This window comes from Humibacter sp. (genome assembly GCF_035547335.1).
Classification (GTDB): domain Bacteria; phylum Actinomycetota; class Actinomycetes; order Actinomycetales; family Microbacteriaceae; genus Humibacter.
The window spans coordinates 1-57,671 of the sequence record NZ_DASZVF010000060.1; the positions used below are offsets into that span (position 1 = coordinate 1).

The 57,671-nt window shown below is 68.5% G+C and carries 45 protein-coding genes; 15 read left to right on the top strand and 30 right to left on the bottom strand.

The features are described from left to right. Positions 1 to 4 precede the first annotated feature (4 nt). Both VHB92_RS12830 and VHB92_RS12835 read right to left on the bottom strand, forming a co-directional pair. Positions 5 to 1,012 (bottom strand): sugar phosphate isomerase/epimerase family protein, encoded by a 1,008-nt coding sequence (locus VHB92_RS12830; protein WP_325454152.1) that lies wholly within the window; start codon positions 1,010 to 1,012, stop codon positions 5 to 7. Then, the gene (locus VHB92_RS12835) at positions 1,009 to 2,205 is read right to left on the bottom strand and encodes a Gfo/Idh/MocA family oxidoreductase (protein WP_325454153.1); all 1,197 of its coding nucleotides are present in this window, start codon (positions 2,203 to 2,205) and stop codon (positions 1,009 to 1,011) included. The genes VHB92_RS12830 and VHB92_RS12835 overlap by 4 nt, the downstream gene beginning before the upstream one ends. 190 nt (positions 2,206 to 2,395) lie before the next feature. Here VHB92_RS12835 and VHB92_RS12840 point away from each other — a divergent pair, with 190 nt between their 5' ends. The 6 genes from VHB92_RS12840 to VHB92_RS12865 all read left to right on the top strand — a co-directional run bounded on the left by VHB92_RS12840 (position 2,396) and on the right by VHB92_RS12865 (position 11,593). Continuing rightward, positions 2,396 to 3,454 (top strand): LacI family DNA-binding transcriptional regulator, encoded by a 1,059-nt coding sequence (locus VHB92_RS12840; RefSeq protein WP_325454154.1) that lies wholly within the window; start codon positions 2,396 to 2,398, stop codon positions 3,452 to 3,454. A 253-nt stretch (positions 3,455 to 3,707) separates the two neighbouring features. After that, a complete protein-coding gene (locus tag VHB92_RS12845) occupies positions 3,708 to 5,036 on the top strand; it encodes an ABC transporter substrate-binding protein (protein ID WP_325454155.1) in 1,329 nt (442 codons plus the stop codon). A 190-nt stretch (positions 5,037 to 5,226) separates the two neighbouring features. Then, positions 5,227 to 6,078 carry a sugar ABC transporter permease gene (locus tag VHB92_RS12850; protein WP_325454156.1) on the top strand — a complete coding sequence of 284 codons (852 nt, stop codon included), beginning with the start codon at positions 5,227 to 5,229 and terminating at the stop codon, positions 6,076 to 6,078. Continuing rightward, on the top strand, positions 6,075 to 6,962 hold the full coding sequence (locus tag VHB92_RS12855; RefSeq protein ID WP_325454157.1) for a carbohydrate ABC transporter permease: 888 nt from the start codon (positions 6,075 to 6,077) through the stop codon (positions 6,960 to 6,962). Before VHB92_RS12850 ends, VHB92_RS12855 begins: the two co-directional genes overlap by 4 nt. After that, positions 6,949 to 9,081 (top strand): GMC family oxidoreductase N-terminal domain-containing protein, encoded by a 2,133-nt coding sequence (locus VHB92_RS12860; RefSeq protein WP_325454158.1) that lies wholly within the window; start codon positions 6,949 to 6,951, stop codon positions 9,079 to 9,081. Before VHB92_RS12855 ends, VHB92_RS12860 begins: the two co-directional genes overlap by 14 nt. Positions 9,082 to 9,220: 139 nt before the next feature. Next, a complete protein-coding gene (locus VHB92_RS12865; protein ID WP_325454159.1) occupies positions 9,221 to 11,593 on the top strand; it encodes a glycoside hydrolase family 3 N-terminal domain-containing protein in 2,373 nt (790 codons plus the stop codon). Between the two features lie 77 nt (positions 11,594 to 11,670). Here the strand turns inward: VHB92_RS12865 and yicI are convergent, their stop codons facing one another. The 6 genes from yicI to VHB92_RS12895 all read right to left on the bottom strand — a co-directional run bounded on the left by yicI (position 11,671) and on the right by VHB92_RS12895 (position 19,168). Beyond that, on the bottom strand, positions 11,671 to 13,974 hold the full coding sequence (gene yicI, locus VHB92_RS12870; RefSeq protein ID WP_325454160.1) for an alpha-xylosidase: 2,304 nt from the start codon (positions 13,972 to 13,974) through the stop codon (positions 11,671 to 11,673). Positions 13,975 to 14,087: 113 nt separating this feature from the next. Beyond that, entirely contained in the window at positions 14,088 to 15,224 is a 1,137-nt protein-coding gene (locus VHB92_RS12875; RefSeq protein WP_325454161.1) for a Gfo/Idh/MocA family oxidoreductase, read from the bottom strand. Continuing rightward, positions 15,221 to 16,018: a ThuA domain-containing protein gene (locus VHB92_RS12880; protein WP_325454162.1), complete on the bottom strand. Its 798-nt coding sequence runs from the start codon at positions 16,016 to 16,018 to the stop codon at positions 15,221 to 15,223. The genes VHB92_RS12875 and VHB92_RS12880 overlap by 4 nt, the downstream gene beginning before the upstream one ends. 44 nt (positions 16,019 to 16,062) lie before the next feature. Continuing rightward, positions 16,063 to 16,923, bottom strand: coding sequence for a carbohydrate ABC transporter permease (locus VHB92_RS12885; RefSeq protein ID WP_414653111.1), 861 nt, complete (start codon positions 16,921 to 16,923; stop codon positions 16,063 to 16,065). Further along, positions 16,920 to 17,870 (bottom strand): sugar ABC transporter permease, encoded by a 951-nt coding sequence (locus tag VHB92_RS12890; RefSeq protein ID WP_325454163.1) that lies wholly within the window; start codon positions 17,868 to 17,870, stop codon positions 16,920 to 16,922. The genes VHB92_RS12885 and VHB92_RS12890 overlap by 4 nt, the downstream gene beginning before the upstream one ends. 62 nt (positions 17,871 to 17,932) lie before the next feature. Further along, entirely contained in the window at positions 17,933 to 19,168 is a 1,236-nt protein-coding gene (locus VHB92_RS12895) for a sugar ABC transporter substrate-binding protein (protein WP_325454164.1), read from the bottom strand. 224 nt (positions 19,169 to 19,392) lie between these two features. Between VHB92_RS12895 and VHB92_RS12900 the strand changes: the two genes are divergently transcribed. From VHB92_RS12900 to VHB92_RS12910, 3 genes are all read left to right on the top strand, one after another. After that, complete coding sequence (locus tag VHB92_RS12900; RefSeq protein ID WP_325454165.1) at positions 19,393 to 20,502, top strand: LacI family DNA-binding transcriptional regulator; 1,110 nt, start codon at positions 19,393 to 19,395, stop codon at positions 20,500 to 20,502. A 51-nt stretch (positions 20,503 to 20,553) separates the two neighbouring features. Beyond that, positions 20,554 to 21,744, top strand: coding sequence for a xylose isomerase (gene xylA, locus VHB92_RS12905; protein WP_325454166.1), 1,191 nt, complete (start codon positions 20,554 to 20,556; stop codon positions 21,742 to 21,744). 126 nt (positions 21,745 to 21,870) lie between these two features. After that, on the top strand, positions 21,871 to 23,364 hold the full coding sequence (locus tag VHB92_RS12910) for a xylulokinase (RefSeq protein ID WP_325454167.1): 1,494 nt from the start codon (positions 21,871 to 21,873) through the stop codon (positions 23,362 to 23,364). A gap of 60 nt (positions 23,365 to 23,424) precedes the next feature. Here the strand turns inward: VHB92_RS12910 and VHB92_RS12915 are convergent, their stop codons facing one another. The 7 genes from VHB92_RS12915 to VHB92_RS12945 all read right to left on the bottom strand — a co-directional run bounded on the left by VHB92_RS12915 (position 23,425) and on the right by VHB92_RS12945 (position 33,744). Then, entirely contained in the window at positions 23,425 to 24,555 is a 1,131-nt protein-coding gene (locus VHB92_RS12915; protein WP_325454168.1) for a glycerate kinase, read from the bottom strand. A gap of 130 nt (positions 24,556 to 24,685) precedes the next feature. Next, entirely contained in the window at positions 24,686 to 25,543 is an 858-nt protein-coding gene (locus VHB92_RS12920; RefSeq protein WP_325454169.1) for a sugar phosphate isomerase/epimerase family protein, read from the bottom strand. Continuing rightward, entirely contained in the window at positions 25,540 to 26,760 is a 1,221-nt protein-coding gene (locus VHB92_RS12925) for a dihydrodipicolinate synthase family protein (RefSeq protein ID WP_325454170.1), read from the bottom strand. The genes VHB92_RS12920 and VHB92_RS12925 overlap by 4 nt, the downstream gene beginning before the upstream one ends. Then, on the bottom strand, positions 26,757 to 27,929 hold the full coding sequence (locus tag VHB92_RS12930) for a Gfo/Idh/MocA family oxidoreductase (RefSeq protein ID WP_325454256.1): 1,173 nt from the start codon (positions 27,927 to 27,929) through the stop codon (positions 26,757 to 26,759). The genes VHB92_RS12925 and VHB92_RS12930 overlap by 4 nt, the downstream gene beginning before the upstream one ends. 546 nt (positions 27,930 to 28,475) lie before the next feature. After that, positions 28,476 to 29,459 carry a hypothetical protein gene (locus VHB92_RS12935; protein ID WP_325454171.1) on the bottom strand — a complete coding sequence of 328 codons (984 nt, stop codon included), beginning with the start codon at positions 29,457 to 29,459 and terminating at the stop codon, positions 28,476 to 28,478. Positions 29,460 to 29,901: 442 nt separating this feature from the next. Continuing rightward, entirely contained in the window at positions 29,902 to 32,346 is a 2,445-nt protein-coding gene (locus tag VHB92_RS12940) for an excinuclease ABC subunit UvrA (protein ID WP_325454172.1), read from the bottom strand. 78 nt (positions 32,347 to 32,424) lie between these two features. Then, positions 32,425 to 33,744, bottom strand: coding sequence for an MFS transporter (locus VHB92_RS12945; RefSeq protein ID WP_325454173.1), 1,320 nt, complete (start codon positions 33,742 to 33,744; stop codon positions 32,425 to 32,427). A gap of 251 nt (positions 33,745 to 33,995) precedes the next feature. Here VHB92_RS12945 and VHB92_RS12950 point away from each other — a divergent pair, with 251 nt between their 5' ends. Beyond that, positions 33,996 to 34,712, top strand: coding sequence for a ThuA domain-containing protein (locus VHB92_RS12950; protein ID WP_325454174.1), 717 nt, complete (start codon positions 33,996 to 33,998; stop codon positions 34,710 to 34,712). A 30-nt stretch (positions 34,713 to 34,742) separates the two neighbouring features. Here VHB92_RS12950 and VHB92_RS12955 read toward each other — a convergent pair whose 3' ends face one another. Next, complete coding sequence (locus VHB92_RS12955) at positions 34,743 to 35,048, bottom strand: hypothetical protein (RefSeq protein ID WP_325454175.1); 306 nt, start codon at positions 35,046 to 35,048, stop codon at positions 34,743 to 34,745. After that, positions 35,045 to 35,635: an SDR family oxidoreductase gene (locus VHB92_RS12960; RefSeq protein WP_325454176.1), complete on the bottom strand. Its 591-nt coding sequence runs from the start codon at positions 35,633 to 35,635 to the stop codon at positions 35,045 to 35,047. The genes VHB92_RS12955 and VHB92_RS12960 overlap by 4 nt, the downstream gene beginning before the upstream one ends. Positions 35,636 to 35,691: 56 nt before the next feature. On the opposite strand from VHB92_RS12960, the gene VHB92_RS12965 reads away from it, so the two are divergent. Further along, positions 35,692 to 36,300 carry a TetR/AcrR family transcriptional regulator gene (locus VHB92_RS12965; RefSeq protein WP_325454177.1) on the top strand — a complete coding sequence of 203 codons (609 nt, stop codon included), beginning with the start codon at positions 35,692 to 35,694 and terminating at the stop codon, positions 36,298 to 36,300. Positions 36,301 to 36,333: 33 nt separating this feature from the next. On the opposite strand, the gene VHB92_RS12970 is transcribed toward VHB92_RS12965, so the two are convergent. The 5 genes from VHB92_RS12970 to VHB92_RS12990 form a co-directional block, all read right to left on the bottom strand. After that, entirely contained in the window at positions 36,334 to 37,032 is a 699-nt protein-coding gene (locus VHB92_RS12970) for a hypothetical protein (protein ID WP_325454178.1), read from the bottom strand. Further along, positions 37,029 to 37,823: a carbohydrate ABC transporter permease gene (locus VHB92_RS12975; RefSeq protein ID WP_414653114.1), complete on the bottom strand. Its 795-nt coding sequence runs from the start codon at positions 37,821 to 37,823 to the stop codon at positions 37,029 to 37,031. Before VHB92_RS12975 ends, VHB92_RS12970 begins: the two co-directional genes overlap by 4 nt. Before the next feature lie 116 nt (positions 37,824 to 37,939). After that, positions 37,940 to 38,887, bottom strand: a complete 948-nt coding sequence (locus tag VHB92_RS12980) for a sugar ABC transporter permease (protein ID WP_325454180.1) — start codon at positions 38,885 to 38,887, stop codon at positions 37,940 to 37,942. A gap of 113 nt (positions 38,888 to 39,000) precedes the next feature. Beyond that, positions 39,001 to 40,284: a sugar ABC transporter substrate-binding protein gene (locus VHB92_RS12985; protein ID WP_325454181.1), complete on the bottom strand. Its 1,284-nt coding sequence runs from the start codon at positions 40,282 to 40,284 to the stop codon at positions 39,001 to 39,003. Positions 40,285 to 40,401: 117 nt separating this feature from the next. Further along, complete coding sequence (locus VHB92_RS12990) at positions 40,402 to 41,496, bottom strand: hydroxyacid dehydrogenase (protein WP_325454182.1); 1,095 nt, start codon at positions 41,494 to 41,496, stop codon at positions 40,402 to 40,404. Positions 41,497 to 41,928: 432 nt separating this feature from the next. On the opposite strand from VHB92_RS12990, the gene VHB92_RS12995 reads away from it, so the two are divergent. Genes VHB92_RS12995 through VHB92_RS13005 form a run of 3 tightly spaced genes read left to right on the top strand, consistent with a single transcriptional unit; the run spans position 41,929 to position 47,011 of the window. Beyond that, a complete protein-coding gene (locus VHB92_RS12995) occupies positions 41,929 to 43,866 on the top strand; it encodes a heparinase II/III domain-containing protein (RefSeq protein ID WP_325454183.1) in 1,938 nt (645 codons plus the stop codon). After that, positions 43,863 to 45,014 (top strand): LacI family DNA-binding transcriptional regulator, encoded by a 1,152-nt coding sequence (locus tag VHB92_RS13000; RefSeq protein WP_325454184.1) that lies wholly within the window; start codon positions 43,863 to 43,865, stop codon positions 45,012 to 45,014. Before VHB92_RS12995 ends, VHB92_RS13000 begins: the two co-directional genes overlap by 4 nt. Further along, on the top strand, positions 45,011 to 47,011 hold the full coding sequence (locus tag VHB92_RS13005; RefSeq protein WP_325454185.1) for a DUF2264 domain-containing protein: 2,001 nt from the start codon (positions 45,011 to 45,013) through the stop codon (positions 47,009 to 47,011). The genes VHB92_RS13000 and VHB92_RS13005 overlap by 4 nt, the downstream gene beginning before the upstream one ends. A 33-nt stretch (positions 47,012 to 47,044) precedes the next feature. On the opposite strand, the gene VHB92_RS13010 is transcribed toward VHB92_RS13005, so the two are convergent. The 8 genes from VHB92_RS13010 to VHB92_RS13045 form a co-directional block, all read right to left on the bottom strand. Next, the gene (locus VHB92_RS13010) at positions 47,045 to 48,103 is read right to left on the bottom strand and encodes a LacI family DNA-binding transcriptional regulator (RefSeq protein WP_325454186.1); all 1,059 of its coding nucleotides are present in this window, start codon (positions 48,101 to 48,103) and stop codon (positions 47,045 to 47,047) included. A gap of 270 nt (positions 48,104 to 48,373) precedes the next feature. Then, a complete protein-coding gene (locus tag VHB92_RS13015; protein WP_325454187.1) occupies positions 48,374 to 49,276 on the bottom strand; it encodes a carbohydrate ABC transporter permease in 903 nt (300 codons plus the stop codon). Next, complete coding sequence (locus VHB92_RS13020) at positions 49,266 to 50,189, bottom strand: sugar ABC transporter permease (protein WP_325454188.1); 924 nt, start codon at positions 50,187 to 50,189, stop codon at positions 49,266 to 49,268. The genes VHB92_RS13015 and VHB92_RS13020 overlap by 11 nt, the downstream gene beginning before the upstream one ends. 190 nt (positions 50,190 to 50,379) lie before the next feature. Continuing rightward, positions 50,380 to 51,174: a cupin domain-containing protein gene (locus VHB92_RS13025; protein ID WP_325454189.1), complete on the bottom strand. Its 795-nt coding sequence runs from the start codon at positions 51,172 to 51,174 to the stop codon at positions 50,380 to 50,382. Further along, positions 51,167 to 52,336, bottom strand: a complete 1,170-nt coding sequence (locus VHB92_RS13030; RefSeq protein ID WP_325454190.1) for a Gfo/Idh/MocA family oxidoreductase — start codon at positions 52,334 to 52,336, stop codon at positions 51,167 to 51,169. Before VHB92_RS13030 ends, VHB92_RS13025 begins: the two co-directional genes overlap by 8 nt. After that, on the bottom strand, positions 52,333 to 53,325 hold the full coding sequence (locus VHB92_RS13035) for a PmoA family protein (protein WP_325454191.1): 993 nt from the start codon (positions 53,323 to 53,325) through the stop codon (positions 52,333 to 52,335). The genes VHB92_RS13030 and VHB92_RS13035 overlap by 4 nt, the downstream gene beginning before the upstream one ends. After that, positions 53,322 to 54,671, bottom strand: a complete 1,350-nt coding sequence (locus VHB92_RS13040; protein WP_325454192.1) for a BNR-4 repeat-containing protein — start codon at positions 54,669 to 54,671, stop codon at positions 53,322 to 53,324. Before VHB92_RS13040 ends, VHB92_RS13035 begins: the two co-directional genes overlap by 4 nt. A gap of 153 nt (positions 54,672 to 54,824) precedes the next feature. Then, positions 54,825 to 56,162: an ABC transporter substrate-binding protein gene (locus tag VHB92_RS13045; protein WP_325454193.1), complete on the bottom strand. Its 1,338-nt coding sequence runs from the start codon at positions 56,160 to 56,162 to the stop codon at positions 54,825 to 54,827. A 269-nt stretch (positions 56,163 to 56,431) separates the two neighbouring features. Here VHB92_RS13045 and VHB92_RS13050 point away from each other — a divergent pair, with 269 nt between their 5' ends. Then, complete coding sequence (locus VHB92_RS13050) at positions 56,432 to 57,457, top strand: LacI family DNA-binding transcriptional regulator (protein ID WP_325454194.1); 1,026 nt, start codon at positions 56,432 to 56,434, stop codon at positions 57,455 to 57,457. Positions 57,458 to 57,671 lie beyond the last annotated feature (214 nt).

The following is a 57,671-nucleotide window of genomic DNA, read 5'->3' on the forward strand; positions in this document are numbered from 1 at the left end:
GCGGTCAGCGGCTCTGCGAGAACGCCGCGTCGAAGGCCGCGGCCGGGGGCGTGATGGTCGCGAGCTTGCGGACGAACTGCAGGGCCTCGGGTCCGCCGACGAGGCGGTCCATGCCGGCGTCCTCCCACTCGACGCTCGTCGGCCCCTCGTACCCGATCCAGTTCAGGGTGCGGAAGATCGGCTCCCACGGCACCTCGCCGTGGCCCGTGGACACGAAGTCCCAGCCGCGCCGCGGGTCGCCCCACGGCAGGTGCGATGCGAGACGGCCGTTGCGCCCGTTGAGCTGCGTCACCGACTCCTTGCAGTGCACGTGGTAGATCTTGTCCGCGAAGTCCTGGAGGAACGTCACGGGATCGATCTGCTGCCACACGAAGTGCGAAGGGTCGAAGTTGAAGCCGAACGCGTCCCGGTTGCCGATGGCCTCCAGCGTGCGCTTGCTCGACCAGTAGTCGAACGCCACCTCGCTGGGGTGCGGCTCCAGCGCGAACCGCACGCCGACCTCGTCGAACACGTCGAGAATCGGATTCCAGCGGTCCGCGAAGTCCTGGTAGCCGTCGTCGATCATCGACTCGGGCACCGGCGGGAATCCGGCGATCGTCTTCCAGATCTTCGACCCCGTGAAGCCCGTGACGGTCTTGACGCCCAGCGCCGCGGCGGCCCGCGCCGTGGTCTTCAGCTCCTCCGCCGCCCGCTGGCGCACGCCCTCCGGATCCCCGTCGCCCCACACGTGAGGCGGAACGATGTCCTTGTGGCGCTGGTCGATCGGATCGTCGCACACGGCCTGGCCCACGAGGTGGTTCGAGATGGTGAAGACCTTGAGTCCGTTCTTCTCCAGGATCTCGAGCCGGTCTGCCACATAGGCGGGGTCGCTGGCAGCGCGGCGCACGTCGAGGTGGTCGCCCCAGCTGGCGATCTCGAGGCCGTCGTAGCCCCATTCGCCGGCCAGCCTGGCCACTTCCTCGAACGGCAGGTCGGCCCACTGGCCGGTGAACAACGTGATCGGACGCGTCATCGTCCTTCCTCCTTCTCGATCGGCTGCCATGCGGAGCTCGCTTCCGCCGACTCCTCGACGGCGGCGAGCACGCGCTGCACCTGCAGCGCGTCGTCGAACGACGGGCGCGGCTGCGCGCCGGCCGCGAGGTCGCGCACGAGGTCGACCACCTGGTGCGTGAAGCCGTGCTCGTAGCCGAGGCCGTGACCGGCGGGCCACCAGTTGCCCACGTAGGGGTGCACCGGCTCGGTCACGATGATGCGACGGAAGCCCTGGGCCTCGGCGTCGTCGGTTCCGTCGAAGAACTCGAGCACGTTCATGTCCTCGAAGTCGAATGCGATCGAGCCCTTCGAACCGTTCACCTCGAGACGGATGGCGTTCTTGCGGCCGAGCGCGAAGCGCGTCGCCTCGAAGACGCCGATCGCTCCGTCGGAGAAACGGGCCGTGAACGCAGCGGCGTCGTCGACCGTGACCGGTCCCTTCTCCCCGTCGCTCGCACCCGTTCCGCCGAGCCCGACCTTGTCGCCGCCGACGGGACGCTCCGTCACGAACGTCTTCGTGATGGCGGACAGGCCGACGATGTCGGAGCCCGTCACCCACTGCGCGAGATCGATGATGTGCGCGCCGATGTCGCCGAGGGCACCGCTGCCGGCCTTCGACTTGTCCATGCGCCAGGTCAGAGGAGCGTTCTCGTCGCTGAGCCAGTCCTGCAGGTACTGGGCGCGCACGTGCCTGATCTGGCCGATCCGGCCCTCTTCGACGAACCGCTTGGCCAGTGCGATCGCCGGCACCCTGCGGTAGGTGAAGCCGCACATCGCGAACGTGCCCTGCTCGGCCGCCTCACGCGCGACCGTTGCCATCTCCTCGGCCTCGGCGACCGAGTTGGCGAGCGGCTTCTCGCACAGCACGTGCTTGCCTGCGCGCAGCGCGGCGATCGCGATCTCGCGGTGCGTGTCCCCAGGCGTGCAGATGTCGATCAGGTCGATGTCGTCGCGTTCGACCAGCCGGTGCCAGTCCGTCTCCGTGCTGTGCCATCCCATGCGGAGGGCCGCGTCAGCGACGCCCGCCGGATTGCGTCCCGCGATGGCGGTCAGCTCGGGCGTGAGGGGAAGCTCGAAGAAACGGTGAGCGGTGCGCCAGGCGTGCGAGTGCGCTGCGCCCATGAAGGCGTAGCCCACCATGCCGACGCGCAGTCGTGGCGTGCTGTCTGCCATCGCGACTCCTTCGTACAAACGGTGCTGGTGCAGACGATGCTGCCGGACAGGGCTGCCGGGCCTCCGGCTACTTGCGCAACTCGGGTGCGGACGTCGGCACGCCCGCCCCTGATCCTCGCACTCCGATGCCCGTCGAATCAAGCGCATCCGCATCTTCTGAACTTGCGCAACTTGGCTCTACGATGTGGCCATGAGCGAACCGCACGACGGCGCAGTCGGCGCCGGGGATGCGCGAGGCGGCGCCGTCACCATGGCCCAGCTGGCAAGGCTGGCCGGGACGACCGTGCCGACCGTGTCCAAGGTGCTCAACGGACGCTCCGACGTCTCGGCCGCCACGAGGGACCGCGTCATGCGGCTCGTGGACGAGACAGGCTACCGGCGCAGGCGCAGAGGCGCGGGCGGACGGCACCGGGAGACGGGAGCGCTCGTCGATCTCGTGATCAGCAAGGTGAGCGGCTCGTGGGCGAACCTCGTGCTGAGCGGTGCCGAGCGGGCCGCGGCATCCGCCGGTCTCGACATCGTCGTCACGGTGGCGCGCCCGCAGCAGGATGCCGGCGAGGACTGGGTGGCGCGGCTCCTGGCCAGGAGGTCGCGCGGTGCCACCGTCGCACTGCTCACCCCGGCACGCGCCCAGGTGCAGATGCTCTCAGCCGCCGGCATCCCGCTTGTGCTGCTCGATCCGTCGTCGGACTCCGCATCCGGCACGCCGAGCATCGGCACGACGGACTGGACGGGCGGCTACGCGGCGGCAGCTCACCTCGCTGAGCTCGGCCATCGCGATATCGCAGTCATCGCGGGCACCGGCGACTACCGGTACAGCAGGGCACGCGTCGACGGGTTCCGCGCGGGACTCGAGCAGTCGGGCATCCGGCTGAGCGACCGGCGCATCCACCTCGCCGAATGGAGCCGAGACAGCGCCGCCGACGTCGCGGCGCGGATGCTGCGCGCGGCTGACCGGCCCACCGCCTTGTTCGCCTGCTCGGACGAGATGGCGCTGGGTGCGTACCGGGCCGCGGCCGAGCTGGGTCTGCGCATCCCCGACGACCTCAGCGTCGTGGGGTTCGACGACCTGCCGGAGTCCGCGTGGGTCTCACCTGCGCTCACCACAGTGCGGCAGCCGATCGAGGACATGGCGGCCGCCGCCACGCGCATGCTGCTCAGGGTTCGCAGCGGTGCGGAGAGCGCGTCCACGAGGGAGGAGCTGGCCACGGAACTCGTCGTGCGCGGCTCCACGACAACGGCTCGGTAACGTTTTGGCCGCATGAGGATCCGTCGTATAGCGTGTGCGTGAGAGCGCTCCCACGACTTTCATCACATCTTGATTTCAGTTGATCGAGACAGTCGTGAGAAGCGATCCCGAAATGTTGACACGTCCAACAAAAGACTGAAAGATAACAGGACGGCCGTGGAAGACGTGGCCGCGACCGCCGCACCAACCTGTACATTCAACGACGAATCTCCGCATCGAGGCCCAGCAACGGTGCGGACGAAAGGATCTGATAATGGCATCGGAATCCACAGGCGCAGCCTTCACCCGACGCGGCTTTCTCGGCCTCGCGGGCGGCGTCGCCGCAACCACGCTCCTCGCGGCCTGCTCCAGCGGTGGCGGCGGAGGCAGCACAGGCGGAAGCGGCAAACCGCTGAAGTTCTGGAACATGCCCTGGGGTGGAACCGCGTTCAACCCGCTCGACAAGAAGATCACCCTGGCCTACAAGCCGAAGAGCGGTCTTCCCTCGGCCACCTACCAGGAGATCCAGTGGGCGAACTTCACGCAGACGTTCTCGTCTGCGGTGGCGTCGAACACCGGCCCCGCCGTCAGCTCCGGCGGTGGTACCCAGGCCTTCCAGTTCGCTCACCAGGGCAAGATCGCGTACGCCGATAACCTGCTCGACAGCTGGAAGAGCAACGGCCTATACGACGACTTCCTGCCCGGCCTTCTCGACACGATGAAGACCGACCAGGGCTACGCGGCCGTTCCGTACAACCTCGACGTTCGCGTGTCGTGGTACAACAAGTCGCTCATGCAGCAGGCCGGTGCCGAGAGCCCCACGACGTGGGACGAGTACAAGGACGTCTGCGCCAAGCTGAAGAAGATCGGCGTGTACGGTCTCGGAATCGGCTCCGGCGCCGGCAACTTCACCGGCAGCCACATCCTGACCGCGTTCATGATCAACAACGGCGGCGGCCTCTTCAACTCGAAGAAGGAGCCGGAGTGCGTCACCGACGCCAACGTCGAGGCCATGGAGTTCATCCTCGAGCTCGTGCAGAGCGGCTACTCCGACCCCGCGGCGGCGACCTACACGAGCGCCAACGTCCAGGCGCAGTGGAAGGCGAAGAAGTTCGGCTTCGGCTGGGACACGGCCGGACTGCCGGCCGGCGCCGTCGGCGACGTGGCCAGCGACCTGGTGGTCGGCGACCCGCTGACCAGCCCGTCGGGCAAGAAGGGTGGCCTCTACTTCCCGAACAACATCATGATGTACAAGAACACCCCCAGCCAGAAGGGCTCGGAGGCGTTCCTCACGTACTACTACAAGAACATGTCGAAGCTGTGGACGGAGAAGACCGGTATCGGCCTTCCCCCGCTGAAGTCCATCGCCGACACGTCGGTGCTCAAGGCCGACCCCGTGACGGTGAAGATCCTGAAGGACTGGAACCCGATCTTCGGCACGTGGGCTGCTCCCGGCGGAAAGGGCCTGTTCTACAACATCGCCAACACCGTCGACGGCACTCAGCCGATGAACACCTTCGCACAGTCGATCCTGGGTGGTAAGACGGATGCCAAGACGGCACTGACGACGCTGCAGAACGCCATCGAAGGTCTGATGAAGTAAGGATGGATTGCGGGTGGGCCTGCGCGTGAGCGTCGGCCCACCCGTTTTCATTGTCGTAGCTGTCTAAGGAGAGGCTGACATGTCGACCGAGTCCGTAGCCGGCGCGCTGAAGAAAGCGCGTAACGGCGTAGGTGTGGCTGGGCCGGGGCGGGCCCCGAGCAGTGGGAAACGGGGCCGTGCGATCTCGCACTTGTGGACGTTCCTGCTGTTCGCGATCCCCTCGCTGTTGTTCCTGCTGCTGTTGAACCTGTACCCGGTGATCTACGCCGGGTGGCAGTCGCTGCGCAACGGCGACCTGATCGATTCCGGCGCCTTCGTCGGGTTCACCAACTACACCGCGGTGGTGCAGCAGCCCGGGTTCTGGCATGCCGCGCTGTTCACACTGATCTTCACCGTCGTCGGCGTGTTCGGCTCGTGGGCCGCCGGGCTGGGGCTCGCGTTGCTCCTGCGCACCCGGATCCCGCTGGCCGGACTGTGGAAGGTTCTCCTGCTTCTCCCCTGGGTGGTTCCGGTTGTGGTGTCCGCCACCTCGTGGAACTGGCTGGTCGCGACCCCGCAGTCGCCGCTTCCGCTTCTGGCTCAGGCTCTCGGGTTCGGGAACGTGCTCTTCCTGGCCGACCCGCTGCTGGCCCAGATCACGGTCTGCGTGTTCAAGGTGTGGATCAGCTTCCCGTTCATGATGATGATGATGTCGTCGGCGCTCGCATCCGTCGACACCACCGTGTACGAGGCATCCAAGGTCGACGGTGCAGGCACCTGGCAGACGTTCACGCAGATCACGCTGCCGATGATCTCCCGCACCACCTACGTGTCGTGGATCCTGATGACGATCTTCTGCGTCAACGACTTCCCGACCATCTTCCTGCTCACCGGTGGCGGCCCGGTCAACGCCACCCAGTCCCTGGTCGTGCTCGCGTATCAGACCGTGTTCCAGAACTACCAGGTCGGTCCTGGTGTCGCGATCGCGTTCATCATGACCATCGTTCTCGTGATCATCTCGGTGGTGCTGTACCGCCAGATCAGAAAGGCGGCCATCGAATGAGCACCGAAACCTCCGCAGAACTCATCGGCCACCTCCAGGTCGGAGTCACCAACGGCAGACGTCGCACGCTGGGCGAGCTCGGCGAACGCGGCAAGTGGTGGCGTCTGCTGGGCATCCTCGTCATCACGGCCGTCGTGCTCGTTCCGATCGTGGCCGTCGTCATCCTCTCGCTCACGCCGTCGCTGGGATCGTCGGCGACCGGGCTCACGATCGAGAATTACGGCGACGTCTTCACCCAGACTTCGGTCGGCACCTGGCTGACCAACAGCCTCGTCGTCGCCGCCGTCACGGTGGTCGCCGCCGTCGTGATCGCGGCACCGGCCGGATACGTGCTCTCCCGCGGCCGCAACCGGCTGGTCTCCAGCTACGCCCTCATCCTGTTCATCGTGCAGTCGCTGCCGGTGGTGACGGCCGTGATCCCGCTGTTCTTCCTGTTCTCCAAGCTCGGACTGGTCGACAACCTGATCGGCGTGATGATCATCTACACCGGTTCGACGATGAGCGTCGCGTGCTGGATGATGGCGGCGTACTTCGACTCCATCCCGATCACGCTCGAAGAGGCGGCATGGATCGACGGCGCATCGGTGTTCGGATCGTTCACGCGCGTCGTGCTCCGCAACTCGCTGCCCGGCATCCTGTCCACCGCGATCTTCTCGTTCCTGCTGGCCTGGAACGACTACCTGATCGCGCTGGTCTTCCTGCGCAGCGACCAGAACTACACGCTCCCGATCGGTCTGAACACGTTCTTCCAGCAGAACCAGACCAACTGGGGACTCGTCATGGCGGTCGCGGTGATCATGATGCTGCCACCCATCATCGTGTTCGCCGTGCTCAACCGGTTCTTCTCCGTCGGCGGAATCGGAGGATCGCTTGCCGGTCGTTGAGCCTGGTGCGGAGGGCGGTCGCGCGGTCGGCGCGGCCGCCCTTTCCGCCGCCGAGGGCGGTCGCGCGGCTCGCGCGGCCGCCCTCCCCGCACTCGCGGCGGCCGTCGACCGCATCATCCCGGGGGATGCCTGGCCCGCAGGGTGGGAAGGCGGCGTCCGCGAATACCTGACCGCCGATCCGATCTCCGCCGATCGGGACCTGCTGTGGGCGTGGCCCGAGCTGATCTCGCTCGCCGCACGCCTGGACGACGAGGCGAGACGCGCCGGCGCCGCCGACTTCGCGTCGCTGGAGACGACGGCGCAGGACGGCATCCTCTCCGTGGTCGCGGCCGGATCGAGCGCCCGCAGCTTCGACGCGCTTCGCCGCGTCAGCTGGGAGGGCTACTACGCGTCGTCGGACGGGAGGCGGCAGCCGGCCGGCCTGGGCATGGTCGGATTCCGCGGCGTGCCAGAAGGCGTCTCCCCCATCGAACCGGAACCGCTGAAGACCGTCGCACCCGCCCAGGTGCATTCGCACTACGACGCCGTCATCGTCGGGTCCGGTCCTGGCGGGGGCGTCGCTGCTCAGGTGCTCACCGCAGCGGGCAAGCACGTGCTGCTCGTCGAGCGTGCACCGTACCTGCGGAACGACCAGATCAGGGGCGATCACCTGCACGGCAAGCGCAACGCCGTGTACTGGCCGACCGTGGGGCCAGGCCCCGGGCATCCTCGCATCGCCCAGCTTCCGGATGGCGACCGACTGGTCGACGGCATCGACGACCCCTCCGTGTACGGCCTGAACGCCGACACCGTGGGAGGCGGCACGCGCATCTGGCAGGGCATGGCCTGGCGGTTCATGCCGGAGGACTTCGCAATGCGCACGCTGTACGGCAATCCCGACGGCGCGAGCCTCGCGGACTGGCCCGTGTCGTACGACGAGATGGAGCCGTACTACACGAAGGCGGAATGGCAGCTCGGCGTCGCAGGTGAGGAAGGCGGTCTCACGCGTCGCACGCCGCGGTCCGCCGGCTACCCGATGCCCGCTATGGGCACGGAGCCGTCACGCGAGCTGCTCGGAGCCGCGGCGGACAGCCTCGGCTGGGGCTGGGGCCCGATCCCGCTCGCCATCAACTCCGTGCCGTGGGACGGCCGTGCCGCCTGCGTCAGGTGTGCGCAGTGCATCGGCAACACCTGCCCGGTGAACGCGAAGAACGGCTCGCAGTCCACCTTCATCCCCCGTGCCATCGCGACGGGTCTGTGCGATCTCCTGCCCGACGCCGAGGTGCTGGAGGTGCGCGACGGCGCCGGTGCTGCCGGCGTCACGATCATGGCGGATGCCTCCACCAGCACCGTCGAGCTCACCGTGAGCGCCGACGTCGTCGTCGTCTCTGCTGGAGCGGTCGAGACCGCCCGCCTTCTGCTGGCCAGCGGCATCGGCAACGACCACGTGGGCAGGTATCTTCACGATCACCGCACCGCTACCGTGCTCGGCGAGTCGGCGACGCCGGTGAAGCCGTACATCGGCCCAGGGCACTCGGTCGCGACTCTCGACCACGTGCACGGCGACACGATCCCCTGGGGCGGCGGCGTCATCGTCGACCTGATGAGCCTCCTGCCGCTCACCTCCGCCGGCCAGCCGGCACCCGGCGTTCCCGGCTGGGGAGCGGGACACAAGGAGTGGATGCGGGGCCGCCGCGCCAACCTGTTCGGCGTGTTCGCCATGGGGCAGGAGATCCCGCTCCCGACGTCCCGCGTCACGCTCGCGCCCGTGAAGGACCGCTGGGGACGGCCGGGAGCGGCGCTGCGCAAGGACGTGCACTGGACGAGTCAGCAGGTGGAGGACGGCATGGCGGTGCAGGGTGCCAGGTGGCTCCAGGCGGCCGGCGTCACCGACATCAGGCGTCAGGGCGGCCCCGCGACGGCATCCGCCGCTGGTGAGCACTCGTGCGGAACCGCGCGCATGGGCACGTCGGCCGACAACTCGGCCACCGACCCGTACGGCCGGGTGTGGGGAGCACGGCGGGTCGTCGCATGCGACTCGTCGCTGCACCCGACGAACGGTTCGGTGAACCCCACGCTCACGATCGTGGCCAACGCGTTCCGGGTGGCCGAGCATCTCGTCGCCGAGTGGCCGCGATGAGCTCGGCCGGCCCGACCTGGCCGGCCGGGTGCGACCTGGCGGCCTCGACCGCGCCGGGTTGCCGAGCCCGATCGCTCGAACGCGGCAGGTCGCGCGCCCCGCAGACCAACTAGAAGCATCCCGAACGGAAGGATCCCCGATGACCGAGACCAGTTCCCGCTGGCGGGACACGAGCCTGAGCGCCGCAGAGCGCGTCGACGCGCTCATCGGCGAGATGACGCTGCGCGAGAAAGCCGCTCAGCTGTACGGGATCTGGGTGGCATCGTCGCCGGTCGGCGACGATGTGGCGCCGTTCCAGCACGACATGAGCGAGGATGCGGTCGAGCTGGACTCCCTGCTTCCGCACGGTCTCGGCCAGCTGACCAGGTCGTTCGGGTCGGCGCCCGTCGATCCAGCGGTGGGCCTGGCATCCCTTGCGCGCAGTCAGAAGCGCATCATGGCGGCGAACCGGTTCGGCATCCCCGCAATCGCCCACGAGGAATGCCTGGCGGGGTTCACAGCATGGGGCGCGACGAACTATCCCGTTCCGCTCTCCTGGGGCGCCACCTTCGACCCCGACCTCATCGAGCGCGTCGCGAAACGGATCGGCACGGGGATGCGTGCGGTGGGAGTCCACCAGGGTCTCGCGCCCGTGCTCGACGTGACGCGCGACCCGCGGTGGGGCCGCACGGAGGAGACCATCGGCGAGGACCCGTACCTCGTCGGCACCATCGCACTCGGGTACGTCCGCGGGCTCGAGTCGACGGGGATCGTCGCGACCCTCAAGCACTTCATCGGATACTCGGCGTCGAAGGCCGGACGCAACCTCGCGCCGGTGTCGATGGGACGCCGGGAGTACAACGACGTCATGGTGCCGCCGTTCGAACTGGCGGTACGGGACGGCGGCGTGCGCAGCGTGATGCACGCCTACACCGATGTCGACGGCGTGCCGTCGGCCGGAGACGAGTCGCTGCTCACCGGCATGCTCCGCGAGACCTGGGGATTCACCGGAACCGTCGTGGCCGACTACTTCGGCATCGCGTTCCTCAAGACGCTGCACGGCGTGGCCGGCTCGTGGGAGGACGCTGCGGCATCCGCTCTCAAGGCCGGTGTCGACGTGGAGCTGCCCACCGTGAAGGTGTACGGGGATCCGCTCGTCTCCGCGGTGGAGAGCGGCCACCTCGACGAGTCGTTCGTCGATCGGGCGCTGCGCAGGGTGCTGCTGCAGAAGGCGGAGTTCGGCATGCTGGATGCCGGCTGGTCGCCGCCGCCCGAGGGCTGGACCGATGCGGACCTCGACGACATCGAGGCCGTGCGAGGACGCGTCGACCTGGACACCGCCGAAGACCGCGCCCTCGCGCGCGAGGTCGCCGAGCGTGCCGTCGTGCTCGTGCACAACGACGGCACGCTGCCGCTCTCCGCCGACATGGACCTGCGCATCGCCGTCGTCGGCCCGCTCTCCGACGACCCGTTCGCCATGCTGGGCTGCTACTCCTTCCCCAGCCACGTCGGCACGCTGCACCCCGAGGTTCCGATCGGCATCGAGCTCCCGACGGTGCTGCAGAGCCTGCGAGCGGAGTTCCCGAACGCGTCCATCACCGTCGAGCCCGGTGTGAGCGTCGACGGCAAGGGCGAGGGCACGGCGGAGTCGGATGCCGCCGGCATCGCCCGCGCCGTCGCTGCCGCTCGCGACGCCGACCTCGTCCTGGCCGTGCTCGGCGACCGCGCCGGCTTGTTCGGCCGCGGCACCTCCGGCGAGGGATGCGACGCGACCAGCATGCGACTGCCGGGCAGGCAGCAGGACCTGCTGGACGCGCTGATCGACTCGGGCACGCCCGTGGTCGCCACCCTCGTGGAGGGCAGGCCGTACGCGCTCGGCTCGGCCGCCGAGCTGGCATCCGCGATCGTCACCGCGTTCTTCCCAGGGGAAGAGGGCGGCCCGGCGATCGCCGGCGTGCTGAGCGGCAGGGTGAACCCGAGCGGACGGCTGCCCGTCAGCATCCCCGCCCACGAGGGCTCCCAGCCCACGACCTACCTGGCGCCGCCGCTCGGCGGACCCACCGGCGTGTCGAACATCGACCCGACGCCGAGGTTCCCGTTCGGGCACGGGCTCTCGTACACGAGCTTCGAGTGGAGCGACGCGGAGACCGACGCCACGGAGACGTCCACGTCGGGCACCGTCACCGTCTCGCTCACCGTGGCCAACACGGGCGATCGGGCGGGCATCGAGAACGTGCAGCTCTACCTGCACGATCCCGTGGCCTCCGTCGTGCGTCCGGTGAATCGGCTGATCGGGTACGCCTCCGTGACGCTGGAGTCCGGCGAGCGCAAGACCGTGTCGTTCGAGGTGAGCGCCGACCTGTCCGCGTTCACCGGCCGGGACTACCGGCGCATAGTGGAGCCGGGCGAGCTGGAACTGCGACTGGGCGCGTCCAGCGGCGACATCCGCTTCGCCCTGCCCGTCACGCTGACCGGCCCCGTTCGAGGCGTCGACCACACGCGCACGCTGCGCAGCCGGGTGACCGTCGGCTAGGCGGAACGACCGGTCGGGAACTCGTGGACCGGCGCCCGGTAGCGACTCCGGTCCGCGAGAAAGCCTCCGACTTCCGCTCAGTCGTTCACCGGTTCGACCAGCTCCACGGCGATCGTGCGACCTGCTGCCGTGGCGGAGAACGCGCCGTTCTCGCGCCGGAGTGACACGGGCACCCGGTCACCGGAGACCGTGACGAGCTCGAAGTCCCGCGGCTGCGCTCCTGGATACACCCGGAGCGTGAGGCCGTCCAGGTAGTCGTAGTCCGGACGGTCGGAGCGGGATCCGATGGGCAGCACAGCACCCTCGCGCACGTACAACGGCAGCGAGTTCAGCTCGTGCCTCTCGGTGCGCCAGCCGCCGCCGCGCACGCTCTGCCCCGTGAGCAGGCTCGTCCAGGTGCCCTCCGGCAGATAGAACGACACCTCGCCGGAGCGGTCGAAGACCGGAGCGACGAGGATGTCCGGACCCAGCAGGTACTGCCGGTCGAGGTAGGCGACAGCCGGGTCGTCGGGGAACTCGAGCTGCATGGGCCGAAGCAGCGGAACGCCTCGTTCGGATGCCTCGGCGCCAGCCAGGAACAGGTACGGCATGAGCGTGTTCTTCAGGCGGGCGAACCTCCTGGTCACCGCGACGGCGCTCGTCTCGCTCTCGTCAACCTCGCCGGTGACCGGGTCCTCGTCGAACGTCCACGGCACCCGGTACGACTCGCTGCCGTGCAGACGCGAGTGGCTGGACAGCAGACCGAACGCGACCCAGCGCTTGAAGACGTCGGGATCCGGCGTTCCCTCGAATCCGCCGATGTCATGGCTCCAGAAGCCGAAACCGCTCAGCGCGAGCGAGAGCCCGCCGCGCAGCGTCTCGGCCATCGACGGGAACGTCGACGTGCTGTCGCCGCCCCAGTGCACGGGAAGGCTCTGCCCGCCCGCCGTTGCGGCGCGCGCGAACAGCACGGCCTCGCCGCTGCCGCGCTCCTCGACGAGCACCTCGTGCACTGCCTTGTTGTAGAGCTGGGCGAAGAGGTTGTGCATGCGCTCCGGCGACGACCCGTCGAAGTACTGCACGTCGAGCGGGATCCGCTCGCCGAAATCCGTCTTGAACGCGTCGACGCCGCCCGCGATGAGGCCGCGCAGCTTGTCCTGGAACCAGGCCGTCGCATCCGGGTTCGTGAAGTCGACGATGCCCATGCCCGCCTGCCACAGATCCCACTGCCACACGCTGCCGTCCGGACGCTTGAGCAGGTAGCCTCGTTCGGCGCCCTCGGCGAATAACGGAGAACGCTGCGCGATGTACGGGTTGATCCACACGCACACCCGCACGCCCTTGTCGTGCAGCCGCGACAGCATCGCCTCCGGTTCGGGGAAGACGCGCGGATCCCACTCGAAGTCGCACCACTGGAACTCGCGCATCCAGAAGCAGTCGAAGTGGAAGACCGAGAGCGGCAGGTCTCGTTCCGCCATGGCGTCGATGAACGAGCTGACCGTGCTTTCGTCGTACGAGGTGGTGAAGCTCGTGGAGAGCCACAGCCCGTACGACCAGGCGGGAACGGCAGCGGGACGCCCCGTCAGCGCGGTGTACCGCTCCAGCACATCCTTCGGGGTGGGGCCGTCGATCACATAGAAGCTCAGCCGCTCCCCCGGCACCGAGAACTGCACCCGCTCGACCGACTCCGACGCCACCTCGAACGAGACGAGCCCCGGGTGGTCGACGAACACCCCGTATCCCCGGTTGGTCAGGTAGAACGGGATGTTCTTGTACGCCTGCTCGCTCGAGGTTCCGCCGTCGGCGTTCCAGACGTCGACCGTCTGCCCGTTCTTCACCAGGGGCCCGAACCGCTCGCCCAGTCCGTAGACCAGCTCGCCGACGGTGAGTTCCAGCTGGGCGTGCACATACGACGACGAGCTGACGCGGATGCCCTCGTCTGCCACCCACGCATCGCTGGCGGTCAGCGCATCCTCGTCCAGCGCCATCCGGGCCAGCGACTTGTGGCCGCTGGAGGTCAGCACGCGACCGCGAGCGGAGAACTCCAGGCTCCACGGCGCGCCCTTCCGCACCGTCGCCGCGAGCTCGCCGCTGACCAGGCTGGCGTCCTCCCCCTCCGCCTCGATGCGAACCTCGGGCTCGCCGCTGCCCACGAGGTCGAAGCCGTCCTCGCGGCGTGCCCCGGCGAAGTGCTCGACGTGAACGCCGATGACGCCTTCCAGCGGCGAGTCGAGCGTGACCGTGAGCGCGCCGTGATTCAGCACATCCCCTCGCCTGGCGACGACCTTGCTCGGTGCGGTGACTACGAGCGTGCTGCCGTCAGGGCGGATGTCGTACGCCTCCTGCGCGTAGAGCGCGTGCACCCCAGGGCGGAGCTGCCAGAAGCCGTCGGTGAATTTCATGGATCCCCTCGAGGTTGCGTCTGCGTCCGGCGACGAGCGCTTCGGTGCAGGCGAGATGGGCCGCCGGTCGAACGGCTCAGCGTCCGACCGGCGGAAGCGGGCCGAGCGTCAGGTCAGGCCGCGGACTCGGACGAGACGGACGCCAGGCCGTCGGCGGCGGAACCCCAGGATCGCAGAGCGGCCCGCACGTCGTCGCGCTTCTCGTTCGCCAGGGCGACGCTGTAGGCGTCTTCGAGCACGGCATCCAGCTGAACGGTGCGCTCGTTCTCGGCGGACAGCACTGCGGCCTCCACCATGGCCAGGCTGTACACGTTGGAGTGCACGTCACCCGACGGCACGACGCCGGTGCGCAGTGCGCCGACGAACTCGTCGAGGGCGCCGGCGATCTCCGACCTTCCCTCCGGCGTGCGGCCCTGCTGACCGGCAGAGCCGTCGACGAGCTCTACGCGGGGCCGGCCCTCGCCGTCCCACGATGCGCTGCCGAGCGCGCCGCTGATGCGCCAGTTGCCGTTCCACGACGTCTCGAGCCCGGGGCTGCACCAGCTGCCGGTGTACCCGAAACGCGTTCCGTCGTCGAAGACGAACGTGGCCGTCGCCGCGGCATCCCCGCGGTACCAGCTCCACCCGGGATTGAACGTGCGGCAGTCGACCGACACCGGATCGGCGTCGAGCAGGTAGCGCGCCACGTCGAACGAGTGGATGGCCATGTCGACCAGCAGGGGATGCGCCATCTCGTCCCGGAAGCCGCCGAAGTGCGGCGCCTTGAAGAACTCGGTGCTGACGATCCCGACCTGACCGAGGGCGGGGAGTGCGAGCTTCAGTTCCGCGAGCGCCGGGTAATACCTTCGCGACTGGCTCGTCATCAGGAGCTGTCCCGTCACATCCTCTGCCGCAGCGAGCGACAGCGTCTCAGCCACGGTCGGGGCGATCGGCTTCTCGCACAGCACGGGGAGGCCAGCGAACAGCGCCTCGGTGTTGACGGCGTGGTGGGCGGGCGGCACGGTCACATCGATGACTGCCTGTGCGCCGCTCTCGGACGCCACGGCGGCCAGCGAATCGCCGACGACGATATCGAGACCACGCTGCTCGGCCGCCCCTCTGGCGAGATCGACGGCGAGGTCGACGAGGCCGACGAGTCGCACCTCGGGCGTCTCGGCGATCACGTCGAGCCAGTGCCTGCCCATGTTGCCTGCACCGACGAGGACGACCCTGAGCGGCTCGTCCCCCTCGATGGTCGCGAACCGGGTCATTCTGCCGAGTCCTTGTTGTGCATGGCCCCCTGGTATCCGCGGCCGTTGAAGAAGTCGCCCGTCTCGTAGCGCAGCAGCTCCGGAACCTTCCGCTCAGGACGATCGGACGCCACCCACGCGACGCCGTTCGCGATCACGCGCCGCACATCCTTGTGGTGGTACACCGGGAAGTCCTGGTCTCCCGGGCTGAAGTAGAAGATCTTGCCGTTGCCGCGACGGTAGGTGATGCCGCTGCGGAAGACCTCTCCGCCCGAGAACGAGCTGATGAAGATGATCTCGTCGGGCTTCGGCACGTCGAACTGCTCGCCGTACATCTCCTGCTGCGGGATCTCGATGGGGTGCGGAACGCCCTGCGCGATCGGATGCGTCGCATCCACCGTCCAGACCAGCTCGCGGTCGTTCTCGCTGCGCCACCGCAGCGTGCACGTCGTGCCCATCAGCTTCTGGAAGATCTTCGACCAGTGGCCGGAGTGCAGCACGACGAGTCCCATGCCGGACAGCACGTGGCGGTGCACACGTTCCACCACCTCGTCGGACACCTCGGCGTGGGCAGCGTGGCCCCACCAGGTGAGCACATCCGCCTCGGCCAGCCGCTCCTCGGTGAGGCCGTGCTCGGGATCGTCGAGAAGCGCCGTCGAGACCGACACCTTGTCGCCCAAGTTCTCTTCGATGCCGGCCTTGATGGCGTTGTGCATGCCGTCCGGGTAGATCTCGGCGACGTGGGGTTCGACCTGCTCGTGCCGGTTCTCTCCCCAGACGACGACGCGCAATGGACGGTCTGCAGTGGCGTTCACGGGTTCTCCTTCGTGGTTCTTCGTGGCGTCGCGGTACGCGCGCGTCACTTGATCGCGCCGCCGAGAGCCCCGGCGGCGATGTACTTCTGGGCGAGGATGAGCAGCACGCCCGCCGGGATGGACGCGATGACGGCTGTCGCCATCACCGGACCCCACTGCGAGACGTTCGCCCCGATGTAGTTGTAGATGCCGAGCGTGATCGGCCGCACGGCGGGTGTGCTCGTCAGCGTCAGGGCGAACAGGAAGTCGCCCCATGCACCGAGGAACGTGAACAGCGCAGCCGTGATGATCGCGTTCTTGCTGATCGGCACGACGATAGAGAGGAACGCCCTGAAGTTGTTCGCGCCGTCCACGAGCGCCGCCTCCACGAGGCTCTGCGGTATGGACGCCATGAACGCTCTCATCAGGATGATCGCGAACGGTATCTGAGCAGCGCTGTCGGCCAGGATGAGTCCCAGGTAGGAGTTCAGCAGGCCCCAGTCGTTGAACAGCGCGTAGAGCGCGTTCGCGATGACGATGGTCGGGATCATCTGCGTGATGAGCAGCACGAAGACGAACGCCGTCATGCCCTTCATCTTGAAACGCGCAAGCCCGTACGCGGCGGGCGTCGCGACGACGAGCGTCAGCACGACGGCGCTCACAGCCACGACCAGGCTCGTGACGAGGTTGGCGCCCTGCTGCTGGATCGCAGCCTCGTATCCGGCGAAGGTCGGATGGAACGGGAACCACTCGGTGTTCGCGGCGCCCGAGTTGCCCTGGAGGCTGCTGTTGATCATCCAGTAGACGGGGAACACCATGATGGCGAGGAAGATGACGCCGAGCACCGTCATCGGCCACTTCCTGGTGTGCTTGCGACGTTCGGTGCGCGCGCCGGCGGGCAGCACCATGGCCTGAGTCGCGGTCATTCGTCGACCCCCTTGCGGTTCATGTACAGGTAGACGATCGCGAACAGCAGCGACACCACGATCAGCACGTTGCTGACGGCGGCGCCCGGGCCGAACGCGAACTGTACGAACGAGTTCTGGTACGCCCACGTCGCGAGCGTCTGCGTCGAGTTCGCCGGGCCTCCGCCGGTGAGCCCCAGGATGATGTCCACCACTTTCAGCGTGTACACCACCCCCAGCACGATCACGACGCTGACCACCGACCTGATGCTCGGCCACGTGATGTGCCAGAACGCCCGCCAGCCGACCGCGCCGTCGAGCGCGGCGGCTTCGTAGAGCTCCTCGGGAACGGCTTGGAGGCCCGTGTAGAGGATCGTCGTGTTGAACGGGATGCCGAGCCACACGTTCACGCCGATGACGGCGACGAGCGCGAGGCTCGGGCTGACGAGCCACGGGATCGGGTGCACGCCGAAGATGGCGAGGAACTGGTTCAGCGCTCCGCTGCCCTGGTCGAGGATCCATTTCCACACCGCTGCGGAGGCGATGAGCGGCAGCAGCCACGGCAGAAGCAGAAGCGACCGGAGGAATCCGCTCAACGGGAAGTGCCGCTTGAAGAACAGCGCGAGCCCGAGGCCGATGCCGAACTGCAGCACGATCGAGCCGATCGTGAACAGGGCGGTGTTGATCACGGTCGTGGAGAAGATCGGGTTGCTGAACACGCTCGCGTAGTTCGCGAACCCCACCCATGGTGCTTCGCCGGTGTAGAACGTCGTCGTCGTGTAGTCCTGCAACGACATCACGACGTTCTGCACGATCGGATAGCCGAAGAAGACGAGCACGAAGAGGATGGCAGGCGCCACGAAAAGCCATCGGGTCAGGTAGCGGCCCACCCTGGCGCGGCGCCGGGGTTCTCCGTGGTGGAGGGCGTGCGCGGTCCTCTTCTCGAGGCCGGCATCCACTGAGGTCATGTCACGCTCCTAGCAAGGATCGGACACCGGGCGGGCGGGAGTCCCGCCCGCCCGGAGTCGGCCTACTTGTTCTGGGCCTGAGCCTGCTGGAGGGCTTCCTGCGGAGTCGCCTTGCCGGTCAGCGCCAGCTGCACGGCCGTGTAGATGGCGGTCGCGGCCTTCGGCCACTTCGGTCCCAGTTCTGCCGTGCGGGCGCGCGCCGTCTTCACCGTCTCCACGAACGACTCCACCTGCGGGTGGGACTTCGCCCACTGCGCTGCCGACGCCTCGTCCGCCGGCACGTTGCCGGAGATCTTCGCGATCTTCAGCTGGGTCGCCGGCTTGTTCAGGCACTGCACGAACTTGGCGGAGAGGCCCATCTTGGTCTTGTCACCGGTGTTGGGCACGTTGTAGGTCTCGCCGCCTAGCGGGGAGACGACCTTCTGGGAGGTGGTGCGCGTGGGGATCGGCACGCTCGCGAAGTTGAGGCCCTTCGTCGAGTTGAGCACCGGCAGCTGCCACGGACCGTTGATCATCATCGCGGCCTTGCCCGCCACGAACTGGTTGTTGACATCCTGCTGGCTCCAGTTCACGGAGCTCTTCGACATCGAGCCGTCGTTCTGGAGGTCGACGTCGAACTGCAGAGCCTGGGCGGCATCCGGCGTGGCGATGTTCTTCTCGTTGCCGCCGTTCGTCCAGAAGAACGGCAGGAACTGCCAGGTGCCCTCGTACGTGTTGATGTTGCTCATGGCGAAGCCGTACACGCCCTTGCTGGAGTCGGTGAGCTTCAGCGCGGCAGCCTTGAGCTCGTCCCACGTCTTCGGCGGAGTGACGCCTGCCGCCTTCAGCATGTCGACGTTGTAGTACAGGGCGATCGAGTTGATGACGGGGGCGAGGCCGTACACCTGGCCCTTGTACGTTCCGGCCTTCACCACGCTGGGCACGTCGCCCTTCGGCGCGCTGACGCCGTAGTTCTTCAACGGGGTCAGTGCGCCCGTCGCCGCGATCTGCTGGACGTCGGGGTTGTCGAGCATGAGCACATCGGGCAGCGTCTTCGAGGATGCCTGCTGCAGCACCTTCTGGATCAGCGACGCGCCCGCGACGTGAACGGGGTTCACCTTGACGCCGATGGAGGCGGCGCACTCCTTGTAGATGGAGTTGTAGCCGCTCATGCTGGGGTTGGCCGAGTAGTAGTCCTCGACGGTCAGCGTCTGCCCGTTGCCCGTGCTCGAGCCGCTCGACCCCGATGAACAGGCGGCTAGCGAGAGCGACACTGCCGCCGCTCCCGCGATCGCCGCGATGATGCGTGACTTCTTCACGAATGAGCTCCTTTGCTTCTTTCCCAGAAGGTTTCCGCCGTCAGTGGACAGCAAGATAAAGCGCTTGACCTGAACCACGACGAAGAGGACCTTGAAGTCGGGGGACGGATCCGGCAAGTGCTTGCAGGCATTCTGGTCACGGCCGGAAGTCAAAGTCAAGCGCTTAACCGAATCGTTGCCGAGCGGTGCGATACTGGGCCGGAACGAGGAGAGAGGCGGTGGGCATGGTCACGATGCAGCAAGTGGCGGACCGCGCCAAGGTGTCGATCTCCACCGTCTCGTTCGTGGTGAACGACACGAAACCCGTCATGGCCGAGACGCGGGAGCGCGTGCTCAAGGCGATCGACGAGCTCGGCTACCGCAGGAATTCCATGGCACGCGCCCTCGCCAGCCGCAAGTCGAGGGTGATCGCGCTGATCTACCCGCTGCTGGACCACCGCCACCACCATTCGTTCGTGGATGCCGCGGCCACGGCCGCCGAAGAGCGCGGCTACAGCCTCGTGCTGTGGCCTGTGCACAGCGACAACGTGTCGGCGGAGATCGCCTCGCTCATCCAGGCCGGCTTCGCCGACGGTGTTCTGCTCATGGAGGTGCAGCTGGAGGACGAGCGGGTCACGCACCTGCAGCAGGCGGGCGCGCCGTTCGCCCTGATCGGGCGCACCCGGGAGCTCCACGGGATCGACTACGTCGACATCGACTTCGAGCGCTCGGTCGAACAGGCCGTCGAGGACTTCGCGGCACTCGGGCACCGGGACTTCAGCCTCATCATCGAGGACCTGTCAGACACTCCCCTCGCCGGCTACAGTCCGCCCATCCGCGCCGAGCAGACGTTCGAGGAGGCCGTGCGCTCCCGCGGCCTGAACGGCACGGTGTTCCGGGTGCCGCACGAGCGGGCATCCATTCTCTCGATCGCCGACGAGATCGCGCGCAGGGCTCCGGAGACGACAGCGATCATCGGCATGCACGACGATGCGACGTTCGCGCTCATCAACGTTCTGCGACACAGGGGCATCCGCGTTCCCGAGGACATCTCCATCGCGGGGATCGCCAGCGCTACGGCCATGGCCACGCTCACCGACCCTGCGCTCAGCACGTATGACGCCCCGGGCTCAGCGCTCGGCAGGCTGGCGACCGAGGCGCTCATCGACAGGCTGGAAGGACGGGGCGGCCCGCCCACTCAGGTCCGGATCGCGTGCACGCTCATGCCCGGCGCATCCATGGGGCCGGCTCCCGTCGACCGGCCGCCGCTCTCGTCTGAGGCGTGGAAGCGGCACCCTTCGACGAGCGCGCGAGCAGTCGAGTCGGCGGCGCTCGACGGCACGCATGCCATCTGATATGTTTGACGCCACAACAAATACTCATCAACGATGCTGAAGGATCATTCCATGGCAGTCACGCCCACCCGCGAAGACAAGTTCTCGTTCGGTCTCTGGACCATCGGCTACAACGGCACCGACCCGTTCGGTGGCCCCACCCGCGGCCCGCTCGACGTGGTTCACGCCGTCGAGAAGCTGGCGGAGCTCGGGGCTTACGGCCTCACCTTCCACGACGACGACCTGTTCCCGTTCGGCTCCACGGATGCCGAGCGCGAGAAGCAGATCGACCGCCTCAAGAAGGCGCTCTCCGACACCGGCCTCATCGTGCCGATGGTCACCACGAACACGTTCTCCGCTCCCGTCTTCAAGGACGGCGGTGTCACCTCAAACGACCGTGAGGTGCGCCGGTACACGATCCGCAAGATGCTGCGTCAGCTGGAGCTGGGCGTCGAGCTCGGCGCCAAGACGTTCGTGATGTGGGGCGGACGCGAGGGCGCCGAGTACGACTCGGCCAAGAACATCCAGGCGGCTCTGCAGCGGTACAAGGAGGCCGTCGACTTCCTCGGCGACTACGTGCTGTCGCAGGGCTGGGACATCCGGTTCGCGATCGAGCCGAAGCCGAACGAGCCGCGCGGCGACATCCTGCTGCCCACGCTCGGTCACGCGCTCGCGTTCATCGACTCGCTCGAGCACCCGGAGCTCGTCGGCCTCAACCCGGAGGTCGGCCACGAGACCATGGCGGGACTGAACTTCACCTCGGGCGTTGCTCAGGCGCTGTACCACGGCAAGCTCTTCCACATCGACCTGAACGGCCAGCGCTCGATCAAGTACGACCAGGACCTCGCGTTCGGCCACGGCGACCTGCACAACGCGTTCGCGCTGGTCGACCTGCTCGAGAACGGTGGCCCGAACGGCGGACCGGCCTACGACGGCCCCCGCCACTTCGACTACAAGCCGAGCCGCACCGAGGACGAGTCCGGCGTGTGGGACTCCGCCAGGGCGAACATGGAGACCTACCTGCTGCTCAAGGAACGCGCCGCGGCCTTCCGCGCCGACCCCGAGGTGCAGGAGGCTCTGGAGGCGGCCAAGGTGTACGAGCTCGAGAAGCCCACGCTGAACGAGGGCGAGACCATCGAGTCGCTCAAGTCCGACCGCAGCGCGTGGGAGGACTTCGACACGGATGCCTACCTGAACGGCAAGGGCTTCGGATTCGTGCGTCTGCAGCAGCTCGCCACCGAGCACCTGCTCGGGGCCCGCTGACGCGCATCCCGCATTTCCCTGCTCCCTGAATGAGCGAAAGCGAGCCGGAGGACGCCCGACGCGGTGCCCTTCGGCTCGCTTTCGCTCGCAACGGCCGCATCACTGGCATCTGAGAAGGTAGTACGCATGACCCTGATCGCCGGCGTCGATTCCTCGACCCAGAGCTGCAAGATCGTCATCCGCGACCTGGAGACCGGGGCGCTGGTGCGCTCCGGCCGCGCGTCGCATCCCGACGGCACCGAGGTGGACCCCGAAGCGTGGTGGTCGGCTCTCGGCGCCGCGATCGCGGACGCCGGAGGTCTCGACGACGTCGCGGCCATCTCCATCGGCGGGCAGCAGCACGGCATGGTGGTGCTGGATGCGTCGGGGCGGGTCATCCGTCCGGCCCTGCTCTGGAACGACACGCGCAGCGCCGACGCTGCAGCAGCGCTGGCCGACGAGGTGGGTTCCGGCGAGTACGCCAGGCGCGCCGGCTCCGTGCCCGTCGCATCGTTCACGGCCAGCAAGCTGCGCTGGCTGCGGGATGCCGAGCCGCAGAACGCGGAGCGGGTGGCCGCCGTCGCGCTGCCGCACGACTGGCTGACCTGGCGGCTGCTCGGGTACGGACCGGCGGAGGAGTCTCCGCTCGGACCTCAGCTCGATGCGCTCGTCACCGACCGTTCGGATGCGTCGGGCACGGCGTACTGGTCGCCGCAGGACGACGACTACGACTTCGGGCTGTTCGAGCTCGCACTCGGGCGCCCGGCGAGAGTGGCCGCGGGCGACGACCAGGATTCGGGATCGGATGCCTCCTCGACGGCGGTCGTGCTGCCGCGTGTGCTCGGCCCGGCCGATTCGGCGGGCGTGACGGCCGCGCAGAGCGGCACGGTCGCCGTGAAGGCAGGTCTCGTCGTGGGACCGGGCGCCGGGGACAACGCGGGCGCCGCTCTCGGGCTGGGCGCGGCATCTGGCGACGTCATCGTCTCGCTCGGCACCAGCGGCACGGTCTTCGCCGTGACCGATGTCTCGACGCCGGACCCCAGCGGCTCCGTCGCGGGCTTCGCGGATGCCTCCGGCCGCTTCCTCCCGCTGGTGGCGACCCTGAACGCCGCTCGCGTGCTCGGCACGGTCGCCGACCTGCTCGACGTGGACTTCGACGAGTTCGCCGACCTGGCGCTGCGCGCGCCCGCCGGCTCAGAGGGCGTCGTTCTCGTTCCGTACTTCGAGGGTGAGCGCACGCCCAACCTGCCGACCGCGAAAGCGAGCCTGCACGGGCTGTCCATCTCCTCCAGCCGGCGGGAGAACCTCGCCCGAGCCGCGGTCGAGGGCATGCTCAGCGGTCTCGCTGCGGGACTCGACGCCGTCCGCGCCGTCGGCGTGCGCGAGCAGCGCCTTCTGCTCGTCGGCGGCGCAGCTCTGAACCCTGCCGTGCAGGCGGTCGCCGCTCAGGTGTTCGACGCGCCCGTCGTGGTGCCCGCGCCGGGCGAATACGTCGCGAACGGGGCCGCAGCCCAGGCCGCCTGGGTCTTGACCGGGACACGGCCGGAATGGCGCCTCGAGGTGGTGGCGGAGCCGAAGCCGGACTTCCGCCCGGTGATCCGCCAGCAGTACGACAGGTACGCGCGCCTGGCCGCCTTGTAGCACGCCGCGTCGCGTCATCCAGGGCGCCTTGCAGCGCGCTCTGGAGAGGCCGAGGAAGGGCTAGGCCGCCCGAGCGGCCAGCCGCCTGCCGGCCTCGCGAAGCCAGGTGAGGGGATCCGCCATCGCGGCTGCAGCGCCGCCGGCGAGATCGGTCAGCGAGAGCGCGACGACGCCGTCCGCGGGAGGAGCCGTGATGGCGCCGGCGACGAGCGCAAGCGGAACGGAGGCCAGCTCGGCCCTCGCCGCCACGATAGCCGGAGCCTTGCCGGAGTCCGTCTGCGCGTCGTAGCGGCCCTCCCCCGTGACGACGAGGTCAGCGGCCGCCAGGCAGGCGTCGAGGCCGACGGCATCCGCGATCGTCGTCGCACCCGAAGCGAGCCGTGCGCCCCAGAGGAGCAGGCCGAATCCCGTTCCGCCTGCCGCGCCGGCACCCGGAGTCGCAGGGTCCACGTGCGCGACCTGCGCGACGGCCCGAGCCCACGCGGCGTTCGCCGCGTCCAGCCGGTCGCGCTGACGGGCGTCAGCTCCCTTCTGCTCGCCGAAGATCTGAGCAGCACCCGACGGTCCGAGGAGCGGGTTCGTCACGTCGCTGAGCACGAGCGCGCCCGACGGCGGAAGCGAGCGCAGTCCGGAGAGGTCGACCTCGGCGATGCGCTCGAGCGCCGCCCCGCCGAGCGGGAGAGGTTCGCCTCTGTCGTCCAGCAGACGTGCGCCGAGTGCGACGAGCGCGCCCGTGCCGCCATCCGTCGACGCGCTGCCGCCGATTCCGAGCAGGAGCCTCGAGACGCCGTGATCGAGGGCGTCGGCGATCGCCTGCCCGAAGCCGAGCGTGTGCGCGCCGAGGGGGTCGAGCCGCTTCAGCAGCGGGAGCCCGCTCGTCTCCGCCAGCTCGACCATCGCGGTGCCGCCGGGCAGGCCCTCCGTCGGCGGCAGCAGCATCCAGGATGCCTGAACATCCCGGCCGTCCGGCCCTGTCACCTCGACGGGCATCCGCGTCGCCCCGGCGACGGCGAGCTCGAACGCGTCGAGGGTCCCCTCACCGCCATCCGCCATGGGCAGCTCGATCAGTTCGTCCCCTGACCGCACGTCGCGCCATCCGGCCGCGATCGCCTCGGCCACCTGCACGGCCGACGCCGTGCCTTTGAACGAGTCGGGGGCGATCACGATGCGCATGCGTTCACTCTTCCGCATCCACGGCGCTTCTCGTGTCACGGTTCTCGTCTCACAGGTCTGGGGTCACGGTTCTCGTGTCGCAGTTCCCGCGCCGCAATCTGCCGGTTGCCGTTCCCGCGTCACGGTTCTCGTGTCACCGCTCCGGCCGTCACAGGTGCGGTGCGACGACGCGCGCGAAGGCATCCGCCGTCTCCCCCGCCACCTCGTCGTACGGGCGCGCCCACACGTCGGCGTTGAAGATCTCGCACTCGATGTCACCTGTGTACCCGGCGTCGACGACCGCCCTGGTCAGGGGGCCGAAGTCGATGTGACCATGGCCTGGAACGCCGCGGCCCAGCAGCACGTCGGCGGGCAACGGCGTGAGCCAGTCGCACACCTGGTACGAGGCGATGCGGCCGAGGCTGCCGGCGCGGGCGATCTGCTGCAGCACGTCGGGATCCCACCACACGTGGTACGTGTCGACGACGACCCCGGCCGAGGGGCCGGCATCGACCGCGAGGTCGATGGCCTGGCCGAGTGTGGACACCACGGCGCGATCGGCCGCGAACATCGGATGCAGCGGCTCGACGGCGAGCGTGACGCCTGCGGATGCCGCGAACGGCTCGAGTGCGCCCAGCGCGTCGCGCACCCGCTCGCGGGCTCCGACGAGGTCGCGCGATCCGGCGGGCAGGCCGCCTGCCACGAGCACGAGCACGGCGGCCGATCCCTCGGCGCCCGCGCCGGCGAGCGCCGCCGTCTCCTCGATCGCCCTGCGGTTGTCGTCGAGCGCTGCGGTCCGCTCTGGACCGTCGTCGGCGGTGAAGAACCCGCCGCGGCACAGGCTGGAGACGCGGAGGCCGGAGTCCGCGATGAGCCGGGTGGCGGCATCCAGGCCGATGTCGGCGACCGGCTCGCGCCACACGCCGATGCTCTCGATGCCTGCCTCCTGGGTCGCCGCGATCGCCTCGGCGAGCGACGCGTGCTTCACCGTCGCCTGGTTCAGCGAGTACCGCGGATGCGCGCTCATGCGTTCGCCTCGCTCCGGCCGGCTTCACCGACGATGCCGTTGAGCGCGAGCAGGCCGTGCCAGCGGGCCGCCGCCAGCTCTGGGCGCTCGAGCGCTCCCGACGCGTTCGCGAGACGCACGATCTCCGACAGGTGCGGCAGGCTCCTGGCCGAATGCAGGCCGCCCACCATCGAGAACGACTCCTGGTGCCCGTTCAGCCAGCTGAGGAACGCGATGCCGGTCTTGTAGTAGAACGTGGGCGCGGCGAACACCTGCCTGCTCAGCGCTTCGGTGGGGCGGAGGATGCGCTCGTAGGCATCCGCATCGCCGTCGTCGAGCGCTCTGATGGCCCTGGATGCCACGGGTGCGATCGCGGCGAACGCACCGAGCAGCGCGTTCGAGTAGTGGCCGGGCTGGTCGGCCCCGTCCACCCTGGTGCCGTCTCCCGCGATGAGATCGACGTAGTTGAAGTCGTCGCCGGTGAACATGGTCGCGGTGCGCGGCAGCCGGGAGCGCACGGCGATCTCCGCGTCGGCGTCGAGCAGGCTCATCTTGACGCCCGACACGGTGTCGGCATTCGCCTCGATGATGCGGATGAGCGTGTCGGCCGCTGCCTGGAAGCCGCCGTCCGTGCCGCCGAAGTAGCCCTTCAGCGCGGGGTCGAACGCCTCGCCGAGCCAGTGCAGGATGACGGGTCCGCTCGCCCGCTTCAGCACGGCGCCGTAGACGCGCTCGTAGTCGTCTGGCGACTGCGCGGCGCGCGCGAGGTGGCGCGAGGCCATCAGCACGACGCCGGCGCCGGCATCCTCCGTGCTCTCCAGCTGCTGCAGGTAGGCGTCCGTCACCTCGTCAAGGGAGATGACCTCGTCGTCGACGTGGTCCGTGTTCACGCCCACCACGAGCGCTCCGCCGACGGATGCGGCCTCCCGCGCGCTGCGGGCGATGAGCTCACGGGTGGCGGCCGGGTCCAGCCCCATGTTGCGCTGCGCGGTGTCCATCGCATCCGCGACCCCGAGCCCCTGCGCCCACACGTGGTGACGGAACGCGAGCGTGGCATCCCAGTCGAGGTCGGCAGGCGCGCCGGGCACGTTGTCGGCATACGGCTTCGGGATGACGTGCGCTGCCGCGTACGCCACCCTCGACCGCAGCGGCGTCGCCGGCGCGAGCGTGGGCTCGTGCTCGACGAGTTGTTCGGTGTGCAGCGTGCCGTCGGCTGCCAGGAGGAGCAGTTCCGTCATCGCTGTGCCGCACCCTCGAGCTCGGCGGCGGCTTCGCGAACGCTCTCCGCCGTCACGGCCGGGATGTCGACGCGCGCGCCCGTGCGCGAGCTCTCCAGTCCCTTCTCCGCCATCAGCACGCCTCGCGCACCGGACAGCAGGTCGTACGGGAACGGCGCGTCCTCCACCAGGTGCCTGATGAACTCCTCCCACTGCACCTTGAAGCCGTTCTCGAACGGCTCGGTGTCCGGCACCTCGTGCCAGTCAGCCGCGTAGTCGTGCGTGTCGGGGATGTCGGGGTTCCAGGTGGGCCTGGGCGTGGCGTTGCGGGGCTGGATCTTGCAGCCGAACAGGCCGACGACGGCGCTGCCGAGCGTGCCGTCCACCTGGAACTCGAGGAGCTCGTCGCGGTTGACCCTCGTCGTCCAGCTCGAATTGAGCTGCGCGGTGATGCCGCCTTCGAGGTCGAAGACCGCGTACGCCGCGTCATCCGCGGTGGCACGGTAGCTGTGACCGCGCTCGTCGACGCGCTCGGGGACCTCGGTCACGGCCCGCGCGTACACCGACTCGACACGACCGAACAGGTACTCCAGCACGTAGTTCCAGTGCGGGAACATGTCCACGATGATGCCGCCGCCGTCCTCGGTGCGGTAGTTCCAGCTCGGCCGCTGGGCCGGCATCCAGTCGCCCTCGAAGACCCAGTAGCCGAACTCGCCGCGCACCGAGAGGATGCGCCCGAAGAACCCGGAATCGATCAGCCTGCGCAGCTTGCGCAGCCCGGGCAGGAACAGCTTGTCGTGCACGACACCGTTCTTCACGCCTGCCTCATCCGCCAGGCGGGCCAGTTCGAGCGCCTCCTCGAACGTCTCGGCCGTCGGCTTCTCGGTGTAGATGGCCTTACCCGCTGCGATCGCCTTGCGAAGAGCGGATGCCCTTGCCTTCGTCACGAGGAAGTCCGCGTACACCTGCCACCGGTCGTCCGCGAGCGCGGCGTCGAGGTCGGTCGTGTAGTGCTCGATGCCGTGTCGCTCGGCGATCTCGGCGAGCTTCGCCTCGTTGCGCCCGACCAGCAGCGGCTCGACCTGCACCCGCCGCCCGTCGGACAGCTCGACGCCGCCCTGCTCACGGATCGCGAGGATGGAGCGCACGAGGTGCTGCCGGTATCCCATGCGCCCTGAGACGCCATTCATGATGATGCCGATGGTGGTCGACTCTGACACGCTGGTTCTCTTTCGTCGTGGACGCTCGTCGAGGGCGTCTGTCCGCACGGCCCTCCCGTGCCGCATCTCGCAGTTTGGGAAAGCGCTTACCACCAGAGTATCAGCGCCCGCATCCGCGAGCAACGTCGCGGCGCCTTCGCGCCGCCCGCCCGATGTCGGCGCGTCCGCTGCCCGCCGACGGGTCCCCTACCTGCTGACGGGCCTCCCTCCCGACGGGTCCCCCACCTGACGAGAGGCCGCCTCCCTCCCTCCCGACGGGTCCTGTACCTGCCGACGGGTCCCCTTCTTTGCGCGAAGAAGGGGACCGCTCGACAACGAGCGGACCGCTCGGCGCCGACAATGAGCGACCAAACGTCCCTCTACCTCGGACGCAGATGCCGAACGTGGCCGGGCGGCAGCCGCGCCTCCTGCCGACGGGTCCGCTACCTGACGACGGGTCCGCTTCTTCACGCGAAGAAGGGGACCGCTCGACAACGAGCGGACCGCTCGGCGCCGAAGATGAGCGATCAGCGGCCGTCAACCTTGGACGGGGATGCCGAACGCAGCCAGGCGGCGGGCGAGCGCAGCAGCGCTCGCTGCCTCGCGGTCGCCCCACCGCACGACGCGGCGCCCGGTCGTTCCGCGGATCCAGTCCTCCCGGCGCTTCTCAGCCAGAAGCACCTGTTCGAGCGTGCGGCCGGACCGCATTGCTTCGTCCGTGTACTTGCCCTCGCCGTCGAACTCCCCGAACGCATCGACATCGCCGAGCTCGAAGTCCGGAAAGTACGCACCGCCGTTCGGGGCGGGCACTCGTACCTGGAGATCCGTCACGCGAACGCCGAGCCGGTGCAGTTGCAGACGACTGACGCTCTCCCCTGGTAGCTGGGCCCGGCCATCCGCGAACGCGATCACCCACCGGGCCTGTCGTACACCGCGGGCCCCGCGCGCGGATGCCAGCCGCAGCTCCATGTCGCGGCGCCATCGTTCCGCGAGCGCTTCATCCTGCACCTGCCTGACCACGGCCACCGCCCGGAGGCCGGCATCCGCCACCGAGAGCGCCGCCTCCAGCGGCAACGCCGCAGCGAGATCGGCGACGGTGAGCTCAAGGCTCGTGACGCGGAGGTGGCACGCTTCGACGACATCCCGGGGATCGAGCGCACGCTCGTGCCTGATGAGGTCGCGCGTGCTGTGCCGTCTGGGCGTCTCGCACACCATCTCCACACGCGGAGGCGTGTAGCGATAGAGCGGCAATCCGTGCACCACAGCCGCCGACGCGCCGGCGAAGACCACCGCCGATTCGCGCGTGTCGCGGGCGACGGCAAGCACGTGCAGCAGGTGCCGGCTCTCCGGCCAGAGCTCCGCCCAGGCATCCTCGGACACGTACCATCCGCGTCGGATGCGACGTATCCGGCCCTCCGTCAGGGCGCGCGCGATCCCGCGGTCGGTGTACTCCCGGTCAAGCAGGTCGGCTCGGCTGCGCAGCAGGGCAGCAGCCTCGTCGACCGTGAGGTGTCTCTGCACCCGTCGCATCCTCGCCCATCGACCGCACGAGTCGGCGCGGGCCGACGGCTTCTGTGGACAGGCCCGGCTCAGCACGCGGTGTGGAGGGAGAGCCCACGCCAGCGACCGGTCCGCATCGTGACGTGCGGTCCCCCTGTTGGCGCGAACATCCGGACCGCTCGGCAGGAAGGGGACCCGTGACAACAGCGGAGGTCAGGAAGGGGACCGGTGGAGGAGTGGAAGGAGTGAAGGGGACCCCGTCGCGACAGTGGAGGGTCAGGAAGGGGACCCGTCGCGGCAGTGGAGATCGGCAAGGGGACTCGTCGGGGCAGTGGACGGCAGGAAGGGGACCGGTGGAGGAGTGGAGGGAGTAGAGAGGACCCGTCGCGACAGTGGAGGGTCGGGAAGGGGACCCGTTGCGACAGTGGAGGCGCCGGGGGGGGGGGCGGAGCCCGCACGAGCACTACGGCGCGACGTACCGCGCGAGGTGCTCCCCGGTGAGCGTCGACGCGGAGGCGACGAGGTCGGCGGGCGCGCCCTCGAACACCACGCGGCCGCCGTCGTGGCCGGCGCCGGGTCCGAGGTCGATGATCCAGTCGGCGTGGGCCATCACGGCCTGGTGGTGCTCGACCACGATGACGGACTTGCCGCTGTCGACGAGCCGGTCGAGCAGCGCGAGCAGCTGCTCGACATCCGCCAGATGCAGGCCGACGGTGGGTTCGTCGAGGATGAGGATGCCGCCCTTCTCCCCCATGTGCGTCGCCAGCTTGAGCCTCTGCCGCTCGCCGCCGGAGAGCGTGGTGAGCGGCTGGCCGATCGTGAGGTAGCCGAGCCCGACATCGTCCAGACGATCCAGGATGGCCAGCGCGGCCGGGGTGCGCGCCTCGCCTCCGCCGAAGAACTCGCGGGCCTCGACGACCGACATCGCGAGCACCTCGCTGATGTCCCGCTTCGTGCCGTCGCCGCCGTCGAGTGTGTACTCGAGCACCTCGGCGCTGAATCGCTTGCCGCCGCACTCCTCGCACACCGTCGCGACCGTCGCCATGATGGCCAGATCGGTGTAGACGACGCCGGCGCCGTTGCACACCGGGCACGCGCCCTCGGAATTGGAGCTGAACAACGCAGGCTTCACGCCGTTCGCCTTCGCGAACGTCTTGCGGATGGGCTCCAGCAGTCCCGTGTACGTCGCGGGATTGCTTCGGCGGGATCCGCGGATCGACGTCTGGTCCACCGTGACAACGCCGTCGCGCGGCGACACGGATCCCGCGATGAGCGAGCTCTTGCCCGACCCGGCCACCCCGGTGACGACCACGAGCACGCCGAGCGGGATGTCGACATCCACGTCGCGCAGGTTGTGGGTCGTCGCACCGCGCACCTCGAGCACACCGGATGCCGTCCGCACGGCCTCCTTGAGACGCGCCCGGTCCCCGAGGTGCCTGCCCGTCACCGTGCCGCTGTGCCGCAGCCCGTCCAGCGTGCCTTCGAAGCAGACCGTGCCGCCCGCAGCCCCCGCGCCCGGCCCGAGGTCGACCACGTGATCGGCGATCTCGATCAGCTCGGGCTTGTGCTCGACGACGAGCACCGTGTTGCCCTTGTCGCGCAGCCGGAGCAGCAGCCGGTTCATGTTCTGCACGTCGTGCGGGTGCAGGCCGATGCTCGGCTCGTCGAACACGTACGTCACGTCGGTGAGCGCGGAACCGAGGTGCCTGATCATCTTGGTGCGCTGCGCCTCTCCCCCAGAGAGCGTTCCCGCCGAGCGGTCGAGGGAGAGGTATCCGAGACCGATCTCGACGAACGAGTCGAGCAGGTCGCCGAGCGACTTCAGCAGCGGGGCGACCCTGGCGCGCTCGCCGTCCGAGTCCGAACCATCCTTGGCCCCGGCCAGACCGCGCACCCATGCGGCGAGATCCGTGATCTGCATGGCGCAGGCATCCGCGATGCTGACGCCGTCGATCTTCGACGAGCGTGCGCCCTCGTTCAGCCGGGTGCCACCGCATTCCGGGCACGTGCCGAACGTGACGGCGCGCTCGACGAATGCGCGGATGTGCGGCTGCATCGCATCGAGCTCCTTGGAGAGGAACGACTGCTGGATGCGCAGGATCAGCCCCATGTACCAGACGTTGATGCCGTTGACCTTGATGCGCGTCGGCTCCTTGTAGAGCAGATCGTCGAGCTCCCGCTTGCCGTACTTGCCGATGGGCTTGGCCGGGTCGAGGTATCCGGACTCGCGGTAGATGCGCAGGTACCAGCTGTCCGCCGTGTGGTTCGGCACGAGCAGGGCGCCCTCGTTCAGCGACTTGTCCGCGTCGTACAGCTGGGTGAGGTCGAAGTCCTGCACCGTGCCCCTGCCCTCGCAGCGCGGGCACTGGCCGCCGACGACGCGGAACTCCCTTCGCTCCTTGACCGCGCGTCCGCCCTTCTCGAGCTGGATCGCACCCGCGCCGCTCACGGTGGCGACGTTGAACGAGTAGGCCTTCGGCGACCCGAGCGCCGGCTGAGCGAGCCGGGCGAACAGGATGCGCAGCATCGCGTTCGCATCCGTCGCCGTGCCCACCGTGGAGCGCGGGTCGGATCCGATGCGCTCCTGATCCACCGTGATCGCCGTCGTGAGGCCCTCGAGCACGTCGACATCGGGCCGCGACAGTGAAGGCATGAAGCCCTGCACGAACGCGCTGTACGTCTCGTTGATCAGGCGCTGCGACTCGGCGGCGATGGTGCCGAACACCAGCGAGCTCTTGCCCGACCCGGAGACTCCGGTGAACACCGTGAGCCGCCGCTTGGGCAGCTCGATCGCGATGTTCTTGAGGTTGTTCTCGCGCGCGCCGTGCACGCGAATCGTGTCGTGCGCGCGGTCTTCAGCGGCGGCAGCGGATGTCTGAGCCGAGATCGTGGACGAGGTCGCGTTCATGCGCCAAGGCTATGCCGCCGCCGCGGGGTGTCGCTTCTCCGTTCGTGCTCGGTCCGACAGCCGACGTGCCGCTCGAGTTCAGGCGTCGGCGGGGCGAGCCGGGCCGACGCCTGCTGCGCCCGCCGAGTCGGAGGCGGCGACGGCATCCGGTTCCTCGGCGTCGAAGTCGATGCCCTTCGCGTGCCTGCCGAAGGCCGTGAGCAGGATGACCGCGATCGCCGCCCCGGCCACGGTGATCGTCATCGCCCACGGATATCCGATCTTCGCGGCGAGGGCCTGCTGGATGGGCAGGTTGAACGCCGCGATCACGTTGCCGAGCTGATAGGTGACGCCGGGATAGAAGCCGCGGATGGCGTTGGGCGACATCTCGTTGAGGTGGGCGGGGATGGCGCCCCACGCTCCCTGCGTCGTGAACTGGATGAGTGCCGAGCCGAGGCAGAGCAGGCCGGCCGTGTGCGAGAACGCGAAGATCGGGATGATCGGCAGGGTCAGCGCCGCGCCCAGGATGATGGTCGCCTTGCGTCCCCAGTGGTCGGAGAGCGAGCCGAGCACGATGCATCCCACGATGGCGCCGACGTTGTAGACGACGGCGATCCACCCGGCGACCGCCGCGTCGAGCCCCGCGCCGCCGTGATCGGTGGCCTTGAGGAAGGTGGGGTAGATGTCCTGAGTGCCGTGCGACATCCAGTTGAACGCCGCCATGAGCAGCACGAGGTAGACGAAGCGGCGCAGCACCTTGCCGTTGAAGAACACGTTCTTGATCGACGTGTTCTTCTTCTGCATGCGGTCGCGGGTGTTCTCCCACACCTCGGATTCCTTCACCCTGCTGCGGATGATGAGGCTGATCACGGCGGGCACGATGCTCAGCACGAACAGCCAGCGCCAGTTCAGGCCGAGAGCGGAGTGCACGAGCAGGAACGCCAGCGACGCGAGAAGGTATCCGGCCGAGTAGCCCGCCTGCAGGATGCCGGAGAAGAATCCGCGACGCTCGCGCGGCACCTTCTCCATGGTGAGCGCGGCGCCGAGGCCCCACTCGCCGCCCATGCCGATGCCGTACAGCAGCCGCAGGATGAACAGCACGGTGAAGTTCGGCGCGAACGCGCACAGGAATCCGACGAACGAGTAGAAGCACACGTCGACGATGAGCGGGATCCGCCTGCCGACGCGGTCGGCCCAGAGGCCGAACAGGTAGGCGCCCACGGGACGCATGATGAGCGTGATCGTCGTGAGGAACGCGATCTGCTCCAGCGTGACGTGGAACTCCGCCGCGATGTCGGCGTAGACGAGCACGACGATGAAGTAGTCGAAGGCATCCATCATCCAGCCCAGCAGCGACGCCGTGAACGCGTTGCGTTGATCGGAGGAGAGTCGTCTGGTCGGCACCGGCGCCGTTGTCATGCTCAGTCCTTTCGAACGCCGGCCGGCTCCCGACCGGATGATCGCCAGCTGCCCTCCCGTGGGCCGCCGTTGCTCACTCACCGCGCTCCTTGGCCCCCGTACAGGGCACAGGAAAGCGGTTGCCGGTCTAGCATAGGGTGATTCCCGGATCTCGCACATCAGGTTGACATCGCACGCCGATCGCCGGGAGTGCGAGCGCAGCGCCGTTCCGATCCGGATGTCGGCGGTCAGGCATCCCGAGGAGGAACCGAGTGAGCGCCAACGTCGTCGTCGTGTCAGGGAGCGGCCGCTACGCGGACCCCTGGCATCCGTTCGCCGAGACCTCGGCGCGCGTCGCCGGCATCCTGAGCGACGCCGGCCATGCCGTCACCGTGACCGACGACGTGGACGGGCGGCTGGCGGCGCTCGCGAACCCGCATGGATCGGGCGTCGACCTCCTCGTGCTCAACATCGGCGCGGGGCGCACCGACGAGGAGCGCGCGGACGTCGAATCGTCGGACGAGCGAGCCCGCGGCGATCTCTCGGAGCTGGATGCCGCGACCCGCGACGGCCTGCTCGCCCACCTCGACCGCGGCGCACCGCTGCTCGCACTGCACGTGTCATCGACCAGCCTGGGGTTCGTCCCCGAGTGGGAGAGCGTGCTCGGGGGCATCTGGGTGCGTGGCACGAGTATGCATCCGCCGTACTCGCTCGCGCGGATCGACGTGGCAACGGACGCGCATCCGGTCGTGGCGGGCATCCACGGGTTCGAGGTCGAGGACGAACGGTACTCCAGGCTCCGGGTGTCGTCCGAGCCTCAGCAGCTCGCCTGGCATGAGTTCGAGGATGCCCGGCATCCCGTGCTGTGGATCCACCGGTACGGCGGCGCCGAGGTGGTGTACGACGCGCTCGGACACGACGCCGCGTCGTACGACTCGCCGGAGCACCGGGCGATCATCGCGAACGCAGCCGCCTGGCTGCTGGAGTAACCGCGCTCCGGGTTCCGGCAGCGATTCCCGTCACCGGCTCGAGAGGTCCGCCTGCCGCGCCGAATCGGCCAGCGCCAGCAGATACGGCTCCAGCCGGCGCTGCCCGATCGGCTCCCCCACCGCGTCGATCGCGAGCGACTCGAGGAAGAAGCGTGCGAGGTTGCCGACGCGCGGCGATCCGCGGTCGGCGAGCCACTCGATCCCGTGCGCGGTGCCGGTTCCGACCCTGAGGATGCGCGGACGTCGCGCTGCCACCCGGAAGACGAGCTCCTCGAGCTCTCGGTAGGTGAACACGTCGGGACCTCCGACATCCCAGCTCCCGGACGGACCCGTCATGCGGTCGACGATGAAGTGCGCGAGGTCCGCGCCGTGCACGGGGTCAGCCTCGCGGAGCCGTCGCCCAGCATGAAGCCGATCCCGCGCTGTGCCAGGCGGAGAAAGTCCGACACGTCGGAGAAGTAGCCCGATGGATTGATGAGCTGCGGAGCGACAGCGCCGCGCCGGAGCACCTCGGAGAACGCGTGCTTCGACCGCATCGTGAGCGACGTGCCGGAGTCCGAGTGCACCACGTTGACGTACGCGAACGACGCGAGACCGTGCTGCTCGGCATCCTCGAGCACACGCAGGTTGCCGAGGAAGTCGACGTCCCACGGGCTGGCCTTCTGGCGGGTCACGCCGAGCGCCGAGACCACTCGATCGGCGCCCTCGCAGACATCCGAGATCGATCGCGGCCGCCCGTAGTCGACGATGCGCCACTCGTCCACGAGCCCGTGCAGGCCGGGCGCGCCGAACGCCCCGTCTGCCTCGGCCCGCTCACGTGAGCGGACGAGGGCGCGCACGCGATGGCCGCGCTCATGCACGGCGGCGACGACGTGCCTGCCCACGTATCCGGTCGCTCCGGCGACGACCACGGTTTCGCTCATGGACCGTTCTCGCATTCCTGTACCGAGCGGTACAGGAATAGCTTAGGATGACAGGGATGCCTCGTCCAGCCCGCCCGCTCGATGCCGCGAGATCGGCACGCCTCCTCGATGTCGCATCCGACGCCTTCGCGGCCGACGGGCTGGAGGATGCCTCGCTGAACGACATCCTCAGCCGTTCCGGCATGGGCAAGGGGTCGTTCTACCACCGCTTCGCCGACAAGGCCGCCTTGCACGACTGGGTCACGCGGACGCTGGCGAGTGAGATCGCCGCGGAGCTCCGCGTGCCCGACCTCTCGACGCTCACCGCGGAGTCGTTCCGCCCCGAGCTCTCCGCGCTCCTCGACCGGTTCGAACGCGTGGCCGTCGCGCGCCCGCAGCTCATGAATCTCGGGCGGATGTTCCACAACTCGGCGGACGCCTCCGCCGACCGGGCGATAGCGGGAGTGCGCTCGGCCGTGATGACCTGGATCGCCGATGCTCTCGTCGCCGGCCGAGCCCTCGGCGTGATCCGCTCCGACCTTCCCGCCGACCTGCTGTCGGCCTGGACCGTGTCATCGCTCACCACGATCGACACGTGGGTGCTCGCCTCGGAAGAGGAGCCCGCCGCCCGTGCCGAGACGGCCACCCGCGCCATCGACGCGCTCTGGGAGCTGCTCGGTGCGTGACGATTCGGCGGCGGGCCCAGCGGTGAGAAGGATTCAGTCCCGTTCGGCCTCGACCGCGCGCTGGAACGCGTACTGCGCGTTGGCGAAGACCGCGTAGAGCAGGATGCCAGGCACCAGCACGGCGCCCAGCACGGGCTGCAGCAGAACGGCCGCCCCGATGAGGCCCACCATGACGAGCCCGACGACGCTGAAGTACCAGCGGCGCACGGCGAGATAGAGCGACGCCTTGGCGATCGCCCGCACCGACACCGAAGGGAAGACGACGAGGCCAGCCAGCGCGTACAGCTCGACGGCTATCGACCCCACGCCCAGTACGGCAAGCAACGGACCGAGCAAGGGCGCCCACACCGTGCCCGCGAGAGCCGTCCCGTCGAACAGCGCGAGCGCGACGACGACCGCTGAGGCCAGTCCGACCACGAATGCCGCTGCCCCGCGACGGCGGTACCCATGCAGGAACGCCGCGAACGGCCGGGGCCGTCCCTCGTCGCGCATCGCCCGGAACACCTCGAATGCGCCCGCAACCGAAGGTGCGAGCGTGAGGGACAGCACGAGGAAGAACGGCCAGTACTGCAGCGAGTCCACCGTGACGAACAGCATGATGGCCAGCGGCAGGTTGGACGCGACGAGCAGCACGTCGACCATGAGGATCGCGTACGCGTATCCGAAGATCGTCTCCACGGTGTCGTGGCGGATGCGCAGAAGGCGGCGCCGTGCGGGTGCCGTGGCCGTCATCCCTTCATTCCGCTCGTCGCGATGCCGCTGATGAAGTAGCGCTGCCCGGCGAGGAAGATGGCCAGGATCGGGATGATGGAGATCACCGACCCGGTCATGATCATGGCGTACTGCGCCGAGTACTGGCCGATGAACGATCTGAGCCCGATCTGCACCGTCCACAACTCGTTGCTGGAGAGGTAGATGAACGGCCCCATGTAGTCGTTCCACGTGTTGACGAACGTGAGCAGCGCCAGGGACGCGAGCGCCGGCTTCGACAGGGGCAGGATGATCCGCGCCCAGATCCCGTAGTCGTTGAGTCCGTCGATCCGGGCGGCCTCGTTCAGCTCGTCGGGGATCGTGACGAAGTACTGCCGCATCAGGAACACGCCGAACGCACCGAACGCCTGCAGGAGGATGAGCGCCCAGAACGTGTTCGTCAGGCCGACCTTCTGCATCATGACGTACTGCGGGATCATGTACGCCTGCCACGGCACGGCGATGGTGGCGATGTAGGCGAGGAACAGGGCATCCCGTCCGGGGAATCTCACCTTGGAGAACCCGTAGGCCGCGAAGCTCCCGGTGAGCACCTGGAGGAACGTGATCACGACCGCGAGCAGGGCCGAGTTCGCGAGGTAGCCGGCCAGCGGGATCTGGGTCCAGATCTGCGAGTAGTTGCTCCAGACGAACGTGGTCGGGATCCACTTGATCGGAACGCTGAGCACCTCGTTGTCGTGCTTGAACGACGAGGAGAGCATCCACAGGAACGGCAGAAGCACCACGACGAGCAGCACCACCAGCACGACGTACATCGCGACCTTGCCGATGCGGGAACGGATGCGTCGCCTTCCGCGCCGCTGCGGCGCCGACGACGGACTCGTGCGCTCCGTCTCGAGCTCCTGCACGAGATCGGACGTGAGAGTCGACATCAGCGCTCCCTTCTCTGCTGCAGCTTGAACTGGAAGACCGTCACGATCAGCACGATCAGGAACAGCACGAGCGAGATCGCCGAGGAGTAGCCGAACTGACCGTTGATGATGCCGTCCTGATAGATCAGCTGGGACAGCACGAGCGTCGCCCTCCCCGGTCCGCCCTGCGTCATGACGAAGATGAGGTCGAACACCTTGAAGCTCGACACGCTCAGCAGAACGAGCACGAGGAAGGTGGTCGGCCTGAGCGACGGCAGCGTGATGCTCCAGAACTTGCGCCAGCGGCCGGCGCCGTCCATCTCGGCCGCCTCGTAGTACTCGTTCGGAATGGCCTGGAGCCCGGCCAGGAACAGCACCATGTAGTAGCCCATGTCCCGCCACACGCTCGTGACGATGACGGCCGGCAGCGCCCAGGCCGTGCTCGACGTCCATCCCGGAGGACTGGCCACGCCGATCGCGTGCAGGAACTGGTTGACCGGCCCGCTCGTGGGGTCGAAGAGCATGTTCCAGACGATGGCGATGGCCACGAGCGACGTGATGTACGGGAAGAAGATGGCCACTCGGAAGAACGCGATGCCGCGCAGCTTCTGGTTGAGCAGGATGGCCAGCCCGAGCGAGATCGCGAGCGTCAGCGGCACGTGCCCCACCGCGTACAGCAGCGTGTTGCCGAGTGCCACATGGAAGCTGTCGTCGCCGAACAGGCGGGTGAAGTTGGAGAAGCCGGCCCACGTCGGGGGGTTGTAGGCATCCCAGTTCATGAACGCCAGCACGAAGGCGGCGATCACGGGGACCAGCGTGAAGAGCGCGAACCCCACGAAGTTGGGCAGGATGAAGCTCCAGCCGACGAGGATCGACCGGCGCCGCATTCTGCGGCTCGCGTTCCGCCGCTGCACGGGTGCCGGCGCCGGGGTGGCCGCCGGCCGAGGACGTTCGGTGATGGTTGTCATGGTGTGATGTCCGGGTTCAGCGGAACCGCTCCGTTCTGTCGATGAACCTGCGGTCCGGTCGGTGCGGCGTGGGAAGCACGCGAGGCACCGACCGGACCATGGCGAGCGCAGTCCTACTGGTGCAGGACCTCCGACTTGACGCGGCTCTGCATCTCGGCGAGGCCGTCATCGACCGACTTGCTTCCCGTCATGATGAGCTGATGCTCCTGGTTGAGGATGGTGCCGATCGCGGCCGTGTTCGCGGCGACGGGGGCGTCGAGCTTGATCACGTCGGGGTTGAACGCCTTCTTCGACGTCGCATCCTGCGGCATCCCGTCGAGTCCGAAGTAGGCCTTCGTGATGTCGGCGCTGTGGTAGGCGGGCACGATGCCGACCGAGACCACGGCCTTGGCACCCGCCGGGCTCACGGCGAACTGAAGGAACTTCTTGGCCGCCGCAACGTTCTTCGAGTTCTTGTTGATGCCGAATCCCGTCGGGCCGCCGTCGGTCGTGACCTTGCCATTCGCCTTGAGCTGCGGAAGCGGCGCAATGCCCCAGTCCACGTCGGTCGTCCCCGCCTTCTTGTCGGCGAGCAGCGGAGCGATCAGCCATGTGCCCATAGGCACCATCGCGGCCTGCTGCTTCTCGAACACGTCCTTGTACTGCACCTGCTGGCTGTTCGCGGTGGCCCAGTTCATGATCGTGCCGTCCTTCTGCATGCCGAGCGTCAGGTCGTACTGGTCCTTCATCCAGCCGTAGCTCGGCGTGTTCGGGTTGTTGCCGGTCTGGGCGGCGGCGATCCCCTGCACCATCGAGTTCCAGGTGTGGATGTACGCGCCGTACACCTTCGAGCCGGCGTCGCCCGAGGTGAGCTTCCCAGCATCCGCGGCGAAGTCCTTCCAGGTCAGGTCGGTGGGATCCGGCAGACCCGCGTCGTGGAACATCGTCTTGTTGTAGTACAGGACGTTGAAGTCCTGGCGGTACGGGATCGCGTACGTCGTGCCCTTGAAGTCGTAGTTGGACAGCGCGGGGATCTTGTCGCCTGGCAGTGACTTCGCCAGGTCGGAGACGTCGACGAACTGCTTCTTCTGCGCGTAGCCCGAGTAGTCCGTGAGGTTCTTCACCGTGATGATGTCCGTGGTGTCTCCGCCGGCGAGCATCGTGGTGACCTTGTCCTCGTAGTTCGCGGCGAGGATGTCGACCGGCTGGATCGTGATGGACGGGTTGGCCTTGTGGAAGGCGTCGAACAACGCCTTGAACTCCGGCGTCTGCGCATAGTTCCACACGGAGACGCGCAACGTCGTCTTGCCGGCTGCGGTGGATCCGCCCGTCGAGGCCGATGAGGTGCCAGCGCACCCCGAAAGTCCGAGCGCCAGCGCGGCGGCGATGGCCCCTGCCGCGATCAGTGAGCGTTTCATGGGGGAATAACTCCTTTGTTATCGAGTCGATGCTGTGGTGTGCCGGGGGCCGGCATCGGGTACGGGAACGGTTCTGGGCTTCCTCCTTGCTGCGTGTGCTCTAGGGGAACGTGCGCATCACGCGCTCAGCCGCAGGTCGTCGCTCGTGATCTCGTCGACGAGCGGCGCGCCGGACGCGTAGCGTTCAAGCTCGTCGAGCGCGGCATCCGTCATGCGGTGCAATTCGGTGCCGAGCGAGCCGGCCAGGTGCGGCGTCACCATGACGTTCGGCAGGCCGAACAGCACCGAATCCGCCGGGAGCGGTTCCGGATCGGTCACGTCGAGGATGGCGTTGATCCGGCCCGATGCGCACTCGGCCTCCAGCGCCTCCGTGTCGACGAGACTGCCGCGAGCCGTGTTGATCAGAGTCGCATGGTCGCGAAGAGCTGCCAGCCGCCGTGCACCGATCATGCCTTTCGTCGAAGGCAGGGCCGGAGCGTGCAGCGAGAGCACGTCCACTCGCGGAAGCATGTCGTCGAGCTCGACGAGCTCGGCGCCCGCCGCGCGCACCTCGAGCGGGTCCGCGTAGGGATCGGCGACAAGGCAGGTGATGTCGTCGAGCTGCTGCAACAGGTCGACCACCCGCCGACCGACGCGGCTGAACCCGACGATGCCGACCGTGCGACCGAGATTGCTCAGCTCGCCGTACCGGTGGATGCGAAGCCCGTTGCTGCGCCTGGCCTCGGCATCGGCAGCGATGAACGGCGCCTTCTTTCCGGCGAAGATCACCGCCGCGAGCGTGAACTCGGCGACGGGCACCGCATTGGCCTCGGCCACAGTCGAGGCGCGCACGCCGCGGAGCCAGAACTCCTCGCTCACCTGCGGGCGGATGGTGCCTGCACAGTGCAGCATGGCCTTCAGCCGAGGCATGCGGTCGAGGCGAGCGCCGTCGAGCCGCGGAGCACCCCACCCCGTGAGAAGAACCTCGACCCGGCGCAGCCGCTCGTCGAGCGCAGGGACGTCCAGATCATCGACGAAGACGGGGTCGGGCACCTGCGCGAGCCGGTGTAGACGCTCGAGACGTTCCAGATCGAACTGGCTCTCGAACACGTCGCGCGACATCACGACGAGGGCCTCTGGCTTGCCGGCTCTCACACGGCCGGCACTGTGCAGGTTCGGGCTCTGGCCGGTCGTGCCGGGGCCCTCGGCGCTCGCGCGGTTCGGCGGGGTCATTCTTCTGCAGGCTCCAGCGAATCATCGGGAAACGGATCTGCGACGATTCGCGTTGCGTCGTCGCGATCAACAGTAGATACTCATTCCCGATCGATAACAAACATATCGATCCGAATCGAACATCAACATACACAGTCGAACGATGGCGGCAGGACGGCGGCGTAGGCCGCCCTCCCCGCACGAGACGAACCGCGCAGTACCGGCAACAAGGACGCACCGCACAGGACGGCCGGTCAGCACAGACCACAGGAAAGGCCCGAAGAAGGCCCTCTCAGAAAGCAGGGAACAGCGACGATGCTGCAACGACCGATGGTCCCCCAGCACACACAGCCGGACGGCGATGGCCGCGAATCGCGCCTGTCACCCGGGCGCCCCGAGCGAGAGGCCCTTTCGCGCGTCAACGCGCACGCCGTACCGCCGCCGGGAACCACGGTGGAAGGTGGCGAGTTCCAGGGACCGCTGTACGAGCTGTGGGGCGCCTCGATGCGGACCGACGCCATTCGCGCAGCGCTTTCCGCGAGCACGCCGGCTCAGCTGCGGCCCAGGCTGATGCTTCCCACCGCATCCGACCGAGCGGCGTGGGCCGATGTCGACCGGAGCACGATCGAGGCCATCGGTCGAGACGCGCAACGCGAGCGGGCAACGCCGTGGGTCGAGCTTCTGGCGTCCGCCTTCGCCCGGTACGTGCGCGACGGCGATCGACGGCAGTACGAGAAGGCGCTCAACCAGCGGCAAGACCGTCTCACGCGTGCCGTCGTGATGGCGGCCGCGACCGACGCGTCGCACGAGGCGGCGGGCGGCTGGCTCGACGAGGCCGCCGACGGGGCGATTCTGTTGTGCGAGCAGAGCACGTGGTCGGTTCCCGCACACGACGACGCGCACGCGCGACGGGGCTTCGTCCTCTCGGACGCCGAGTCGCCCTACGTGGATCTCTGGGCGGGCGAGATCGTAGCGCAACTGGCCGTCGCAGATCACGTCCTCGGCGAGCGCTGGGATGAATCGTGGCCAGGCCTGCGCGAACGCATCCGTCACGAGGCAGAGCGTCGCGTCTTCGCGCCGTTCGAGCGCAGAGACGACTTCTGGTGGCTCGGGTACTGGCGTGACGTGAACAACTGGAATCCGTGGATCCTGAGCAACGTCGTGCTGGCCGCCGTGCTGCTCATCGACGACACAGGACGCCTGGCCGGGATCATCGGGAGAGCGCTGGAGAGCCTCGACCGGTACGTGGCCACCCTTCCGGACGACGGCGCCATCGACGAAGGCGTCGCGTACTGGTGGAACGGCGCCGCGCGCATGCTGGAGTGCCTCGACGTCGTCGCAGGCGTGACCGACGGCGCCCTGGACGCTGCCGCCGTTCCCGTGATCCACGAGGTGCTGCGCTTTCCCCTGCGCATGCAGCTGGGTGCCGACTGGTACGTCAACGTGGCCGACGGGTGGGCGCGCAGCTCGGGGCGGCAGCCGTGGCAGGTGCCGTTCCACTGGGGCAGGCGGTTGGGCGACGACGCCGTGGTGGCGTGGGCGTCGGGCGGCCGGCGATCGGGCGGCCCCGTCGCTTTCCCCGACGGCGGTCTGCCACGCCTGCTGCGCGCTCTCGCCGACACGGACTGGCGGGATGCCGTTCCGGCCCGACCGCCGCTCCCGGCTCACACGTGGCTGCCGTCGGTACAGGTTCTCGTCGCCCGGGCGCACGCGGGATCTCCCGACGGTCTCGCTCTGGCCGCCAAGGGCGGGACGAACGACGAGAACCACAACCACAAGGACCTCGGCTCGTTCATCCTCGCTGCCGGCGGCCGCCCGCTCCTGGTCGACATCGGCAAGCCGACGTACACGGCGCAGACGTTCAGCCCGGCCCGGTACGCGATCCGGGCGATGCAGAGCGGATGGCACAACGCGCCGGCTCCACATGGCGTCGAGCAAGGCGCCGGGCCTGACTTCGTGGCTTACCTCGCGGGCGTGCGAGGCACGACGCCGACGACCCCGGATGCCGGCATCGGCGCCGAACTCGAGCTCGACCTGTCCCACGCGTATCCGCTGGTCGACTCGGAGAGCTGGCGACGGACGTTCCGCCTGGTCTCGAGCCACCGCGTGGAGATCGACGACACCTGGCGTCTGGATCCGCCCGCGGCGAGCGCCGTGCACCTGATCGCGGCGGGAGACGTCGACGTGCGGGGCGACCAGGTCGTCGTCCGCGCCGACGGGCAGGGCATCCGCATCACGACGACCGAAGGCGTCGTGCCCGTCGCGGAGGTCTGGGAGCTCGACGACCCGGAGCTGGTCGCGGTGTGGGGAGAGCGGCTCACGCGGCTCACCTACTCGCTTCCGGCGCCGGAGGGACGGCTCACCACGATCGTCGAGGAGCTGGCGGCGTGAGCGCGGGCGATCAGCTGTTCGCCCTGCAACGACGCGAACGGATCATGGACGAGGTGCGCGAGCACGGCTCCGTGAACGTGAGCGACGTGGCAGCGAGACTCGGCGTCAGCGAGCTGACGATCAGGCGAGACATCAACGCGCTCGCGCAACAGGGTCTCGTCACCAGGGTGCACGGCGGTGCCACCCTGCGCAGCTCGGTGGAGACGGGCCTGGCACCGGGACTCGCCGGGCACGACCCAGCGGTCACGAAGTACACGATCGGAATGGTCGTGCCGTCGCTCGACTACTACTGGCCGCCGATCGTGAACGGCGCCAGGGCGCAGGCTGCGCAGCTTCGGGCGCGGCTCATCCTGCGCGCCTCCACCTACGATGTTCGCGACAACCGCCGTCAGACCGAGTCGCTGCTGAACATCCCGGGGATGCACGGGCTCATCGTGGCGCCGGATACGTCGGGCGACGCCGGCCTCGAGATGCTGCGCTGGCTGGATTCCCTTCCCATGCCCGTCGTGCTCGCCGAACGACGCATCCGCTCGGCCGCCGGTGTGCACGGACCGGAGTCCGTCGTCACGGACCACGCCGCCGGAACGGCCGAGGCGGTGCGGCATCTGCACGCGTCGGGCCACGAGCGCATCGGTCTGCTGACGCAGTCCGAATATCCGACCGGACGGTACGTGCGGCGCGGATGGCGTTCCGCGCTGACCTCGCTCGGCCTCCCCACCGACGTGGTGCAGGTGGACGGCATCCGGTTCGACGCACCGGGGAGAGAGCGTGAGATGGATGACGTCATCGAGCGATGCCGGCGCACCGGCACGACGGCGGTGATCGTGCTCCCCGATCCCCAGGCCATCGCGTTGGAGCAGCACTGTCTCGACCGAGGCATCCGAGTGCCCGACGACCTCGCCATCGTGGCCTACGACGATGATGTCGCGCGGTTCGGCGACCCGGCCATCACGGCAGTGCGGCCTCCCAAGCAGTTCGTCGGACGAGAGGCCGTCAACCTGCTGATCGCTCGTCTGGAGGCCGGAAGCAATCGCCCGGCGCACCGGGTCAAGCTCTCGCCGGAGCTGCACGTGCGCGACTCGTCCATGCGAGCCGGCGTCGACGCCGTCGAGACCACCTCGAAGAACGAGGCGGAGGAGAGCGCGTGACCGGGATCGTGCTTCCACCGGAGAACCGCACGCTCTCCCCGTTCACCGGGTGGACCAGAGACCACTGGGCCGCCGTGGCCGATCACCTGCTGCTTTCGCTTCGCCCCTTCTTCTCGTCGACGAGGAGCCGCGTACTGCTCCCCGGTCGAACCAGCTCGAGTGGCGTCCACAGCGACGGACTCGAGGGCTTCGCCCGATCGCTTCTGCTCTTCGGTTTCCGGATGGCGGGCGAGCGCGGTCACGATCCGCTCGGGTTCACGTCCTGGTACCGGGAGGGGATCCTGGCCGGAACCGATCCGCAGAACCAGGAACGCTGGCCAACGGCGACGCAGGTCGATCAGGCGAAGGTCGAGGCGGCATCCATCGCCCTCGCGCTCCAGCTGACCCGGCCTTGGCTCTGGGACACCTACTCCGAGGACGAGAAGCGACAGGTCGCCGACTGGCTGGCGCTGGCCGCGGACGGATGGTATCCGGACAACAACTGGCTGTGGTTCCGCATCACGGTCGAGACGTTCCTCGCCTCTGTCGGGGGCCGGCATGATCCCGGTCGCGTCGAAAACGATCTGGCCACCATCGAGTCGTACTACCGGGCGGACGGATGGTATGCGGATGGCCGCCTGCGCGCCTTCGACTACTACTGCGGCTGGGCGATGCACGTCTATCCGCTGCTCTGGACGGTTTCGGCCGGCTCCGAAGCGCTCGGCGCCGGCGCACTGGCACCGGTCTTCCGCAACCGCCTCGCCGACTTCCTCGACGACTACGCCTGCCTCGTCGGGGCAGACGGCATGCCCGTGCTGCAGGGTCGCAGCCTGATCTATCGGTTCGCCACCGCGGCGCCGCTCTGGATGGGAGCGGTCACCGGAGCGACCCGGCTCTCGCCCGGCAGGATCAGGCGCGCGGCATCCGGCATGCTGCGCGCCTTCGTCGACCGGGACGGCATCGATGAGCACGGGCTGCTCACGGTCGGCCTGTTCGGAGAGTGGCCCGCCATGGCGCAGTCGTACTCCGGAGCGGGCTCCCCCTACTGGGCGTCGAAGGGGATGCTCGGCCTGATGCTGACCGCCGACCACCCGGTGTGGCAGGCGGTCGAGGAGCCGCTTCCCGTGGAGGTGTCGGACTTCCGGCGTGTGATCCGGCCGGCAGGCTGGATCGTCAGCGGCACGGCATCCGACGGCGTGGTCCGCGTCATCAATCACGGCACCGACCACGCCATGCCGGGTGACCGCGTCGGCGATTCGGCTCTGTATGCCCGCTTCGGATACTCGAGCGCGACCATCCCTCCGCTTCTCGGCGAGACGATCGATTCGCCGGTCGACAACTCCACCGGGTTGGTGGATCCGCAGGGCAGGACGACCCACCGCACCGGGTTCGAGGTCGGTCCCATGGGTGACGACGGCGTCGCGGCGTTCGCCGGCTCGAGCGCCGTCGCGCACTGGGTGGACTCGACCGGCATCACCGCCCCTGATCACGGTTCCGGACGGGCGGGCACCGTCATCGAGGGGCCCGCGCTGCGGAGCACGTCGGTCGTCCGCGGCGCATGGGAAGTACGCTCGGTGGTCCTCGGGAAGCCCGAGGGCGAGCAATCCGTTCCGGTTCGGCTTCGCGTGAGCGGCTGGCCCGTCTCCGGCGACCAGCCTCTCGCCGTCGTGGGCCCAGGGTTCGCGCGAGCCGAGTGCGCGGGACTCGTGGCGGAACTCCGCTCTCTCACTCCGGATGCGTGGCCCTCGGTTCACGAAGAAGGCGGCACGTCCCCGATCGGCGCGCGCGTCGCCGTGCCGTGGCTCGAGTTCTGGGGCGTAAAGCCGGGAGCGACCGCGATCGTGGCGTCCTACCTCGGGCGACCATCGCTGCCTGACGACGCTCGCGATTCCTCACGGCAGGCACAGCGCGCGGCGCGGGCGGGGCACGACGCACCACGCGCACGTGCGATCAGTGACGGCACGCAGCTCGAGGTCACCTGGGCGGACGGCGCGGTGACCGTTGTGCCCATCTCGTGACCGCATCGGCGCACGACGGGCGGCGATGACGATTCAGCGGCGGCGCGGTGTGCTGTCCCGCAGCGCGACCTCGCCGCGCATCGGCTGCTGCTCGGGAGGTGCGTTGGCGAGCGCCAGCTCGAGGGAGCGCGCCCCGAGCTCCCTCAGCGGCAGCGACACGGTCGTGAGAGACGGCACGACGTCTTGCAGCACCTCGATGTCGTCGAAACCGGCGATGGCGATGTCGGTGCCCGGCGTGATGCCGCGCTCGCGCATGGCCCTCATCGCGCCGAGCGCCATCACGTCGGTGACGGCGAACACGCAGTGCGGGCGGATGCCGGCATCCAGCAGCGCGAGCATGTCGAGGTAGCCCGCCTCCCGGGAGAAGCCTCCCGACACGACGGATGCCGGGTCGGGGTGGATGCCGTGTCGCGCGAGGCCGTCGAGGAAGCCTCGGGTGCGGTCGACGGGTGTCGTCAGCGAGGGCGGGCCTGCGAGCACCGCGAAGTCCGAGTAGCCGAGGCCGACGAGCGCGTCGGCGAGGTCGGCCGCGCCGTCCGCGTTGAGCACGGGAACCACCCGGAACCCGTTCGCCTGAGCCCCGACCAGCGCGACGCGTCCTCCCTGAGCCTCGACGCCGCGAAGCTCGTCGGCGATGGCGGCTTCCGTCTTCTCGTCGACGTAGCGACTGCCGACCACGATGACGGCGGTCGGTCGCTGGCCGCGCAGGGCCGCGATCGTCTCGATCACGTGCCCTGGTTCCGTTCCCGCCGTCGCCATGGTGACGATGAGGCGATGCCGGTCTGCGGCATCCGCAACTCCCGCCGCGACAGCCGAGAAGTACGGGTCGGCGATGTCGCCGAGCACCAGCGCGACCGTGCGACTGGTCCCTCGCGCCACGGCCTGCGCCTGGATGTTCGCGGTGTAGTGCAGCGCCCGCGCGGATGCCTCGACCTTGGCCTTCAGCTCCGGGTTCACGATGCGCGTGCTCCCGTTGAGCGCCCTGGATGCCGTCGCCAGCGAGACACCCGCGTGCCGCGCGACGTCGGCAAGAGTCGGGACGGAGGCGTTGCCGCTCGGCTCCTCCCCCGATGCGATCTGCGTGTCTGCCACGTCTTCTCCTTCGAACGCCGCTGTCGGCGGCCCCCATTCACGATTGTCCCGCATGCCCGATACGCCCCGCGGGTCGGCCCCACCGCGGGTCTCCCACCGCGGGCTGAGCCTGTCGAAACCCGGCCCGCCCCGCTACCGAGGGTTGAGCCTGTCGAAACCCGGAGGTCGGTCCTGGTCGAGTTGGTTTCGACAGGCTCAACCGACGGGAGGGGCGGCACCCCGGCGCTGGTCTCGACAGGCTCGACCGACGGAACCGTGCGGGCTGCGACGCTACTTGATGCCCGTGGTGGCGATGCCCCTGATGAGGAAGCGCTGACCGACGAGGAACGCGATGAAGACCGGCACGAGCGAGACCACCGACATCGCGAAGAGCGCGCCCCAGTTCCCACCCGTCTGGTTGTCGATGAACTGGCCGAGCGCCACCTGCACCGTCCACGTGTGCGGCTGGGTGAGGTACACGATCGGACCGAAGAACTCGTTCCACATCCAGATGAACGTGAAGATCGTCGTCGTCGCCAGCGCCGGCGTCATCAGCGGAAGGATGACGCGGAAGAAGATGCGCGGATGCCCGCATCCGTCGATGCGCGCCGCCTCGTCGAGCTCCCGTGGGATGGCGCGGATGAACTGCACCATGAGGAAGATGAAGAACGAGTCCGTGCCCAGCACCTTCGGCAGGATCAGCGGCCAGAACGTGTTCAGCATGTGCACGAACGAGAACATGATGTACTGCGGAACCAGGGTCACCTGGAACGGCAGCATGATCGTCAGCAGCATGATCGTGAACGCGATGCGCTTGAACCGGAACTCCAGCCTGGCGAACGCGTATGCCGCGAGCGAGCAGGCGAACAGGTTCCCGAGGATCGCGCCGATCACGATGATGATCGAGTTGCCGAGATACAGCCCGAACGGCGACGACAGGGCGTTCCAGCCCGCCGCGTAGTTCTGCACGTCGAAGCTGTTGGGGATGATGCTCGGGTTCGTGAAGATCTGGTCGTTGGGACGAAGCGAGCTGACGACCATCCAGAGCAGCGGATAGATCATCAGGATGGCGAGCGCGATCATGATGACGTGCTTCGCCACGCTGCGCACCGAAGCCCTGAGGCCGCGCGACGCAGCGCGTCCCTGGCGTCCGGACGGTACGAGCAGAGCCCTGGTTGCGGTCTCAGTTGTCATAGAACACCCAATACTTCGAGGTGACGAACGTCACGGCCGTGATGATGGCGATGATGATGAACAACAGCCACGCCATCGCAGACGCGTAGCCCATATTGAACTGGTTGAAGCCCTGCTGGTACAGGTACAGCGTGTAGAACATCGTCGAGTCGGACGGGCCGCCCGTTCCGCCCGAGACGATGAACGCCTGCGTGAACGACTGGAACGCTCCGATCAGCTGAAGAATGATGTTGAAGAAGATGATCGGGCTCAGCATGGGCAGCGTGATCCTGGCGAATCGCGTCCAGCGGCCGGCTCCGTCGATGGACGCCGCCTCGTAGTACATGTCCGGGATCTGCCTGAGGCCGGCCAGGAAGATGATCATCGGCGCACCGAACGTCCAGATGTTCAGCAGGATGATCGTGCCGAGCGCGAACTGCGGGTCGGAGATCCAGCCGGGCATGTTGTGCAGCCCGACCATGCCGAGCACCTGGTTCACCAGCCCGCCCTGACCGAAGATCTGCCGCCAGAGAATGGCGACGGCAACGGAGCTGCCCAGCAGCGACGGCAGGTAGAAGACCGACCGGTAGAACGGCAGCGCCCTCATGCCCTTGTCCAGCAGCAGCGCCGCAGCGAGCGCGATGACGAGCTGGATCGGCACCGAGATGAAGACGTACTCGAACGTGACGCGCAGGGAGTTCAGCAGGCGCGGATCCTGGAACATGCGCACGTAGTTGTCGAACCCGGTGAAGTGCGGCGCCTGGATCAGGTTGTAGTTCGTGAACGAGATCCACAGCGACGCGACCATGGGACCGGCGGTGATGAGCACGAGCCCGACGAGCCACGGCAACAGGAAGAAGAACGCCGCCTTGTTGTCGCGCTTGCCCGTCGTCTTGGACGATCGAACCGATCGCAGTTCTTCGAAGACGCTCACGCGAACTCCCTTGTAGTCGACGCTGAGTACATGGTGCGGGTCAGCTCGTGATCCGCTCGGACGGGTAGTGGTCGAGCGTCGCTCGAACCGGTGAGGAAAGCGCTTCCCGGCAACCGCTGGGGCAACGTTACCTGCGACGCTCGCGTTGCGTCAAGGCGAGACAGAAAGCGATTTCTGCCGTCGGCGGCCGTCATCGGCCGGCGTCCCACACCGTGAGCATGCCGCACATGCCGTACCTCGGCTCCGGCTCCGGCACGATGGCCGTGATCCCCGAACGCGCGAGGGTTCCCGGCAGTCCTTCGGCCAGGGCTTCGAGCTGGCGCTCGGTGCCGTGCACCTGAGCCGAGGGCCCCGACGCCACCAGCTGCTTCCAGTCGCCTGCCCGGTGCGACACGAGCTTCGCCGAAGCGGAGTAGAGCTCGTCCAGCGCGCCACCGAGGTCGGATGCCGCGCGTTCGCGCAGTGACGCGAACCCCTCCAGCGCGAGGTCCCGCCGTGCACGCGCAGCTGCCGCCACGTCGGCTTCCGCGCGACCGATCGGAAGCATGGCATGCCGGGCGTACGCGCTCGCGTCGGCCAGGACATCCATGGGGAAGGTCAGCACGGCATCGCCCGCCTCGGGAAGCCCGGCGTTCGACATGATCGTGAGGATGTCGAGCTCGCCGTCGTCGTTGATGAGTCTGTGCACGGTTCCCGGTGTGAACCAGGCCACTGTGCCGGGCCTGAGGTCGGTGACCTCGATCCCACGCGAGCTGAGCGTCTCGACCCTGCCGCGTCCGGCGAGCACGACATACGCCTCTGTCGACGCCGTGTGCAGATGCGGCGAGCCCCCGCGCAGACCGTCGGACGTCGCCCAGTCGTAGACGCGCAACCGGGAAACGGCCACGCCACCGGGGAGCCCGCTTCCCTCAGCCGACCCGCTGTGAGCCCCTGCGTCCCGAGCCGACCGGCCGGAAGCGGGATCGCGCAGCGCCGACTCAGTCATGGCTCTCACCGATGGCCCACGGCGCGCCGCTGCCCGCCATGCTCGCGTAGAACGGCGAGTCGGGACCGAGCTGTCCCGCCGAGACCCGTCCGCCGGTGAACGCCGAGGCGTAGATCCCGGCGATCAGCTCGAGCGTGCTGCGCGCCTGGCTGAGCACGACCGGAAGGGGCCTTCCCTCCTCGAGCGCGTCGGCGATGGCCGCGAACTGCGCGGCGTGGTTGCTCTCCTTGCCCGTCGGGCCCCAGGCCCAGGCTTCGGCGACGCGGTCCTCGTGTCCTGGTGCGGGCGTGATGCGCCAGGAGGCATCCGAATAGCCGTACAGGTGCTCGAGCTCGACCGTGGCGTACTCGAAGTCGAAGCGCAGGTAGCTGGTCTCACGCGGCGACAGGATGCTGTTCACCACGCTGACCACCGCGCCGTTCTGCAGCGTCACGATCGCGTGCGTGAGATCCTCGGTGGCCACGGGGCGGGCCTGCCTGGCGGCGACGGCGACGACCTCGGACCACGGTCCGAGGATCGACAGCATGGTGTCCATCTGGTGGATGCCGTGCCCCATGGTCGGGCCCCCGCCCTCCAGGGCCCAGTTGCCCCGCCACGGCAGGTCGAAGTACGAGTCTGGGCGGTACCAGAGCGTGTTGCAGACGGCCGTCAGCGGACGCCCGAGCACACCGTCGGCCACCCGTTCCCGAAGCCATTGCGCACGGGAACCGAACCGATGCTGCGACACGGTGGCGAACTGGGCTCCGCCCGCACGCTCGGCGTCGGCGATCTCGTCGAGCTCCGCGAGCGACAACGCCGGCGGCTTCTCGCTCAGCACGTGGATGCCGCGCCGCAGCGCCACGACGGCCTGCTGCTTGTGCAGCCCGGGCGGCGAGCACAGGTGCACGATGTCGAGCTCGACGCCGTCGAGCAGCTCCTCGATGCTCGTCGCACCGAACGGGACATCCCACTTCGAGGTGAACGCGTCGACGCGCTCGGCGTCGATGTCGCACGCCCCCACGATCCTGGCCCGGCCCTCGAGGCGGCTCAGGTTCTGCGCGTGAGACCCGGCGATGCCGCCCGTTCCCACGATCCCGACACGGAGCGGGCGCTCGGGCGTGAACTCGTTCGGCCGCCCGAGCCCATTCGTCGCTGCGGCTGCCTGGGTTGTGGTCTCGGTCATGATCGGATTCCCTCCAGGGCTGTGTCGGCCAGTTCTGCGGCGCGTCTGCCGGCATCGGCGAGCGCCGCCATCCGCTCTCGATCGGATGCGCCGTCGGCGACGACCACGTTGTGCAGAAGCTCGATCGTCTCCCCCACGTCAACGGCGCGCACCCGGTCGAAGAACGGGGCGGGGTTGAGGCACGCGAACGGCTGGGACCGCGCGAACCACTTGGTGTCGAATCGCTGCTCGGGCGTGCGGTCGACGAACACGACGGTGGATGCCCCGCCGTCGCCGTCGTGTCGCCCGCTGAATCCCGCCCACGGGCCGCGACCGCCGCGCACGTCCTCCCCGTCCGCTCCGTCGGAGCCGACAAGGTCCCCGCCGGTGAACGATCGCGGTCCGCGCCAGAACAGGCCGCCGTATCCGGCGTTCTCCCTGCCCTCTGTCGTCGGCGAGCCCATGTCGATCGCAGCGCCGGAGACGTTGGTCAGGCGCGTGTGCCAGCCGAGCATCCAGGCATCCTGTTCCGGCAGGAGTGTCGCAGAGACGACCCGGCTCTCCGTGAAGACCGTGTCGCCCTCACCCCCTGGCTCGGTCGGCTGCCGGTGCCAGGTGAGCTCGTGGCCGATCACCGCGCTGCCGTCGTGCTCGGCCACCACCGTGATCCGGTCATGGTCTTGCGAGCCGTTGTTCGGCAGGTCGACGTAGCCGCCCGCGCTGAGCCGGAAGCTGGGGCCGCCCCAGAAGTTGTCTCCGCCCACGACCGGCAGCGCAAGCGTGACGCCCTTGTGCCACACGTGGTCCCATGGGCGGAAGACCGTCACCAGCCGTCCGCCGAGCGTGCGGATCGGATGCACGTAGGGCCTCGGCGATTCGTACTGCGCCTCGGAAGGCCGGTACACGTAGCGCATCAGCTCGACGCTCGCTCCGGCTGGCGTCGGCGTCGTGACGGTGACGCTGGTGTCGATGTCGTGACGCAGGCCGAAAGCCGCGGACTTCCCGGTCATCGTGCGTTCTCCTCTTCTCTCTGCGCTTCATCGTGCGGTTCGCTGGTCCGTGGGGTGTCGCGCAGCACCACCTCGCAGCGGTAGTGCTGGGATGCCGTCATCTCGCCGCGGAACCAGAGCAGGGCCACGCGGCCGGGATCGCCGGGAGCCACGATCGGCCGGAGGTTGTCGACGGCCGAGTTCTCCGTGACCGGCGTCCAGTCCCAGGTGGCGCCGGCATCCGTCGTGCGGCCCGAGTAGATCTCGTGATGCGCGGTCTCGGCGCCGGTCCGCGGATCGAACGGCGTCGAGACGTAGACCGAGTCGACGTCGTAGGGATCGATCGTCGCGAGCCCCGTGTAGTCCTGCTCGTGCGGGAGCAGGCCCGCGCCCGCCTTGCCCAGCGAGTGCAGCATCCATTCCCGCCCCGGCTCCTTGCGGGCGTACACGAACCGGTGGTCGAGCACGGGCCGCATGCGCGCGAACTCCTCATCGGGGCTCGCCGGCTCGTCGTCTCCCCTGGCCGTGAGCGTGGCGACGATGGTCCCGTCGGCAGCGCGCCGGATGTCCGACGTCCAGGCGTGCGTCAGCCTCACGCCGTCGAGCACCTCGCCTGCGCCGAGAACCGTCGTCAGCTCCACCTGAGAGGGAGCATCGGCGCCAGCGTCGAAGAGGTGGTCGTGCACGGTCGATCCGTCGGAGCGGTGCAGCGCGCCGCCGGAGAAGTAGCCGTGATAGATGGAGTTGTCGAAGTCGCGCGGATGGTGATCGGTCGTGACGAGATCGATCCGGCCGTCCGTCGCCGAGTAGCGCGTGTAGCCGTTGACGTAGCCCACTTTGGGCCGGGTGAAGATCTTGCCGGCGTACGCCCAAGTGTCTCCGTCGTCGTCGGACACCAGGGCGCACGGGTCGTCGTTCACCGCTCGCGTGAAGCAGTACAGCCTGCCGTCGAGCTCGTGCAGATTGGCGTACGTGACCCCGCGGCCCTGCGTGTACGGCGCCCAGTCGAACGTCCGCTCCTGGCCCCACCTGGTCCCTTCGCCCGGCTCGCTGATGCGCCACCGCAGCAGGTCGTCGGACTTGTGCTTGGTGTACGCGGCGAGCCACCTGCCATCCGACCGGTGCCAGAGCGCCGGCACATCGTGGTCGTCCGGCTCGAGCGCCTCGTGCAGCACGACGACCCTTGCCGTGCGGGAGGCGAGATCCACGATCGTCAGCTCGACGTTGCCGCTTCTTCCCTCGCCTCCCTCACCCTCTGCAACGGCCATGGAGCCGACGAGCAGCGTCCCGGTCTCCTGGTCGACGAGCGCGCGCTCGTCTTGGAACCAGCACCAGGCTCCGTTGTCATTGATGACGTACTCCGACATGTATTCCTTTCCCCAGGCACCGCAGTGCTGCCCCGATCGCACGGAGAGACCCGATTGCGCCGCGGCCGGCGGCCCGCTCCACCGCGGTGCTCGAGGTCACGGGCCGCCACGACGACGCGACGGGAGCGATTCCGCGAAGCGGACGCCGGCGGGCTACGAGTTGCTGTCGATGAGGCTCTGCACCTCGGTCCTGAACGCGGCGGCGGCCGCGGCGGGAGTGGCGCGACCGAAGATCACGTCCTGCTCGTGGCGCTGAGCCACGGACGACACCGTGCTCGTGCCCTTCGGCGGCACCGGCGGCACCCACTTGATCTCGGACTTGATCTTCGACAGATAGTCGACCGCGTTCTGGTCGTACGGCGACAGCAGGGGCTTGATCGCGGCGACGACGGCGGCTCCCACCGGAACCCCGCGCTCCGTGAGCTGGATCTTGTTGGCGGGGATGCTGTTGAGCAGGTAGTTGATCACGGCGCCCGCCTGCGCAGGGTACTTCGTCTGCGAGCCGATCGACCAGTACATCGACGGCTTGTAGTAGAGGCCGTTCTTGTCGGCCGAGCCCGCGATGCTCGGCGGCCGCAGCAGCACGCAGTCGCCGCCGTTCGCCTGCTGGAACGCCGTGATCTGGGTGTTCCAGATCCAGCCGAGCGCTGCCTTGCCCGTGCCGAACTGCGTCTGCTGCACGGATGCTGCGATGTCGTTCGTGTAGACATCCGGGGTCGGGCCGCCACCGGAGTGGAACAGCTTCTCCACCATGGTGAGCCAGCTCGTCACGGTGTCGACGCTGAAGCCGAGCTTGCCCTTGTTCGTGTAGAGCTGCTGGCCGTGCTGGTGCAGCCAGATCTGCAGGTCCATGTCGCCGCCGTACCAGTTACTCCCGGTGAAGGCGCCGCCCGAGCCGTCGGCGAGCTTCTTGCAGATGCTGAGGTAGTCGTCCCACGTCCACGTCTTGTCGTCCGGCACCTCGACACCGGCCTTCTGGAACAGCGTCTTGTTCGCGCAGATGCTGTACGCGGTCTCGCCGATCGGGATGCCGTAGAGCTTTCCGTCGAGCGTTCCGTCGGCGAGCGACGACTTCACGGGCTTGGTGTCGATCGAGCCGATCGTGGAGAGGTCGAGCAGCGCTCCACGGCCGCCGTACTCGGCGATGTAGGCCTGGTCCATCTGGATGACGTCGGGCTCGGTCTGCCCTGCCACCTGCGTCGACAGCTTGGTCCAGTACGTCGCCCACTGGCCGGGCTGCTGGTTGATCGTGATCTTCGGGTGCGCCTTCGTGTACGCCTGCACCATCTTGTCGGTGTTGGAGGACCGGACCGGGTTGGTCCACCACGCGAAGTTGAGCGTCGCCTTCTTGAAGGCGTCGCCCGACGAGACCTTCGACGTGGATCCGGCCGAGGGAGTTGCGGAGGTTCCGCATCCGGCGAGCAGGAACGTCGTTCCGATGCCGGTCAATGCGAGGGCGCCGAACTGACGCCGGGAGAGCTGCTGTGACATGTGGCCTCCTTGCCATGCGTTTCGCTTGCTCCGGGTCCGGCGGGTAACCGCTTTCCCGATCGCGGTCACAGTAGCATGAATAGTGATCGTTCACTATCGCTGTGGCAAACGATTGCACCGCCTGCCTCGGGATAGGGTTCGAACCGTCGAATGCCGAAGGGCGCGAGCGTCGAGGCGGTGACGCGCCGCGGGAGCCGCGACGGCCACGCACGGAGCGGCCGCTGCACAGGAGACGCTCTCGACACGGCGTCGACGACGGGGAGGAAAGCATGGAGGTCAGCACTACCGTCACCGGGGCTTCGCTGCGCAAGAGGGTGACCATCATGCAGGTGGCCGAGCAGGCGGGCGTCTCGCACCAGACGGTCTCGCGCTACCTGAGGTTCAACGGCGGCCTCAAGGCGGCTACTGTCGAGAGGATCGAAGCAGCGATCCGCGACCTGGACTACCGGCCCGACCTCATCGCGCGATCCATGCGCACGAGGCGCACCAACCGCATCGCCGTCGTGCTCCCCGAGCTCTCCTTCTTCGTCCCTTCGCCGTTCCGCGGTGCGGCGGCCGCGGCCCATGAGGCCGGGTACCAGGTCGACGTGGTCAGCCTGGAGGGCGACGAGGCCCGCCGCAGGGAGCGTGTTCTCACCCTCATGGACGAGCGCGTGGAGGGCGTGTTCTCGCTCACCCCGCTCGGCGATGTGCTGTCCAGGGAGGCTCAGCAGTCGGTGCCCATGCTCGTGATGGGCGAGTACGACGACAAGATGCGCTCGACCGGGGCCTTCGCCGATGGCGCGTTCGCCGCCGACATCGTGCAGCACCTCGCCGACTTCGGGCACCGCCGCTTCCTGCACGTGGCCGGATCGCCCGGCTGGGCGTCGGCGCGCAACCGGCGATCCGTCTATCTGCAGACGATCGAACGGCTGGGCCTCCAGTCGTACGGCGTCGTCGGCGGCGAGTGGTCGGTGCGGGCGGGGTACGACGCGGCCAGGGACCTGCCCGCGAACTCCGGCGTGACGGCGGTCTTCGCCGCGAACGATCAGATCGCCTTCGGGATGATCAGGGGCCTTCAGGATCGCGGCATCCGGGTTCCCGACGACGTGAGCGTCGTCGGGTGGGACAACGACGAGGTGGGCCGTTACCTCTCCCCCACCCTGAGCACCGTCGAGCTCAACCTCGAGGTCATCGGCCGGCAGGCGATGCAGGAGCTCATCGCGCGCATCGAGGATCGCGAACCCCCGAGCTTCGAGCCGCAGGTGATGGGCCGGCTCATCGCGAGAGGATCCAGCGGGCCGGCACCGAGCTGAGCCGCGCGGCGTCCCATCGGCGACCGTTCATAAGTGAACGATCACTCATCGGATTCCGGCCCGGTGACGCCTCATCCTGACCGCCGCAGCTCCGACGACGGCGCGCCCTGCTCGCGCGTTCCGCCGACCGGACGGTGCACGCTCGTGAGCACTGTCTGGCGCGCGGGGCCCCGCGGCATCGAGCCCTCCCGTCCCGCGGAATCCCGGGGTTCTG

Bases quoted from the DNA above. Each gene is read 5' to 3' on its own strand.
- VHB92_RS12830 (WP_325454152.1), bottom strand. From the start codon at position 1,012: ATGACGCGTCCGATCACGTTGTTCACCGGCCAGTGGGCCGACCTGCCG.
- VHB92_RS12835 (WP_325454153.1), bottom strand. From the start codon at position 2,205: ATGGCAGACAGCACGCCACGACTGCGCGTCGGCATGGTGGGCTACGCC.
- VHB92_RS12840 (WP_325454154.1), top strand. From the start codon at position 2,396: ATGAGCGAACCGCACGACGGCGCAGTCGGCGCCGGGGATGCGCGAGGC.
- VHB92_RS12845 (WP_325454155.1), top strand. From the start codon at position 3,708: ATGGCATCGGAATCCACAGGCGCAGCCTTCACCCGACGCGGCTTTCTC.
- VHB92_RS12855 (WP_325454157.1), top strand. From the start codon at position 6,075: ATGAGCACCGAAACCTCCGCAGAACTCATCGGCCACCTCCAGGTCGGA.
- VHB92_RS12865 (WP_325454159.1), top strand. From the start codon at position 9,221: ATGACCGAGACCAGTTCCCGCTGGCGGGACACGAGCCTGAGCGCCGCA.
- yicI (WP_325454160.1), bottom strand. From the start codon at position 13,974: ATGAAATTCACCGACGGCTTCTGGCAGCTCCGCCCTGGGGTGCACGCG.
- VHB92_RS12875 (WP_325454161.1), bottom strand. From the start codon at position 15,224: ATGACCCGGTTCGCGACCATCGAGGGGGACGAGCCGCTCAGGGTCGTC.
- VHB92_RS12885 (WP_414653111.1), bottom strand. From the start codon at position 16,923: ATGACCGCGACTCAGGCCATGGTGCTGCCCGCCGGCGCGCGCACCGAA.
- VHB92_RS12890 (WP_325454163.1), bottom strand. From the start codon at position 17,870: ATGACCTCAGTGGATGCCGGCCTCGAGAAGAGGACCGCGCACGCCCTC.
- VHB92_RS12900 (WP_325454165.1), top strand. From the start codon at position 19,393: ATGGTCACGATGCAGCAAGTGGCGGACCGCGCCAAGGTGTCGATCTCC.
- xylA (WP_325454166.1), top strand. From the start codon at position 20,554: ATGGCAGTCACGCCCACCCGCGAAGACAAGTTCTCGTTCGGTCTCTGG.
- VHB92_RS12910 (WP_325454167.1), top strand. From the start codon at position 21,871: ATGACCCTGATCGCCGGCGTCGATTCCTCGACCCAGAGCTGCAAGATC.
- VHB92_RS12915 (WP_325454168.1), bottom strand. From the start codon at position 24,555: ATGCGGAAGAGTGAACGCATGCGCATCGTGATCGCCCCCGACTCGTTC.
- VHB92_RS12920 (WP_325454169.1), bottom strand. From the start codon at position 25,543: ATGAGCGCGCATCCGCGGTACTCGCTGAACCAGGCGACGGTGAAGCAC.
- VHB92_RS12925 (WP_325454170.1), bottom strand. From the start codon at position 26,760: ATGACGGAACTGCTCCTCCTGGCAGCCGACGGCACGCTGCACACCGAA.
- VHB92_RS12930 (WP_325454256.1), bottom strand. From the start codon at position 27,929: ATGAATGGCGTCTCAGGGCGCATGGGATACCGGCAGCACCTCGTGCGC.
- VHB92_RS12940 (WP_325454172.1), bottom strand. From the start codon at position 32,346: ATGAACGCGACCTCGTCCACGATCTCGGCTCAGACATCCGCTGCCGCC.
- VHB92_RS12945 (WP_325454173.1), bottom strand. From the start codon at position 33,744: ATGACAACGGCGCCGGTGCCGACCAGACGACTCTCCTCCGATCAACGC.
- VHB92_RS12955 (WP_325454175.1), bottom strand. From the start codon at position 35,048: ATGACGGGTCCGTCCGGGAGCTGGGATGTCGGAGGTCCCGACGTGTTC.
- VHB92_RS12960 (WP_325454176.1), bottom strand. From the start codon at position 35,635: ATGAGCGAAACCGTGGTCGTCGCCGGAGCGACCGGATACGTGGGCAGG.
- VHB92_RS12965 (WP_325454177.1), top strand. From the start codon at position 35,692: ATGCCTCGTCCAGCCCGCCCGCTCGATGCCGCGAGATCGGCACGCCTC.
- VHB92_RS12970 (WP_325454178.1), bottom strand. From the start codon at position 37,032: ATGACGGCCACGGCACCCGCACGGCGCCGCCTTCTGCGCATCCGCCAC.
- VHB92_RS12975 (WP_414653114.1), bottom strand. From the start codon at position 37,823: ATGTACGTCGTGCTGGTGGTGCTGCTCGTCGTGGTGCTTCTGCCGTTC.
- VHB92_RS12980 (WP_325454180.1), bottom strand. From the start codon at position 38,887: ATGACAACCATCACCGAACGTCCTCGGCCGGCGGCCACCCCGGCGCCG.
- VHB92_RS12985 (WP_325454181.1), bottom strand. From the start codon at position 40,284: ATGAAACGCTCACTGATCGCGGCAGGGGCCATCGCCGCCGCGCTGGCG.
- VHB92_RS12990 (WP_325454182.1), bottom strand. From the start codon at position 41,496: ATGACCCCGCCGAACCGCGCGAGCGCCGAGGGCCCCGGCACGACCGGC.
- VHB92_RS13015 (WP_325454187.1), bottom strand. From the start codon at position 49,276: ATGACAACTGAGACCGCAACCAGGGCTCTGCTCGTACCGTCCGGACGC.
- VHB92_RS13025 (WP_325454189.1), bottom strand. From the start codon at position 51,174: ATGACTGAGTCGGCGCTGCGCGATCCCGCTTCCGGCCGGTCGGCTCGG.
- VHB92_RS13030 (WP_325454190.1), bottom strand. From the start codon at position 52,336: ATGACCGAGACCACAACCCAGGCAGCCGCAGCGACGAATGGGCTCGGG.
- VHB92_RS13035 (WP_325454191.1), bottom strand. From the start codon at position 53,325: ATGACCGGGAAGTCCGCGGCTTTCGGCCTGCGTCACGACATCGACACC.
- VHB92_RS13040 (WP_325454192.1), bottom strand. From the start codon at position 54,671: ATGTCGGAGTACGTCATCAATGACAACGGAGCCTGGTGCTGGTTCCAA.
- VHB92_RS13045 (WP_325454193.1), bottom strand. From the start codon at position 56,162: ATGTCACAGCAGCTCTCCCGGCGTCAGTTCGGCGCCCTCGCATTGACC.
- VHB92_RS13050 (WP_325454194.1), top strand. From the start codon at position 56,432: ATGGAGGTCAGCACTACCGTCACCGGGGCTTCGCTGCGCAAGAGGGTG.